At 50.5% G+C, this 57,169-nt stretch carries 56 protein-coding genes and 1 tRNA gene; 17 read left to right on the forward strand and 40 right to left on the reverse strand.

The window, feature by feature from the left end:
- The coding region (locus P2G88_RS08030; protein WP_275795332.1) for a hypothetical protein at positions 1-277 on the forward strand (277 nt) is incomplete at its 5' end.
- Positions 278-417: 140 nt separating this feature from the next.
- Here the strand turns inward: P2G88_RS08030 and pssA are convergent.
- The 4 genes from pssA to rluD all read right to left on the reverse strand — a co-directional run bounded on the left by pssA (position 418) and on the right by rluD (position 5,777).
- Entirely contained in the window at positions 418-1,218 is an 801-nt protein-coding gene (pssA, locus tag P2G88_RS08035) for a CDP-diacylglycerol--serine O-phosphatidyltransferase (RefSeq protein WP_275795334.1), read from the reverse strand.
- Positions 1,219-1,400: 182 nt separating this feature from the next.
- Positions 1,401-3,971, reverse strand: coding sequence for an ATP-dependent chaperone ClpB (gene clpB / locus P2G88_RS08040; RefSeq protein WP_275795335.1), 2,571 nt, complete (start codon positions 3,969-3,971; stop codon positions 1,401-1,403).
- 113 nt (positions 3,972-4,084) lie between these two features.
- Positions 4,085-4,822 carry a peptidoglycan editing factor PgeF gene (gene pgeF / locus P2G88_RS08045; protein WP_275795336.1) on the reverse strand — a complete coding sequence of 246 codons (738 nt, stop codon included), beginning with the start codon at positions 4,820-4,822 and terminating at the stop codon, positions 4,085-4,087.
- The gene (gene rluD / locus P2G88_RS08050; RefSeq protein ID WP_275795548.1) at positions 4,803-5,777 is read right to left on the reverse strand and encodes a 23S rRNA pseudouridine(1911/1915/1917) synthase RluD; all 975 of its coding nucleotides are present in this window, start codon (positions 5,775-5,777) and stop codon (positions 4,803-4,805) included. Before rluD ends, pgeF begins: the two co-directional genes overlap by 20 nt.
- Before the next feature lie 202 nt (positions 5,778-5,979).
- Here rluD and P2G88_RS08055 point away from each other — a divergent pair, with 202 nt between their 5' ends.
- Positions 5,980-6,744 carry an outer membrane protein assembly factor BamD gene (locus P2G88_RS08055; RefSeq protein ID WP_275795338.1) on the forward strand — a complete coding sequence of 255 codons (765 nt, stop codon included), beginning with the start codon at positions 5,980-5,982 and terminating at the stop codon, positions 6,742-6,744.
- Between the two features lie 71 nt (positions 6,745-6,815).
- On the opposite strand, the gene P2G88_RS08060 is transcribed toward P2G88_RS08055, so the two are convergent.
- Genes P2G88_RS08060 through P2G88_RS08070 form a run of 3 tightly spaced genes read right to left on the reverse strand, consistent with a single transcriptional unit; the run spans position 6,816 to position 8,723 of the window.
- On the reverse strand, positions 6,816-7,478 hold the full coding sequence (locus P2G88_RS08060) for a ChrR family anti-sigma-E factor (RefSeq protein WP_275795340.1): 663 nt from the start codon (positions 7,476-7,478) through the stop codon (positions 6,816-6,818).
- Positions 7,471-8,085: a sigma-70 family RNA polymerase sigma factor gene (locus P2G88_RS08065; RefSeq protein ID WP_275795341.1), complete on the reverse strand. Its 615-nt coding sequence runs from the start codon at positions 8,083-8,085 to the stop codon at positions 7,471-7,473. Before P2G88_RS08065 ends, P2G88_RS08060 begins: the two co-directional genes overlap by 8 nt.
- A gap of 56 nt (positions 8,086-8,141) precedes the next feature.
- A complete protein-coding gene (locus P2G88_RS08070) occupies positions 8,142-8,723 on the reverse strand; it encodes an LON peptidase substrate-binding domain-containing protein (protein ID WP_275795342.1) in 582 nt (193 codons plus the stop codon).
- Positions 8,724-8,874: 151 nt separating this feature from the next.
- On the opposite strand from P2G88_RS08070, the gene P2G88_RS08075 reads away from it, so the two are divergent.
- Genes P2G88_RS08075 through P2G88_RS08110 form a run of 8 tightly spaced genes read left to right on the forward strand, consistent with a single transcriptional unit; the run spans position 8,875 to position 14,886 of the window.
- On the forward strand, positions 8,875-9,363 hold the full coding sequence (locus P2G88_RS08075) for a nuclear transport factor 2 family protein (protein WP_275795343.1): 489 nt from the start codon (positions 8,875-8,877) through the stop codon (positions 9,361-9,363).
- Complete coding sequence (locus P2G88_RS08080; RefSeq protein ID WP_275795344.1) at positions 9,360-10,073, forward strand: SDR family NAD(P)-dependent oxidoreductase; 714 nt, start codon at positions 9,360-9,362, stop codon at positions 10,071-10,073. Before P2G88_RS08075 ends, P2G88_RS08080 begins: the two co-directional genes overlap by 4 nt.
- Positions 10,073-11,335 (forward strand): FAD-dependent oxidoreductase, encoded by a 1,263-nt coding sequence (locus P2G88_RS08085; protein WP_275795345.1) that lies wholly within the window; start codon positions 10,073-10,075, stop codon positions 11,333-11,335. The genes P2G88_RS08080 and P2G88_RS08085 overlap by 1 nt, the downstream gene beginning before the upstream one ends.
- Positions 11,332-12,066 (forward strand): DUF1365 domain-containing protein, encoded by a 735-nt coding sequence (locus P2G88_RS08090; RefSeq protein WP_275795347.1) that lies wholly within the window; start codon positions 11,332-11,334, stop codon positions 12,064-12,066. The genes P2G88_RS08085 and P2G88_RS08090 overlap by 4 nt, the downstream gene beginning before the upstream one ends.
- Positions 12,053-13,309: a cyclopropane-fatty-acyl-phospholipid synthase family protein gene (locus tag P2G88_RS08095; RefSeq protein WP_275795348.1), complete on the forward strand. Its 1,257-nt coding sequence runs from the start codon at positions 12,053-12,055 to the stop codon at positions 13,307-13,309. The genes P2G88_RS08090 and P2G88_RS08095 overlap by 14 nt, the downstream gene beginning before the upstream one ends.
- Complete coding sequence (locus P2G88_RS08100) at positions 13,290-13,814, forward strand: DUF2878 domain-containing protein (protein ID WP_275795350.1); 525 nt, start codon at positions 13,290-13,292, stop codon at positions 13,812-13,814. Before P2G88_RS08095 ends, P2G88_RS08100 begins: the two co-directional genes overlap by 20 nt.
- Complete coding sequence (locus P2G88_RS08105) at positions 13,811-14,329, forward strand: chalcone isomerase family protein (protein ID WP_275795352.1); 519 nt, start codon at positions 13,811-13,813, stop codon at positions 14,327-14,329. The genes P2G88_RS08100 and P2G88_RS08105 overlap by 4 nt, the downstream gene beginning before the upstream one ends.
- Positions 14,326-14,886 carry a DUF3833 domain-containing protein gene (locus P2G88_RS08110; protein WP_275795353.1) on the forward strand — a complete coding sequence of 187 codons (561 nt, stop codon included), beginning with the start codon at positions 14,326-14,328 and terminating at the stop codon, positions 14,884-14,886. The genes P2G88_RS08105 and P2G88_RS08110 overlap by 4 nt, the downstream gene beginning before the upstream one ends.
- Positions 14,887-14,890: 4 nt before the next feature.
- On the opposite strand, the gene glnB is transcribed toward P2G88_RS08110, so the two are convergent.
- The 6 genes from glnB to P2G88_RS08140 are packed head-to-tail and all read right to left on the reverse strand — an operon-like array spanning position 14,891 to position 20,450.
- Positions 14,891-15,229 (reverse strand): nitrogen regulatory protein P-II, encoded by a 339-nt coding sequence (gene glnB / locus P2G88_RS08115; RefSeq protein WP_275795354.1) that lies wholly within the window; start codon positions 15,227-15,229, stop codon positions 14,891-14,893.
- A gap of 11 nt (positions 15,230-15,240) precedes the next feature.
- Positions 15,241-16,077: an ammonia-dependent NAD(+) synthetase gene (nadE, locus tag P2G88_RS08120; protein WP_275795355.1), complete on the reverse strand. Its 837-nt coding sequence runs from the start codon at positions 16,075-16,077 to the stop codon at positions 15,241-15,243.
- Positions 16,078-16,136: 59 nt separating this feature from the next.
- Positions 16,137-18,191 (reverse strand): prepilin-type N-terminal cleavage/methylation domain-containing protein, encoded by a 2,055-nt coding sequence (locus P2G88_RS08125; RefSeq protein ID WP_275795356.1) that lies wholly within the window; start codon positions 18,189-18,191, stop codon positions 16,137-16,139.
- A 9-nt stretch (positions 18,192-18,200) separates the two neighbouring features.
- Positions 18,201-19,322 (reverse strand): PilX N-terminal domain-containing pilus assembly protein, encoded by a 1,122-nt coding sequence (locus tag P2G88_RS08130; protein WP_275795357.1) that lies wholly within the window; start codon positions 19,320-19,322, stop codon positions 18,201-18,203.
- Positions 19,315-19,932 (reverse strand): hypothetical protein, encoded by a 618-nt coding sequence (locus P2G88_RS08135; RefSeq protein WP_275795358.1) that lies wholly within the window; start codon positions 19,930-19,932, stop codon positions 19,315-19,317. Before P2G88_RS08135 ends, P2G88_RS08130 begins: the two co-directional genes overlap by 8 nt.
- 2 nt (positions 19,933-19,934) lie before the next feature.
- Positions 19,935-20,450, reverse strand: coding sequence for a GspH/FimT family pseudopilin (locus P2G88_RS08140; protein ID WP_275795360.1), 516 nt, complete (start codon positions 20,448-20,450; stop codon positions 19,935-19,937).
- Positions 20,451-20,580: 130 nt separating this feature from the next.
- Between P2G88_RS08140 and P2G88_RS08145 the strand changes: the two genes are divergently transcribed.
- Both P2G88_RS08145 and P2G88_RS08150 read left to right on the forward strand, forming a co-directional pair.
- Positions 20,581-20,949: a type IV pilin protein gene (locus P2G88_RS08145; RefSeq protein WP_275795361.1), complete on the forward strand. Its 369-nt coding sequence runs from the start codon at positions 20,581-20,583 to the stop codon at positions 20,947-20,949.
- Positions 20,950-21,045: 96 nt separating this feature from the next.
- A complete protein-coding gene (locus tag P2G88_RS08150; RefSeq protein ID WP_275795362.1) occupies positions 21,046-21,603 on the forward strand; it encodes a GspH/FimT family pseudopilin in 558 nt (185 codons plus the stop codon).
- A gap of 62 nt (positions 21,604-21,665) precedes the next feature.
- Here P2G88_RS08150 and P2G88_RS08155 read toward each other — a convergent pair whose 3' ends face one another.
- From P2G88_RS08155 to murJ, 11 genes are all read right to left on the reverse strand, one after another.
- A complete protein-coding gene (locus P2G88_RS08155; RefSeq protein ID WP_275795364.1) occupies positions 21,666-22,136 on the reverse strand; it encodes a type IV pilin protein in 471 nt (156 codons plus the stop codon).
- Positions 22,120-26,190 (reverse strand): PilC/PilY family type IV pilus protein, encoded by a 4,071-nt coding sequence (locus P2G88_RS08160; protein ID WP_275795365.1) that lies wholly within the window; start codon positions 26,188-26,190, stop codon positions 22,120-22,122. Before P2G88_RS08160 ends, P2G88_RS08155 begins: the two co-directional genes overlap by 17 nt.
- Before the next feature lie 11 nt (positions 26,191-26,201).
- Positions 26,202-26,774 carry a PilX N-terminal domain-containing pilus assembly protein gene (locus tag P2G88_RS08165; RefSeq protein ID WP_275795366.1) on the reverse strand — a complete coding sequence of 191 codons (573 nt, stop codon included), beginning with the start codon at positions 26,772-26,774 and terminating at the stop codon, positions 26,202-26,204.
- Positions 26,771-27,622 carry a PilW family protein gene (locus tag P2G88_RS08170; protein ID WP_275795368.1) on the reverse strand — a complete coding sequence of 284 codons (852 nt, stop codon included), beginning with the start codon at positions 27,620-27,622 and terminating at the stop codon, positions 26,771-26,773. Before P2G88_RS08170 ends, P2G88_RS08165 begins: the two co-directional genes overlap by 4 nt.
- Positions 27,619-28,203 (reverse strand): pilus assembly protein PilV, encoded by a 585-nt coding sequence (locus P2G88_RS08175; RefSeq protein WP_275795370.1) that lies wholly within the window; start codon positions 28,201-28,203, stop codon positions 27,619-27,621. Before P2G88_RS08175 ends, P2G88_RS08170 begins: the two co-directional genes overlap by 4 nt.
- 249 nt (positions 28,204-28,452) lie before the next feature.
- Positions 28,453-29,397: a 4-hydroxy-3-methylbut-2-enyl diphosphate reductase gene (gene ispH / locus P2G88_RS08180; RefSeq protein ID WP_275795372.1), complete on the reverse strand. Its 945-nt coding sequence runs from the start codon at positions 29,395-29,397 to the stop codon at positions 28,453-28,455.
- A 4-nt stretch (positions 29,398-29,401) separates the two neighbouring features.
- Entirely contained in the window at positions 29,402-29,848 is a 447-nt protein-coding gene (gene fkpB / locus P2G88_RS08185; RefSeq protein ID WP_275795373.1) for an FKBP-type peptidyl-prolyl cis-trans isomerase, read from the reverse strand.
- Positions 29,845-30,339, reverse strand: a complete 495-nt coding sequence (lspA, locus tag P2G88_RS08190; RefSeq protein ID WP_275795549.1) for a signal peptidase II — start codon at positions 30,337-30,339, stop codon at positions 29,845-29,847. Before lspA ends, fkpB begins: the two co-directional genes overlap by 4 nt.
- Positions 30,332-33,160: an isoleucine--tRNA ligase gene (gene ileS / locus P2G88_RS08195; protein ID WP_275795375.1), complete on the reverse strand. Its 2,829-nt coding sequence runs from the start codon at positions 33,158-33,160 to the stop codon at positions 30,332-30,334. The genes lspA and ileS overlap by 8 nt, the downstream gene beginning before the upstream one ends.
- A gap of 56 nt (positions 33,161-33,216) precedes the next feature.
- Positions 33,217-34,140, reverse strand: coding sequence for a bifunctional riboflavin kinase/FAD synthetase (gene ribF / locus P2G88_RS08200; RefSeq protein ID WP_275795376.1), 924 nt, complete (start codon positions 34,138-34,140; stop codon positions 33,217-33,219).
- 118 nt (positions 34,141-34,258) lie between these two features.
- The gene (gene murJ, locus P2G88_RS08205) at positions 34,259-35,836 is read right to left on the reverse strand and encodes a murein biosynthesis integral membrane protein MurJ (protein ID WP_275795377.1); all 1,578 of its coding nucleotides are present in this window, start codon (positions 35,834-35,836) and stop codon (positions 34,259-34,261) included.
- On the opposite strand from murJ, the gene P2G88_RS08210 reads away from it, so the two are divergent.
- From P2G88_RS08210 to P2G88_RS08230, 5 genes are all read left to right on the forward strand, one after another.
- Positions 35,793-36,065 carry a hypothetical protein gene (locus P2G88_RS08210; RefSeq protein ID WP_275795553.1) on the forward strand — a complete coding sequence of 91 codons (273 nt, stop codon included), beginning with the start codon at positions 35,793-35,795 and terminating at the stop codon, positions 36,063-36,065. The genes murJ and P2G88_RS08210 overlap by 44 nt on opposite strands.
- On the forward strand, positions 36,058-36,321 hold the full coding sequence (gene rpsT, locus P2G88_RS08215) for a 30S ribosomal protein S20 (protein WP_275795378.1): 264 nt from the start codon (positions 36,058-36,060) through the stop codon (positions 36,319-36,321). Before P2G88_RS08210 ends, rpsT begins: the two co-directional genes overlap by 8 nt.
- Positions 36,322-36,586: 265 nt before the next feature.
- On the forward strand, positions 36,587-36,817 hold the full coding sequence (locus P2G88_RS08220) for a hypothetical protein (protein ID WP_275795379.1): 231 nt from the start codon (positions 36,587-36,589) through the stop codon (positions 36,815-36,817).
- 110 nt (positions 36,818-36,927) lie between these two features.
- A complete protein-coding gene (locus P2G88_RS08225) occupies positions 36,928-37,734 on the forward strand; it encodes a UDP-2,3-diacylglucosamine diphosphatase (RefSeq protein WP_275795380.1) in 807 nt (268 codons plus the stop codon).
- Positions 37,735-37,873: 139 nt separating this feature from the next.
- Positions 37,874-39,607, forward strand: coding sequence for a GNAT family N-acyltransferase (locus P2G88_RS08230; RefSeq protein WP_275795381.1), 1,734 nt, complete (start codon positions 37,874-37,876; stop codon positions 39,605-39,607).
- Positions 39,608-39,609: 2 nt separating this feature from the next.
- On the opposite strand, the gene P2G88_RS08235 is transcribed toward P2G88_RS08230, so the two are convergent.
- From P2G88_RS08235 to P2G88_RS08310, 16 genes are all read right to left on the reverse strand, one after another.
- Complete coding sequence (locus P2G88_RS08235) at positions 39,610-40,149, reverse strand: chemotaxis protein CheD (protein WP_275795382.1); 540 nt, start codon at positions 40,147-40,149, stop codon at positions 39,610-39,612.
- Positions 40,149-41,207 (reverse strand): chemotaxis response regulator protein-glutamate methylesterase, encoded by a 1,059-nt coding sequence (locus P2G88_RS08240; protein ID WP_275795383.1) that lies wholly within the window; start codon positions 41,205-41,207, stop codon positions 40,149-40,151. The genes P2G88_RS08235 and P2G88_RS08240 overlap by 1 nt, the downstream gene beginning before the upstream one ends.
- Positions 41,208-41,217: 10 nt before the next feature.
- Positions 41,218-42,063 (reverse strand): protein-glutamate O-methyltransferase CheR, encoded by an 846-nt coding sequence (locus P2G88_RS08245; RefSeq protein ID WP_275795384.1) that lies wholly within the window; start codon positions 42,061-42,063, stop codon positions 41,218-41,220.
- Positions 42,060-42,605, reverse strand: coding sequence for a chemotaxis protein CheW (locus P2G88_RS08250; protein ID WP_275795386.1), 546 nt, complete (start codon positions 42,603-42,605; stop codon positions 42,060-42,062). Before P2G88_RS08250 ends, P2G88_RS08245 begins: the two co-directional genes overlap by 4 nt.
- 8 nt (positions 42,606-42,613) lie before the next feature.
- Positions 42,614-44,278, reverse strand: a complete 1,665-nt coding sequence (locus P2G88_RS08255) for a methyl-accepting chemotaxis protein (protein ID WP_275795387.1) — start codon at positions 44,276-44,278, stop codon at positions 42,614-42,616.
- A gap of 15 nt (positions 44,279-44,293) precedes the next feature.
- On the reverse strand, positions 44,294-46,363 hold the full coding sequence (locus P2G88_RS08260) for a chemotaxis protein CheA (RefSeq protein ID WP_275795388.1): 2,070 nt from the start codon (positions 46,361-46,363) through the stop codon (positions 44,294-44,296).
- Positions 46,356-46,661: an STAS domain-containing protein gene (locus tag P2G88_RS08265; protein WP_275795389.1), complete on the reverse strand. Its 306-nt coding sequence runs from the start codon at positions 46,659-46,661 to the stop codon at positions 46,356-46,358. The genes P2G88_RS08260 and P2G88_RS08265 overlap by 8 nt, the downstream gene beginning before the upstream one ends.
- 10 nt (positions 46,662-46,671) lie before the next feature.
- A complete protein-coding gene (locus P2G88_RS08270; RefSeq protein ID WP_275795390.1) occupies positions 46,672-47,034 on the reverse strand; it encodes a response regulator in 363 nt (120 codons plus the stop codon).
- A 426-nt stretch (positions 47,035-47,460) separates the two neighbouring features.
- Positions 47,461-49,671, reverse strand: coding sequence for a hybrid sensor histidine kinase/response regulator (locus P2G88_RS08275; protein ID WP_275795391.1), 2,211 nt, complete (start codon positions 49,669-49,671; stop codon positions 47,461-47,463).
- The gene (locus tag P2G88_RS08280) at positions 49,668-50,876 is read right to left on the reverse strand and encodes an extracellular solute-binding protein (protein WP_275795392.1); all 1,209 of its coding nucleotides are present in this window, start codon (positions 50,874-50,876) and stop codon (positions 49,668-49,670) included. The genes P2G88_RS08275 and P2G88_RS08280 overlap by 4 nt, the downstream gene beginning before the upstream one ends.
- 65 nt (positions 50,877-50,941) lie before the next feature.
- Positions 50,942-52,111, reverse strand: a complete 1,170-nt coding sequence (dapE, locus tag P2G88_RS08285; protein WP_275795393.1) for a succinyl-diaminopimelate desuccinylase — start codon at positions 52,109-52,111, stop codon at positions 50,942-50,944.
- A 148-nt stretch (positions 52,112-52,259) separates the two neighbouring features.
- Entirely contained in the window at positions 52,260-52,469 is a 210-nt protein-coding gene (locus P2G88_RS08290; protein WP_275795554.1) for a hypothetical protein, read from the reverse strand.
- Positions 52,470-52,988: 519 nt separating this feature from the next.
- The gene (locus P2G88_RS08295) at positions 52,989-54,119 is read right to left on the reverse strand and encodes a sodium ion-translocating decarboxylase subunit beta (RefSeq protein WP_275795394.1); all 1,131 of its coding nucleotides are present in this window, start codon (positions 54,117-54,119) and stop codon (positions 52,989-52,991) included.
- 4 nt (positions 54,120-54,123) lie between these two features.
- A complete protein-coding gene (gene oadA, locus P2G88_RS08300; RefSeq protein WP_275795395.1) occupies positions 54,124-55,902 on the reverse strand; it encodes a sodium-extruding oxaloacetate decarboxylase subunit alpha in 1,779 nt (592 codons plus the stop codon).
- Between the two features lie 9 nt (positions 55,903-55,911).
- Positions 55,912-56,169 (reverse strand): OadG family transporter subunit, encoded by a 258-nt coding sequence (locus P2G88_RS08305; RefSeq protein ID WP_275795396.1) that lies wholly within the window; start codon positions 56,167-56,169, stop codon positions 55,912-55,914.
- An 883-nt stretch (positions 56,170-57,052) separates the two neighbouring features.
- Positions 57,053-57,129, reverse strand: a tRNA-Arg gene (locus P2G88_RS08310).
- Positions 57,130-57,169 lie beyond the last annotated feature (40 nt).

The following is a 57,169-nucleotide window of genomic DNA, read 5'->3' on the forward strand; positions in this document are numbered from 1 at the left end:
AATTGTTAAAGAGCTGTGCCTGTTCAGGCGGCTTGATTCGTTCCGTAGAACCTCTCTCAAGCGGGACGCGCATTCTACGTCATCCCTCGTCTGTGTCAAGCAACTTTTTTATCTTTTCGTTGCTCGCCTCTCCCTGACTTATCCCCCGATCCTGACCCTCCTGGTCTGCCCGGCTTCGCCTGTCTGGCTTGCCGTTCGAAGTGGAGCGCATTGTACGCACCGGACAAAAGAGATCAAGGGCTTTTTTATAAAAATGATGCGTTCGGGTGTTTTTTAAACAAAAGTACGATAAAGCCGACGCTTATACAGTAGAAAAGAGCCATTTGGCTGATAGCAAAGTGAAAAATCGAAGGAAACAGAGGTAGAGCGGCTAGCCGGGCGTGTACCCTGCCCGGCTGTTTTTATATAAGACGGCGATTATTGCTCGCTGCTTTTATCCTTCTTCTCTTCTGGCTTAGCAAAATCCGCGTCGTCATGTTCATCGGTATCACCGACCACATGCTCCAAACGTACCTTATCGACACTCCTGAAGGTATTGATAGGGCCGGCAATGGCATATAGAAGAAAAGCAATAAACAGCACTAAGGACGGTTCGGTGGCAACAATCACGAAAACCAGCATCACCACCAACAAAGCCACAAAAGGCACTTTGCCGTGGAAATGGATTTCCTTAAACGAATTGTATTTAAAGTTACTGACCATCAGTAAGCCGGCTGCGCCGGTCAATAACGCAACAAGCGGACCGAAGTCATGGCCATTAATATCGTATTCTACGCCTACCCATACCAAGCCTGCCGTTAACGCCGCAGCCGCCGGGCTGGCCAGTCCCTGGAAGTAACGCTTATCGACCACGGCAATATTGGTATTAAAGCGGGCCAAACGCAGTGCCGCGCCGGCAACATAGATAAAGGCGGCTAACCAACCCAATTTTCCCAATTCGCTGAGTCCCCAGGTGTAGGAGACCAAAGCGGGTGCCACACCGAAAGACACCATATCGGACATGGAGTCGTATTCGGCCCCAAACTTACTTTGAGTATTGGTCATACGGGCGACCCGTCCATCGAGACCATCGAAAATCATGGCCACAAAGATGGCAACGGCAGCGGCTTCAAAGCGGCCGTTCATGGCTGACACAATGGCAAAGAAGCCGGAAAAGAGTCCGCCGGTGGTCAGCAGGTTGGGCAGAAGATAAATGCCACGGTGTTTGGAATCTGTCATTAAGATCACCCTGTAAAGAAGATGCGGGGAACATAACACAGTGCCGTTATTGAAGAAATCACTGTGCGGTCAATGAGTAAGGCAAAATTGCTACAACACATTTTAGTGTTTACTCGAACCAAGTCCATCGAGTAAGGGCTGGGGCCACAAAGAATAAGGCCGGCTCATCGCCGGCCATGCTCCTATTTGATCACAAAGCCCTGCTCATCGGTATCGATATGGATAGTCGAATCTGGCAGGATTTGCCCCGAGAGCAATTGCTGCGCCAGTGGGTTTTCGATTTGGTGCTGAATAGCCCGCTTAAGCGGCCTTGCACCATATACAGGATCGAAACCGGCATCGGCCAGGCGATCCAGCGCCTGTTGAGTCAGCTCCAGCTGATAGCCTTTGTCAGCCAAACGCGCCTTAAGCGACGCCAACTGGATCTGGGCAATGGCTTTGATCTGTTCATGGCCCAGCGGATGGAATACCACGGTATCGTCGATACGGTTGATAAACTCTGGTCGGAAATTCTGACCAACCACGGCCATCACCATTGACTTCATTTCCTCGTACTGACTCTCGGCATGCTTATCCTGGATAATGTCAGAGCCAAGGTTAGAGGTCATGATCACCACCGTATTCTTGAAATCCACGGTGCGGCCCTGACCGTCGGTTAAACGACCATCATCCAATACCTGCAAGAGAATATTGAACACATCGGGATGGGCTTTTTCTACTTCATCCAGCAGGATCACAGAGTAAGGCTTACGGCGCACCGCTTCGGTCAGATAGCCACCTTCCTCATAGCCTACATAGCCAGGAGGAGCGCCGACCAAACGGGATACCGAATGCTTCTCCATAAATTCCGACATATCGATACGCACCATGGCATCCTGGGTATCGAATAAAAACTCTGCCAGGGCTTTGCAAAGCTCGGTTTTACCCACGCCAGTGGGACCTAAGAACAAGAAAGAACCAATGGGACGATTCGGATCGGCAAGCCCGGCGCGGGAGCGACGAATGGCGTTGGAGACCACGCTCACTGCCTCATCTTGCCCCACTACCCTGCCGTGCAATGCCTCTTCCATACGCAAAAGCTTATCGCGCTCACCTTCAAGCATCTTGGCTACCGGAATGCCCGTCCAGCGCGATAGCACATAGGCAATCTCGGCATCGGTGACTTTGTTTTTCAGCAGGCGGGTTTCCTGATTCTGCAATTCATCGGCTTTTTCCAGCTTGCGCTCAAGCTCTGGGATACGGCCGTACTGTAGTTCGGACATGCGATTGAGGTCACCGGCACGGCGGGCAATTTCCAAATCCAGCTTGGCTTGCTCCAGCTCAGATTTAATATGCTGGGTGCCCTGCATGGCCTCTTTCTCGGCATTCCACAGGGTTTCCTGCTCTTTAAACTTAAATTCCAGCTGCTCACGCTCTTGTTCAATCAGTTCAAGGCGCTTATGGCTGGCGTCGTCAGTTTCTTTGGCCAGCGCATTCTCTTCCAGTTTGAGCTGGATAATGCGCCGCTCAAGCCTGTCCATTTCCTCCGGCTTGGAGTCGATTTGCAGGCGGATACTGGAAGCGGCCTCATCAATCAGGTCGATGGCCTTATCCGGCAGCTGTCTGTCACTGATATAGCGATGGGACAAGGAGGCCGCGGCAACGATAGCCGGGTCGGTAATATCCACCGAATGGTGCAACTCATAGCGCTCTTTCAAACCACGCAAGATGGCAATGGTGTCCTCGACTGTGGGCTCATCCACCAGCACCTTCTGGAAACGGCGCTCAAGAGCGGCATCTTTTTCGATGTATTTGCGGTATTCATCCAAGGTAGTGGCGCCCACGCAGTGCAATTCACCGCGGGCCAAAGCCGGCTTTAGCATATTGCCGGCATCCATAGCCCCCTCGCCTTTGCCGGCGCCGACCATGGTATGTAGCTCATCAATAAAGAGGATTACCCGGCCTTCTTCTTTAGCCAATTCATTAAGTACGGCCTTGAGGCGCTCTTCAAACTCGCCACGGTATTTGGCACCGGCCACCAGCGCGCCCATATCCAGTGCCAGCACACGTTTGTCTTTGAGGCCTTCAGGCACTTCACCGTTGACGATACGTTGGGCTAAGCCTTCTACAATGGCGGTTTTACCCACACCAGGCTCCCCAATCAGAACGGGGTTATTCTTGGTACGACGTTGCAGCACCTGAATTGTACGGCGGATCTCCTCATCACGGCCAATGACCGGATCCAGTTTGCCCTGTTCGGCACGCTCGGTGAGATCCGTAGTGAATTTTTCCAGGGCTTGGCGCACATCTTCGGCGTTGGGATCGGTGACCTTCTGGCCACCACGCAGCTTATCAATGGCCTGCTCGACCTTTTGTTCAGTCAGGCCCAGTTGACGTAGGATCTCCCCAAGGCGTCCTTTGTCTTGCAAAGAGGCCAGCACAAACAATTCCGAAGTGATGTAATCGTCTTTGCGCTTTTGCGCAATCTTGTCGCACAGGTTTAAGAGTACTGCAGTGTCTTTACCGAGCTGCACATCGCCGCCGATACCCTGTACTTTGGGCATGCGCTCCAAGAGTTCAGATAAAGCCGAGCGCAGCGCGTTATTATTAATGCCGGCCTGCTCCATCAGCGGGCGTACTGAGCCGCCTTCCTGATTAAGCAGTGCCATCATTAAATGGGCAGGCTCGATATATTGATGGTCACGGCCCAATGCCAAAGACTGGGCATCAGAGATGGCCATCTGAAACTTGCTGGTCATTTTGTCCAAACGCATGGAGATCCCCCAAGAATGTCGTTACTGACATAGTTATGGGTATGAAATGACATGGATTCAAGTACAAGAGGGTTGATCCCGGTTGCGCTGGATCAACAAAGTGTTTGGTAAGCTTAAGCGCGGCTTTCCAGCCAGATAACCGACGCCATGCGCCCGGTTTGGCCATCACGCCGATAAGAAAAAAACTTCTCTTTCTCTGTGAAGGTACAGAATTGGCCGCCGTAAATATCCATTAGCCCGAGACGCGCGAGTCTGGCTTTTGCCAGCTGATAAATATCAGCAAGGTATTTACCTGCTGCAGGTAAGGGCGAAAAAGCGGCACTATCCTCGGGGAATGCGGCTTTCACATCCTCTCCCACTTTAAACGCCTGAGGGCCAATGGCTGGTCCCAGCCAAGCCAGATAATCAACAGGTTTGCCAGGGAGTTTGGCAAGGGTCTCTTCGAGAATGGATGATGCCAGACCGCGCCAACCACAGTGCACAGCGGCGACCGCCAAGGCGTCTTTGTGACATAACAATACCGGCAGGCAATCTGCGGTCATCACTGCACAGCTGACGTGGTTGTCACGCGTAAAGCTGGCATCGGCCGCTGGCTCAGCTCTCTCACCAGGTTTAAGTTCAACCGCCTGATTACCATGCACCTGATTCAACCAAATGATTTGCTGATTCTCAGGCAAAAGCCCACGATTTCTGGCGACGGCGTCAACGTTGTCGCCCACGTGAGCACCCAAATTCAGGCTTTCATAGGGGCCAAAGCTGACCCCGCCTGTGCGTAAGGTAGAAAAGGCCTTCACCGCTTTGGGCGCAGGCCAATCAGGAATAATCAGAGACTCAGTCCCAATCTGCTTCATGCTGATCAGAATCCTGCTTAAGCACCTTTAATAAGTGCACCATATCCTCTGGTAAGGGTGCCTGCCAGCTTAGCCACTCACCCGTGATAGGATGAGCCAGCTCCAACTGAGCAGCATGCAGTGCCTGGCGACGGAAGTTACGCAAGGTATCGCGAAGCTCCTCACTGGCCGATTTGGGTGGACGGGGGCGTCCGCCATAGAGAGGGTCACCAACAATAGGGTGATGCAGATACGCCATATGCACACGAATTTGGTGAGTACGGCCGGTTTCCAGTTTCAGGCGCAAATGGGTATGAGCGCGAAACTTCTTCATCACACGATAGTGAGTCACGGCCGGTTTGCCGGTAGCCCTTACCGCCATGCTGGTACGTTTGGAGTCGTGTCGGCCAATGGGTTCATCGATAGTACCACCAGCGACCATGGTGCCGTTGACCACCGCCTCATATTCGCGGCTTATTTCGCGCGCCTGTAATTGGGCAACCAAATGGGTTTGCGCCGGAATAGTCTTAGCCACCACCATCAAGCCGGTAGTGTCTTTGTCCAATCGATGGACAATACCCGCTCTTGGCACAGTGCCGATTTGTGGCACATGATTCAGCAAGGCGTTAAGTAAGGTCCCATGACTATTTCCAGCACCGGGATGCACCACTAAATCAGCCGGCTTGTTGATCACCAGTATATGATCGTCTTCGTACTGGATATCCAATTCGATGGCTTCAGCCTGATGTTGTTGCTGCAACTCGACCTGGGTACGGATTTCTACCTGCTCGCCACCAAATAACTTTTCGCGCGGCTTATCCAGCACCTTGCCGTCCAATGTCACCTGACCGGCCAAAATCCACTCTTTTAGGCGTGAACGGGAATAATCGGGGAACAAATCGGCTAAAGCCTGATCTAAGCGCTTGCCTATCAAGTAGTCAGGGACGATGGCGTTTAATTCAATATTTTCATGCATGATTAGGGGATCGAACAAAGGATTATCAAGTGCATAGCCACCTACAGTCGGGTAGAATGCCGGAACTTAGCAGGCAATTAAGCTTAACCTGGCACTATTCTAACGGATTTTTGCCTGGGCTCCTCCTGTAAATCAGAGAATCTTTGCGAAATTGCGGGGATGGGGCCTGAAATCGGACAAATAAGAGCGTTTTGCGAACCATATGAATAACAGACATCTAAAATATACCCTTCTTATCGGCGCCGCTTTGGTGCTGGGTGCTTGCTCGTCCTCTCCGGATGATGAAGATATAGCCTTGGCGAACCAAGGCCCCCAAATGCTTTACGATAAGGCCAAAGAAAACCTGGCTAATGGCAACTTTAATGGCGCGGCGAAAACATTAAGCACCCTGGACTCCAGATATCCATTTGGTCCTTATTCTCATCAGGTCCAGCTGGATCTGATCTATGCCTACTACAAAACCAATGATCAAGACCAGGCGTTAGCCGCCATCGACAGATTTATTCGTCTAAACCCCAATCATTCCGATGTAGACTACGTGTATTACATGCGTGGACTGGTCAACATGGATGCAGAGTCAAACCTGTTTCAGGATCTGATGGGTATCGACAGAGCCGACCGTGACCCTACTAAATCGCGGGAAGCCTTTAACGACTTTCGCCAACTGATTGAGAAGTTTCCAGACAGCAAGTACGCCCCGGATGCGCAAAAGCGCATGGTTTATATCAAAAACCGTTTGGCCAAATATGAGCTGGCCATTGCGCGCTATTATATGAAACGCCAAGCCTATGTGGCGGCAGCTAACCGTGGAAAGTATGTATTGGAAAATTTTCAGGATACGCCGCATTTGCAGGAAGCCCTGGAGCTGATGGTGGAATGTTACGAACAATTGAAGTTACCGGAACTGAAAGAACATACACTGCGTACACTCAAGCTTAATTTCCCCAACAGCCAATACACCGGCTAGGCTGTTGTTCCCATCATTGCTGCGAAGGTAATATGCGGATAGAGAAAACGCGCCGTTTGGCGCGTTTTTTATTACTTGAAAAAAAGATGACTAAAAGGATTGAGCAACCTGGCCCAACCGGACGTAAAATGCAGAGGTTTGTCGACAATACTAAATACAAGACAACCTTCTTCTACGTCAGAGCGCGGAGCGTGGGTATGCTCGGCGCCCAAACTCAAGAAATCACCGGTTTCGTAAGTCCCAACGCCGTCAGAAAACTCACCGTCGAGAACCAACGTCAGCTCTGAACCTCTGTGGGTGTGCTCTGGCACACTGCCTCCGTTTTCCATATAGATGAAGTCCGCTCTGCCCTGGGCGCCCAAATCTACCTTGGCCTGCCACAGCTTGCCTACGGTGTGAGACCAACTGTCAACCTTGGACGCATAGCGTTGCAATGCGCGAGGCAACTTGAACTCTCGCCCATCCAGTGTCAAAACCTGGTGAGTTGGCGCTACAGACTCCCCCTGTTGCTGAGGCAACCTGGTGATGTTTTGCAACATGAGGTCAAATGCTTCATCGGTCTGTGCGCTGTGGGCAAATGCTTTTTCTGCCAGGCAATCTTCTTGAGCGCGAGTCAACTGACGACATCTTGGACACATATCCACATGCGCCGACAGTATAAGCGCCTGAGCAGGAGAACAATTGCCCGCTGCAAAAGCCGATAACAATTCGTGGGTTGGATGGTGCTTAATCATCTTGATCCAACATCTCCTTTAAACGTTGCAACGCCAGCCTGGTTCGAGACTTAACGGTGCCAAGCGGAATTTCTAGTTCGTCAGCCACTTCCTGTTGTGATTTTCCATGCACATAGATGGCCTCTATGACCTTACGTTGTTTATCAGGGAGAGACTCGAAAAGACTCCCTACCTGATCAAGGGTAATCTGATAATCCAGGCTTTGTTCACCGGGAGCCGCCGTTTGTTCGCACAATACCGGCCACAGGTCTTCAGCACAGATGTCTTCCTTGCGATTCTGCTGTTTGCGAAGCATATCGAAGCGGATATTACGGGCGATGGTGAAAATCCAGGTGGAGGCACTACCTTTCTCTGCATTGAACAAGTGTGCCTTTTGCCATACGTTAGACAGAGTATCTTGCACCAATTCCATGGCCACGGCTTCGTTGCCAGTCTGCTTTAGCGCATAAGCTCGCAGCCTGGGCGCAAAATAACCAAACAGGCGGGAAAAAGCTTGCTTGCAGCGTTCGGATGCGACCGTTTGCAACAGCGCTGACATTTCGTCAGCGACGTTGTCAGGGTCGATGCCCCGAGCTTGTCTGTCTTCCACTGAAATTCCAACTAGCATCGTCTCAGTACCTGAATTAAGTGTACGTTAGTTTACGGGGCGAGCGAAGAATTGGATCACTCCATGATTTGATTCAGGAACTCCAGCATCTGCCCATAATCCTGATTGGCCAATAATTGCTGTTTGTATTCGGCCTCGACAGGCAAAAGTTCCAGCCAGCGGAACACCACCCACTGAGGATCTTCAAAACTTGGATTGTCATAAAGGCTGGTGAGATCTGGAAAATGACTGAAAACCTCTTTCAATTTGTCAGACAGAGGGGCGATGTTTGGCAAACACAGGTCGCTATACCAATCCCTTAAATGTATACACTGACCGACCCTGAGCTCGTCTTGCTCTGTTGTGATTTCTTTCACCACGAAGCATTCCTGACCTTCTACCGTGATCCCCAATAATCCGTCGGGAAGCTGATCGAAGTCGATGACTCGTACCTTAGTGCCAATTGGGAAGATATGGCTGTTGTCAGCTTTAGAACCTTTGGGGTTCAGCATGCAAACGCCGAACTGCCGACCTTGAGCGCAGGCCTCCTTGACCATGCGCACATAGCGAGGCTCAAAAATCCTTAGCGCAAGCCTGCCGCCCGGCAAAACGTGGGCAGATAAGGGGAACAGGGCAATTTCAAAGGTGTTGTCTTGCAAAATAGCTAACAGGTTTTTGAATCATGCCCTTTTTACGCACAGGGCCCAGGAATGGATCGCAGTTATTTTAGTTTGCATCTTTGTCAGGCAATGATCCTAAACTAACAAAAAACGTATGGTAAAGAACCGGTTAAATAAGGGTGAGCTAAGAATGAAGGCGATAGCGCCAGTATCTGAAGTGGAAAATCAGCACATACACAAAGATCAGGATGCTAAGTTCGCAACGCTCCCCTGCTTTATTGACTTCTATGGTGAGCTTTCCGCAGACAGCATCGGCAAGCTTTCTCAATTGTATAGCAACAACATCGAATTCGTTGACCCTGTTAAGACACATAAGGGGCTTCATGCGTTGTCGACGTACTTCGACAACCTGCTGGAGAACTGTGAGTTTTGTCGTTTTGACATTCATAGCGTAGACACCGCCTCATGCAGTTATTTTGTGCAGTGGCAGATGCATTTCTGCCACAAGAGGCTCAATGGCGGACAGAAGATCACTATCGATGGTATCAGCCAGGTAAAAGAAGCTGCCGGAAAAGTCGTTTATCAGCGCGACTACTATGACCTTGGCGCCATGCTGTATGAGCATGTTCCCCTGTTAGGTGCCGGGGTGAGAGTGCTTAAGAAAAGGTTAGTGCAATGAAACGCATGCTGATCACCGGCGCCACCTCAGGTATAGGCCTGGCACTGACCAAACTCGCTTGTGAGCGCGGATACAAGGTAATTGCCTGTGGCCGCAACAAAGACAAGTTAGAAACGTTGAAAGCAGAACTGGACATTGAAGTGCTCAGTTTTGACGTCACCGACAAAGCGACTTGCCGACAAGCCCTGAGCACTGTTCAGGCTGATATCTTTGTCCTCAATGCAGGCACCTGTGAATACCTTGACGTCGATGCATGGGACTCAGCACTGTTTACCCGCGTCTTCGATACTAACTTTTTCGGCGTGGTGTATTGTCTCGACGCTCTCGTTCCCAAACTAAAAAGCGGAAATCAATTGGTACTGGTAGATAGCCTGGCGCGCCTTTTGCCCTTTACCAAGGCTCAAGCCTATGGTGCCAGTAAAGCCGCAGTGCATTATCTGGCCAGAAGCCTGGAGGTGGATCTTGAGGGGCGCGGCATCAAGGTACAAACCGTGTCGCCAGGCTTTGTAAAGACACCCCTTACCGATAAAAACAGCTTTGAAATGCCCATGCGAATCGACGCAGATCAGGCAGCCAATAGTCTGCTAAACGGTATTGAAAAGGGCAAACGCCAAATCTGTTTCCCCTTTGTGTTCTCCACCTTTATCAGGCTGTTGGCACTGTTACCCGAAGCCTGGCAGATCAGTTTATGTAAAAGGATGAAAGTCTGATGTCGCAACGTATTGCCATTATCGGCAGTGGTATTTCAGGGCTGGTCTGTGCGCATTTGCTGCACAAAAATAATGCTGTTCAGGTGTTTGAAGCCAATGACTATATTGGCGGCCATACACACACTGTGGATGTACAAGATGAAGAGGGTAAGGAACAAGCAGTAGACACGGGCTTTATCGTATTTAACGACTGGACCTACCCTAACTTTATTAAGCTGATGGACAAACTAGACGTGGCCCGCCAGCCCACGCAGATGAGTTTCAGTGTGACTAATGAAAAACAGAATTTGGAATACAACGGTCATACTCTTAATACCTTGTTCGCACAGCGCCGCAACCTGCTGCGCCCCCGCTTCTACCGGATGATTGGGGATATTCTGCGGTTTAATAAACTGTGTAAGGCAAGACTAAAAGAGCAAACTTCGCTGCATATCAGTCTTGGCGAGTTTCTGGATGAACATGGTTTTGGCGAGACCTTCGTCCACAACTACATTTTGCCGATGTGTGCCGCTATTTGGTCGTCAAGCCTGGAGGATGTCAGAGCCTTTTCGCTGCATTTCTTCCTCGAGTTTTTCGAAAACCACGGGCTGTTGAATATCGTTAACCGGCCACAATGGTACACACTGATTGGTGGCTCCAGAGCTTATATCGCTCCCATGATTAAGGGCTTCGAGGATAAGGTTCTGCTGAATAGTCCGGTCACCCAAGTAGCCAGGGAGGGTAAGGGTTGGACGGTCAGTGCAAAGAACCAACCTACCCAACAATTCGATCAGGTGATTTTCGCCTGTCACAGCGACCAGGCACTGGCCATGCTTGAGCAGCCTACAACGGCGCAAAAAGAGATATTGTCGGCCCTGCCCTATGCTCAAAATGAGGTGGTGCTGCACCGGGATCTAAAGCAGCTACCCAAGCGCAAGCTCGCCTGGGCCAGTTGGAACTACCAGCTCAGGGGCGATGGGACGGATAAGAAGTGCCCACCCACTGTGACCTACAACATGAATATTCTGCAACGGTTACAAAGCGACACCACATTCTGCGTGAGCTTAAACAATCCCGACATCGCTTCAGACAAGCGCCTGATGCAGTTTGAGTATGCTCATCCGCAGTTTAGCCAGCGCAGCAAAGTGGCTCAGCAGCGGCGTAGTGAAATCTGCGGCCACGATGGCTTACACTTTTGCGGTGCCTATTGGTACAACGGTTTTCATGAAGATGGAGTGCGCAGTGCATTGGATGTCTGCGAACGTTTTGGAGAGCGTTTGTGACTGAGCATGCTATTTACACGGGACGGGTTTGGCATGCCCGCCATCAGCCCACCGTCCACCGCTTCAGCTACAAAATGAGCCTGTTTTGGCTGGACCTGGACGATCTGGACAGTTTGTCGTCCACACCCGGACTCTCTGCTGCCCGCTGGGCACCAGTGCAATTTAAACGTGATGACTATCTGACCAATCCCGAGTTACCGCTTGGTCAAGTCGCTATAGAGCGTATGTCGGCGCTGGCGGGCAAACCGCTTAAAGGAAAAGTGTTTCTGCTTGGGCAACTGCGGCTACTTGGAGTGTATTTCAGCCCGGTGAATTTCTACTACTTACGTCAGGAAAATGGTCACTACAGTCACGCGTTGGCCGAAGTCAGTAATACCCCCTGGAACGAGCGCCACCATTATCTGATTGATTTAGATAACCCCGCAGAGACTGAAAAGGCCTTTCATGTATCGCCCTTTAATCCTATGCAAATGCAATATAAATGGCGCGTCCCACAGCCTGATGATGCCCTGACACTGGGCATCAGTTGCTATCAGGGTAGTCGCCATTTCGATGCGTTGATGAAACTCGATAGACAACCAGTGAACTCAAAAACGTTACGGCGCGTAATGTTAAGCACTATGAGTATTAAGACGGTGCTCGCCATCTATTGGCAAGCACTCAAGCTGTGGATAAAGGGCACGCCCCTGTATACCCATTCGCCGGCAAGGAGATCAGATGCAAAGCAATGAACAGGCGATAACGCTGAGCCAAGAACTGTCACCATGGCAGCGCACCAGTCGCAACATTCTGTTGGCCCTGTTAGGTAGGCTGAACGAAGGCGGCTTGGTGATAGAGGAGCCACAGGGAAACAGCCTGCAGTTTGGTAATAGCCAGAGCGATTTGCAGGCCAGGATCAAAGTCTTGCATCCGGACTTCTACCCCAGGATTTTGCAGGGAGGTAGCATTGGTGCCGGTGAAAGCTATGTTGAGCAGCTGTGGGAGAGTCCAAATCTGACCGCTGTGATTCGTCTTTTTTCACGCAACATGGCGTTGATGGACAGTATCGAAGCACGCTTTGCCTGGCTGTTAAAACCATTGAAGTGGGCGACACAGTGGCGCCAGCGCAACACCAAAAGCCAGGCCAAGAAAAACATCGGTGCCCATTACGATTTAGGTAATGCCCTTTACGAGCGCTTCTTGGACAGCAGTATGATGTACTCTGCTGCGATTTATCCGACTGCCAAAGCTACGTTAGCGGAGGCACAGGCTCACAAACTGAAGGTAATTTGCGACAAGTTACAACTAAGTGAAAATGATCATCTTCTGGAGATTGGCACAGGCTGGGGCAGCCTGGCCATTTTTGCCGCGCAACATTACGGCTGTAAGGTCACCACCACGACTATCTCAGAAGAGCAGTATGCCTATGCCAAAGAGCGCTTGGAGGCGTTGGGCTTGTCTGAGCGCATCAACCTGTTAAAGCAAGATTACCGTCAGCTGTCAGGGCAGTTCGACAAGTTAGTGTCCATCGAGATGATTGAAGCGGTGGGTAAGCAATTTTTGCCTGACTTCTTCAGCCAATGCAGCAAGCTACTAAAGCCTGATGGTTTAATGCTGTTGCAATCCATCACTATCAGCGACCAGCGCTACGACAGCTATAAAGACGATCTGGATTTCATCCAGAAACATATTTTCCCCGGCGGTTTCTTGCCTTCTCAGTTGGTCATCAATCAGTTGCTTAAGTCGCACACCGACATGAACATCCGCGACTGTCAGGACATAGGCTTGGATTACGCCAGGACCCTTAATGATTGGCACAAAGCGCTTTTAAATAACCGTCAGTCGCTGGCTGAAGTCGGCTACGACGAACGTTTTATGCGCTTGTGGCGTTTCTATTTTTGTTACTGCGAGGGGGGATTTCGGGAGAGAGTCATCAGCACGGTACAACTGCTGTTCAGCAAACCTGGATATCGTCATGAGATTTATCGCTGCTAACCGATGGTTTAATGCGGCTTGGTTCCAGTGCTTTTGGTTTCTGGCCATACTGGGCAAGACAACAATGCTCCCCGCGCTCGCTGCATTACTACTACTTCACGTAGTACTGCACAGTCAGCCCATGAGCGAACTTCGAATGATGATTATGGGCGCAGGCTTTGGGCTGCTGATAGATGGCTTGCTAACCAATATGGGGATCTTTGTGTTCGAACCCGCTATTAGTGTGGTGATCCCCTTATGGTTGTTGGGTTTATGGATTGCCTTTTGTGCAACCCTTCGGAATAGTCTGAGCTTTTTACTGAACAAGCCATTGCTTGGGCTTGTGTTAGGCAGTATTACCGGTCCCATGAGTTATCTCGCTGGTATGAAACTGGGCGCGGTCACCTTTGGCCTGCCAATGTTACATACCCTTCTTATCATTTCGGCAATTTGGGCGCTGCTGATGCCCACATTGGCCTTTCTAAGCAAACACATTATGAAACCAGAAAGGGAGTGCATAGCATGAAAAAAGCGCTTCTTAGCTTAATGTTACTCGCAGCGACCATGCCGCTGATGGCATCAGTGATGTCATCCCGGGCCTTATCTGATTTGCAGCTGGTGGGCCAAGCCAAACTTAACGTTCTATTTTGGGAGATTTATCATTCCAGCTTATACAGCGTCGATGGTGAATATCAGCCCGGCCACTATCCGATCGCACTGCGTATCCAGTATCTGCGTGATATCGACGCGCAGGAGTTGGTTGATGCCACCCGGGATGAATGGAAAAAGCAGGGCCTTTCCGAAGATCAGTTCAGCTCCTGGCTAACAACTCTGGCAACTATCTGGCCTGATATACAGGATGGCGATGTACTGCTGCTGCGGGTAGATGAACAGGTTCACAGCCACTTCTACCATAACAGTAAGCCTGTAGGTGAAATTGATGATCCAGATTTCGGCCCTGCGTTTTTGAACATATGGCTGTCTGAAAAAGCCAGCTATCCAAAACTGCGTGCGCAATTGATCGGTAAGGAGGACGAATGAGAAAGCTAATGGCGCTTCCTGTTGTCCTTGGCATAACGGCGTGTTCAGCATCGCTGGAGGATTTCGCGCAAAAGGGTCCGGCTTTTGATTTGCCTGGCTATTTTGATGGTCATATCACTGCCTATGGCATTATCGAAGATTTCAAAGGGCAAATGACCCGGCATTTTTGCGTGGATATTCTGGCCTCCTGGGAAAACAATCAGGGCCAGCTTCATGAAACCTTCTATTTTGATGATGGCGAACAGCAAATCCGTATATGGAAACTGACGGTTGACGAACAAGGAGGGGTTACCGGCACCGCGGGCGATGTGGTGGGTGAGGCCAGTGGCAAGGCTGTCGGCAATGCGTTTAATTGGCAATATGAATTGTCAGTACCCATCGATGGCGAGCCTATGGTTTTTGCCATCGATGACTGGTTGTACAGGCTGGATAAAAACCGCCTGATGAACCGATCCTATATGAAAAAGTTTGGCCTGACCGTGGCCGAGATCTCAATTTTCTTTGATAAGAGTACGAATTTTGTGGGCTGTCCTGCTGCTTCGCAACAGGACAGCTAGCAGATCATACGGCGTCTTCGTTCTCTTCACCGGTACGGATGCGGATAACCCGCTCCACATCATAAATGAAAATCTTGCCATCACCGATTTTGCCGGTCTGAGCCGTTTGCATAATAGCCTCAATGGCACGGTCTGCTTGGTCGTCAGGTAAGACCAAATCGATACGCAGTTTGGGTAAGAAATCCACCTGGTACTCGGCGCCACGATAGAGTTCTGTGTGGCCTTTCTGGCGCCCGAAACCTTTGACTTCGGTGACGGTCATCCCGGTCACCCCCACATCGGCTAGGGCTTCACGCACGTCATCCATCTTAAAGGGTTTGATGATGGCTTCAATTTTCTTCATTGGTGGTAACCTCAGTAATCATCATAAACGGTAGGAATGGGTCTGCGCTTATGTTGGGTGCGCTGGTAAATATACACCAGCTTTTCAGCCACTTCTGGCGCCACATCCTTGCCTTCGAGGAAATCATCTATCTGCTCATAGGTCAGCCCCAAGGCCGATTCATCCGTTTTTTGCGGGCTGAGTGATTCCAAATCGGCGGTAGGTGCCTTGTCGATAATGGTTAAAGGGGCGCCCAGATAATGAGCGATTTGACGAACCTGACGCTTATTTAAGCCAAACAGCGGCGCTAAGTCGCAAGCACCGTCGCCAAACTTGGTGTAAAAGCCGGTGATGTTCTCTGCGGAGTGGTCTGTCCCCAATACCAAACCATCTAACATGCCGGCGATTTCATACTGAATAACCATGCGGGTACGGGCTTTCACATTGCCTTTGACGAAGTCTTTTTTCACTTCATCTTGGGGTAGCAAATTAAGATTACTAAGCGCCGTACAGGTTTGTTCATGGATAGCGTCGGCACCGGGTTGCACGTTGACCGCAATGGCTTTGCTAGGTTTAATAAAATCAATACAGGCCTGAGCATCGGCCTCATCGGCCTGCTGCGAATAAGGTAATCGTACCGCCACAAACTGATAGCGCTCGTGATGCTCTTCATTAAGCTGGTCAACGGCCATTTGCGCCAGTTTACCCAAGGTACAGGAGTCAATCCCGCCGCTGATCCCCAATACCAGTGTATCTAAGCCGGATTGGCGCACGTGGGATTTAATAAAGTTAACCCGACGTGCGATTTCGAATTCCGGATCGATGCTGGGTAACACCCGCATTTCAGCAATAATCGCTTTTACGTCCATACACTCACTTGTAGCCACACTATGTAAAACAGTGTGGCTATCATAATGAATTCCAGCCCTTACTTCACCAACTCAAGAATAATGTTGTATTCCCGGTTGGAGGTCTGCTTGAGTCCTGTCGGCAGAGAAATCTTATTGGTGGTCACTACAGACTTATCAGGCTGCTGAATCTTCAGTGTCACAGTGTAGCCTGGCATGCTGAAGCCGAAGTTAATGGTGCCGGTCCAATTTTCAGATACATCTTTACAGCTATAGAAGGGCGTAGCATTACCCTTGGGAATATTCATCAAACAAGTAAATTGAGTGGGTACAGGTACTATGGTCATCTTCGACAGATCCACATAGTTTGCTTTCTTATTGTTATTCAGTTCACAAGCCTGATTTACCCCATTGACTATCATGATGCAGTTGACATCACCAGTAATCCCCCAGTATCTCTGCGTGCCGGTCTTGGCGTCCACTGTGACCTGAATGGTATCTGATTTGGCGCCGGTATACTCTACCGCCGTCAGCGCATTAGCACCGGTAATACCGGCATTAAAGGGATAGCTTTGTACCTTAAGGGTGGTCACTCCATCGATAATCGCCTCTAAGCGGCCGCGGCTATAAGTTCCGTAATAGTTATTGTTGGGATCAACAATGGTCTGAATGGGTTCTTGGGTTACCTTTGCTATGGTGGTATTCGCCGTCGACCAGTTGGCCAGTAGCGTCAGATTCACATCATAGAAAGGGGTAATGGCTTTCCAAGTTACATCGTTGGCATTGATGCGCTTGATAACTTCATTAAGGTGACTGGTTTTCATGGGATCTAAATAGATACCCCGAGCAATAATCTGGAAAGCTCCGGGTGGTACGGTGATATTACGTCCACCAGGTTTAGCCGGGGCCGCCAATCCCTGAACCTTTTTGCTGATAAGATCTACCGTGTATTTGGTGTAATCATCCAGGTTTGCCTGTGAAAACAGATGGTCGTCATCGAAAGCCACCATATCCAGCAACTGCCAGTCAGGATAAATTTCAAACAAACCGTCTACGCGCTTAAAACGGCACACTTCATCATAGGTGTCTCCCACCTGAGCAACAGGGCTGAAGTTCCCATTACCCAAATTAAGGTGGTGGGTATGGGGGCCACCCGCTTCCTTACGGAAATACTGTTCATCGGTGATCATACTGGCCGTATCATGGTGGTCGCGGCAACATTGCGTACACAAAGTTGGCTGTTGATTATTGGCCGGCTCGCCCGTGCTTTTGTTGATAAATGTGCCGGGTAATACCGCCAGCTCACCACCCACCAGGGTGGTCATATGCGGGGTCTTGCCCGAGCCCACGCCCTTCATCTTGCAACTGCATTCAACCGTAACAAAGTCTTCCTGCTCCAATTTAGTCACATTGCCGGGCAGTTCCACATAGCGCACGGTTTCAAATTGCACCTCGGTCTTACTCCCCTGTTTCTTGACTTCCGGTACCGGCTTACTGGTTTCCACCTTCTGGTTGTTTCCCAGATCGTAAGCGATAACGTCCGGTGCCATACCTGGCACATAAGGTACCGTTGGTGAAGCCTTGGCATTAGCTGACTCGTTAGCCACCTGATAACTACCACTTTGGGTAACAGGTGCCATACTGGCCCCCAAGGTAAGCGATTCAGCCTGACCTTGTTGATCTGTCCAGGTTACCGTGACCTGAACTTGTTTTTGCGCAGGCCAGGGTGGTAATACTGCCGGCAGTCCTGGCGAACCGGCGGCCAACCAAGTATCGCCCTGGCCGTCGGCATTGGTATCAACAAAATACTGGTCCTGCACTGTCCAGCTTCGGTTGAAGCTATACTGTCTGCCGTCTTCGGTAAGTTGCACATTCACATTACCGGCTGGCAAGTTGCCGCCGACATTGTTTCCTATATTAACGAAGGCAAACTGCCCCGGTTGGGCACTAATCTGAGTGAAGCCGCGTAAGTCTTCTATTTTTTCTTCGGCCAAACGCTGGGCTTGGGCACGTAAATTCGCCGTTGCATCCCCGCGCATATACACGCTTTGCAGCGTGACATAGCCGGTCACCCCCAGCATCACAATCAGGGCGGCCACCAGAACTTCTACTAAGGTAAAGCCACGTTGTTTCATGTTCGGCTCCTAAAAATCTCGCCAGCTTCCTGGCACTCGCGCTACGCGCATAAAGGCATCATGCTGTTCAATGGCCGACAACACATCGGCATCGTATACCGCATTGTAGGTACCATTGGCATGACCAACAGGGTGATTGGAGGCGACCACACCATTTACGGTGGCGCCACCTATCATATTGATTTCAAAATTGGCCACAGTGGAGGGTTTGCGGAACGAAAAGACGATCCCAAACAGGGTCGCGCCACCGTTCATGGTGATATCACCGTCAGTCACTATTAAAATGACCGGGTCGGTAACACTACCTACGACATTATTGGCATTGATAGTGCAGTTGCCGTCGACCCAGATCAAACCAACACTGGCCGGCCCCAGTGCAGCACAGGAGTTAAGACGTAAATCGGCGTCAGTGCGAAGCTGTGACCAATCGGCTTCGGGCACATTAAACAAGTACTCCATCAGATCCGTTGGAAAGCCAGGATCGTTGTCAACGATATCTAGGTCTTTGAAGCCTTTTTCGGAGTAGGGAGCCGTGCTACAGGTACCATTCTGGTGTTCATGCAAGCCACAGGTAGTGCCACTACCGTTGTTCATATCCACCAGCTGATCGGTCCAGATAGACAATGGCACACCTGTTCCACCACCGTTGGGGTTGGCCGCCACTTCAAAGTTACCGCCTACATTAAGGCCACCTGCCACAATCAAAGGCGCATCAGGGGGATTGGCAAGTACGGTGTAGAGCATGGCCTGTTCCTGAACATTGACCGTGGCCAAACCATCAGGAGAATTGCCCTGAGCATTCAGGGTAACCAGAGTAACCGTTGAAGACTGCCTCGGCACTTGCTGGCTTGCACCATTCACAGCGTAGGAAGCGTTGTTGCCAAGCAGATTGACCACCGCTGCCCCATTCCAGCTGGGCTCTTCGGATAATATACCCAGGGCGCGGGCCACGCCGGATTCCGCGGCATTAAAGGCGATACGGTAGTTTTGCTCATTGAGCAGGATACGTTGTTCCTGGGTTTTCACCCGTCCGGTATACATAGATACCGCTAAGGCCATTATCAGTAACAGCACCACCGAGATTAACAGCATGGCGCCATGCTGTTTTGAAAAGCTTTTCATATTAGTCATAGCTGCGCACCGACACTTGTTCCTGATAACTGCGACTCAGACTTGGATTGGCGGCAAAATGCCCCACCAAGGTAATGCTGATGTCATAGCGGGTAACGTTATTCACTGTCACGGGCGTAATATTGAAAGTCAGTTGTGACACTTCCACCATGCTCTTCTCGGTTAAGTCCTGCCAGCCGGCATCGGCACAGCCAAGTCCGCCCTGACGAAACTCGATGGCCTCATCGCGAAGACGAAAACCATAATTTTCATTGGTGCCGGCCACATCCAATACGCCATTGCCATTGCTGTCATAGCTAAACAGAATGCAGCTGTTATTGGCTTCACCTGGAAACGCGGAGACTTGCAGGGAGTTGCTAAACGCCGAAGGATTGGCGGTAGGATCGCCGACCAGCCCCAGTGTATTGCCGTTGTAACCTGTCCGTTTAAGTTCGCGGGTGATAAGGGAAGAAACGGCCTTAAGCTCCTCATTTAACCTGGACTGGTTGATCAAATTTCCACTGGTACCAATGCCCAATCCCATCACTGAGGCAAGCGCCGCAATGGCGGAAAGCCCCAATAAGGAGGCAATCATCAGCTCCACCAGCCCAAGACCTGCTTGTTTCTGCATACTCAGCATGCCGGATACCCCCGCACATCACCGCCCACCAGACAAATCCGTGGACGGGCAAGATTACTCAGAACCACACGCAGATTGTCGTTATTGCGGGTAAACTCCAAAGAGCCAGCATTACCTACCGCCATTCCCCGCTGACCATCGATAACGCTCTGGCTGCCCACAAAGGTGACGTTGCTCATCTGCACATTGGGATAATCGGCGGCGCGCTCTACTCTCTCTACGCCGTCCACAAGGCAACTATTTACCACCGAGCAATCGCAAGCACCGGCATCACTGACACCAATACACCAATTGGTCCCGTCGACAATATCCAACGTCATATCGGCACCATTGCTGATGGCCGTGGAACGAGCATAGCCAAAGAGCATGTAAGTATTTTCTGAAGCACCTTTGACATACTGACTTTGAAAGGCGCTGATAATGCCGGGCGCTCCCATGGTCACTGTGATGGCCACTACAGCAATTACAATTAGCAGTTCAAGCAGCGTCAGGCCGCATTGTTGGTACATGGTTTTCAATTTATATACTCAAGTCTGATAAACCGGCTCTATAATCACCAAAGTCAGCAACACCAACTAAAGGTTGTTGCAATGACTAAATAGTAGCCCATTGCACTCATGAAAAAGGTATGAAAAGCAGATGCAGCGTATTCAAGGTTTCACATTGCTAGAGCTAATGATAGTCGTGGCGATTGTCGGCATCATCGCCGCCATTGCCTATCCTGCTTACCAAGGACAGGTATTGGAATCAAGACGAGATAACGCCCAGCAGGAGCTTCTGCGCTTACAACTTCAAGAAGAAGCCTATCGTCTGCAGAACAATGACTATGGCGACGGCGGCGATATTGCCGTGCCAGTCAGCGACTTTTATGTCTTTACTATCAGCAATGCCACGGCTACCACCTACACCCTGACGGCTACCGCCAAAGGAACGCAGACCAAAGACACCGGCTGCACCACATTGACACTGAATCAATCCATGGTGAAAACCCCAGCCAATTGCTGGTAATTTTTCGTGTTTTAATACTCAGGCCAATCTCTACATACGCTATTGGCGTCTAAAACAGGGTATTGTCTGAAGAAACTGTTTTTCAAAGGGACGACTATGTACAGGCTGATGGGTGTCGAACGGGGTGTCACTCTGCTGGAGCTGATGATCAGCGTGGCGATTGTCAGCATTTTGCTGACCGTGGTCGGTCCTAATGTTCGCGATCTGCTTATCAGAAACAGGATCACTGCGCAGGTGAACGAGATCAGCGGTGTAGTGCAATATGCCAGACACAATGCCATTGATCAGCAAGTCAGTACCATCGTTTGTCCCACCGCAGATTTTGTCTCCTGCAGCAACGATTGGCAGTTACCAAAAATGGTTTTTGCAGACTGGGATGGCAGCGGCAATGTGAATGGTAATGAAGAATTGCTGGCGGCAACCGATCATCTGGCGAGCGGTCTGAAAATAACAGGTCCAAATAATCCACTTAGCTTCAATGGCAATGGGTCAGCTAATGCTGCGGCCAACGTATTACTTTGTCCTGAAGACAACGATGCGGCGTTTGCCAGAGCCTTGTTGTTGAGCATACAAGGCAGGCTTAAACTAAGCCAGGACAGTAACAATGACGGAAAACATGAAGATTTGCAGGGCAATGCGCTAAGTTGTGTTTAGCCCATGTCAATATGCATTAAAAAAGCCACCTGACTTGGCGGCTTTTTTATGCATTCACAATCCTAACAACTCCAGCAAAACTCCTGAGCGCTGACGCTTCCGTTGTTATTCTGATCCCAGGCCTTGCGGCCATCACTGTAGTAAAACAAGGCACCATCGTCTTTCTGACTGGTGCCGGTCACCGGCTTGGCTTTGAGCACATAGCTACTGCCGCTGGCCGAGACAGTATCAATGGTCAAATCATAACGCTTGTTGGCTACCGGCTCGGTGGAAGGCGAGTAAGCATGAAAGATAGCGGGAGATCCCGTATCAGCACCGCCGCTGGCGGCCCCTTTGTAGCTATAGTTAGCCGCTTTATGACGTTCCATGGCCGCTGCCAGTGCCATTAAATCGGCCTGCGCGGCGCTGCGATTGCTGGAAACTAAGAAACTGGTATAGGAGGGATAGGCAATGCTGGCGATGATACCGATAATGGCAACCACTATCATCAGCTCCACCAACGTAAATCCTCGATTATTATTGTTCACGTTCATTCTCCGTCTTCCAGGCGCTCTTCTGTACCCGTTCATAGCGACCGTAGATCTGCTCTGCCAGGCATTCGAATTCCGACTTACAAGGATCATTGGCATCTTCCACCGCCGAGGTACATTCGGTCCCCAAACACACCACCGGTTTAGTAATTTCTTCTATCAGAATTTTGGTATCAGGGGCAATACCCGTCTGTTTTAGGGTGGCATAGCGGTCGGCATGCTCCTTGGTATCGTTTTTGTTTAAATCCGTTACCGCATTACCGTTGATTAATTCCACCAAATACGCCCGGCTGTTGCCCGTTGGGGGAGCACATTGGCTGGTGCTGATTGAAGCAGGCACATAAGTAGTAAAAAACAAACGATAATTGAGTATAAGAGGTGACGCCAATACCTTCTCACCACCACTGCCTAAACTGATATACCAACCGGCTTTTTGAGCAAAGGCAGCCGCTTCAATGGCCTGCTCACCAACATCACTGGATGTCAGCAAATGATCGGTAGCATTGTACAAATCGGCACTGGTATAGGCTGTAGCGGGTAAACCATAATTCCCGTCCACATCCACATTAAAGACACCCGCGTCTTTAATCATGTAGAAGTTATCCTGGATTTGCGTATCCAGCGGATGGGCCCTGTAACCTGAGCCCAATGCCACAGCATAGTAGTGCTCATTAGCCAAACTGATTTCGGCGATATCCGGGCCATAATAGAAACGGCGGTTATCTGCAACGGTCCCATCCTTTGCAAAGGTCGCCAGCAACCCACCTGTTACCAAATCGTTAGCCCCTTTACCCTGATGGATATCAAGGCGGAACAGCTGTCCTCCGGTGTCAGCTATATACATATGGTCAGCCAGACCGTCATTTTCCCTGTCCACCACTGATATCCGCGCCGGAACGCTGTACTTCATATCTGGTAGGACTTTGCTGGCATTACTACTACTGGCGGACCACAACAAGGCGCCGGTATCTGCGTCTACCATGTATACAGCATTTCCGACTACATCAGGTGCACGCAGCGTTTTACTGTCTTGGTCTACATCGTAGCCACCGCCAAAAATAAGCACCGTCTTGGTGGAACCACCAATATTTACTTTAGTCAGTGTTGGTCGAGACCAGGTTTGTCCCAATTTTTCGAAACCAGGTTGCCCACCTTCAATTTTAAACATCAAACTGGGGCTGGTTTTATTGGTGATGTCAAAAGCGTAGTAATTGCGTCCGCCACGGCGCATACCCACGTACAGGATCTGTTGAGCACCATTGTTCCTTAAGACCAAATCACCATCCAGACCATACACATGGGCAAAGGTGGAATTATTCTGATAAAAATCATATAGATTGCTGAGCAACTCTTTAGGGATGATGGCAAAGTTTTCTTCGCCGGTTTCAGCATCAAAGGAATGCAGAAAGCCTTGGTTGGTCGCTACCAAGATGGCACTGTCGGTATTGGAGTAGTTAACGATCACTGGCTGGGAGTGGATGGGGTCCCCCATTTGCAAGCGCACATCAGTGCTACTGCCATCATTGTCATCGTCAAACAGATCGACGCCACGAGCCCATTGCAAAATAGAGGAACGCAAGGTCGACGCGCCAGCCTGCCCGGTGATGGCAAGGTGGGCTTCGGTAATACTGTTATTGCTTTCATGTAGCACATTGGACTGATTCATGATGCTGCCAGGGCCGTCGAAGTAATAAATATTACGCACCAGATCCAGTTGGCTGGCTGCGCCACCCTCTCGTACATCATTGCCATCAGCCAGGACAGACCAATAACTGTGCGCGTTGTCATGGAAAAAGCCGGTGCCATCATCCACCGCATCCAAACCATTTTTGTCCTTCACAACGTCCCCGCTGATTTTGTATTTCTTGAGGTTGCCCGGCCAAACCGTCCCTTCAGCAGGCTTAAAAAGGGCGAAATACAACTCATCTCTGTGGGTCAATCGGTTCAGCTGGTTTACGGCTACCCCCGGTGACACAAAGGTCGCATTGACGTCTTTCACTGTTTTCAAAATGCTTTGAAACGCATCCACCAAGTTGGCTGAGCTATCAGCGGTATAGAATCCGCCGCCACCGTTAAGTGCCAATTGATTCAAATAGTTGTTGGCGGTGGCATTAGCGGCGAAGCCGATGGTATGGGTTGTGATGCGCGCATTGATCACCGAATCGCTGGCTTTGCTGATGTTTTTTACCAGATCGATACCGCATTCTTCCCCGCCATTGCCGCTACAAGCTTTGCCCAACAAAGCCTCAATTTTGCTCACGCTATGGTTATTATTGGCTTCACCATCTGACAACAACACGATGTGATTGTTGGTTTGGCATTGCAGATCGGTAATAGGCGAAATATAAGTAGCGGGTGTCGGGATATATTCGTTTACACAAGCAGAGTTGGTCGGATCAGATGCGCTACAACCAACGGGCAATACCGCATCGGCACCCGTATAGGAGAGCCTGTGACTGACGCGTGTTGCGCGGCGTACACTGCTGCTAACCGAACCATTCCCGCGGGTCAGGCCATAGTCCACCTTGAGGCCACCGTAATAGTTCACCGCTTCCAGTAAGGTATCGACTATGGGCGTGTAGCCGTTTGCGCTTAGTTCATCCACCTTATTGATAAGGTGCTCCCTGACCGTGGCCACAGACTGTGGCGTGGCATTGCCCTGATATTTCACGACCAGCTTGGGGGCATCGGACGGTTTACCGGAGTAGGTATAAGCCCCACGCACACCATTAAAATTCGAGACAATAAAAGCCATGGCATTACCGGAAACCCAATCACCGCGATTAACCAATTGCTGGACCACGGTGACCAAAGAAGGGGTCTGATAACTTTGATTTTTGCTCCAGTTAGGGATATTTGACCATGTGACCCCGGCAGTTTTCGCCATATCCCTTAGCATGTAGCGTTTATGGGGATCGAAATCATCTGGATTGGCCTGATTGGCCGCCGATATAGTAAAAGAAGCACTGCCCGAGCCATTCTGATAAGCGCTAAATTCAATATAAGCAGATTGAATAGTGGCGTTCTTCGGTATGGCAACATTCTGAAAACGCATACCGATAAAGGCATTATTTGATTTGTTAAAAGTCAGTTCATTACCGGTGGAATCATAACCATCGCCCTTCTCTTCCACGTTATTGCTTTGGCTACTGACCTGATATTGCGATTCGCCGCTGATACACCCAGTGGCGCTGGTCTTGTCATAGGCCACAACAAGCTGAGCTGACAAGCTACTGCCTTCTTCATGAGACATGATCAAACGATTGCTGGCGGCGCTGGTGCCTTGACCGGTGACGATGATATTCAGTGCATTGCCCCCGCACCAACTACCTTGATTGACCACTTCCTGGATAACTGCACTGATATCCGGTGTGTTGACCAATTCCCCAGATACAGGCCACTGGTTATTGGTATTCCAGGAGAGGCTACTGACTGTTTTGGGGCGCGCGGAAATGTTGGCACTACCTGAGGCAAAGGTACTGGCATTGCCCACCAACTCCCCCTGAAAAGTCAGGTTGGCACCGCCGGTATTAAGCTGTGCAGAGGTAAAGCGAATGTAAGCAGAGGTGATGGCGGCACCGCGGGGAATATTGACGTTTAAAAATCTTAGCCCAGTGGTGACGGTTCCCGTCCCTTCCACAAGCTTTACCTGATTGCCGCCCAGGGTTACAACATTGCTTATCTCGTGGGCATCGTCTGATGGTGCAGCCACAGAAGTGATAAACTCTGGATCAACAGGTTCGTCTATGTCGCGCACGGGATACAGAACGGGTCCACCGTAATCAGAAAATCGCATAAGACCGGCATTGATATTGGTGGCACTCTGCAATACCGTCTTAAGGCCTTCCTGTACCCGAGACATGCGAGAGGAGGTTCCGTCGTCCTTATTACTCATACTGCCCGAGGTATCCATAATAAAAAGCACATTGGGCTTATAAGTGGTTTGATTCCCGGCGGTGCCCAAATAGATTTCCAAATCATCGCCCATGGCCGCTGCGCTAATCATCGCCATCATCAGAAAAGAAGAAAAAGAGAACAAACAGTGCCGCTTTAACATGATGCACCTCATTACAACTGGTTGCCTTGAGCGGGAGCAAAGACCGCCGCTTTTAAGGTATTAGCAATGGCGAAAGATTGACCGTCAATCTGGCCACAACCGCGCACCAAAAACACATGGCAGCTGATATTGCTACCGCCGATTACGTTGCTGGAGCCCAGACAGGCCTGCTCGCCCACGAAGGCGGTTTTTGACCAACTTTGAGTCTTGGGTGCATCGTTATAATTACCAACAGCACGATGCTCAGTCCCCGCCTGCAAACCGGCATTGGTGATAGCGCGGTCAGTCCAATTCACTTGGTCAAAACAACTTAAGTCCTGATTGGCCAGGTCAATGGCGGCACCCTGTCTGGCTTGAGAGAGCGGATCGACTAAATTGTCATCCTGCAGTACCACTGTATCCTCTGATTCAAACATGACACCAGCGATGGCTGCCTCGGCAGCATCAAAAGCTAATAGCTGCCGCTCCATGGAGCCAGCCATTTTGTTTTGCATTAAACTGCTGCTAACTGCTGTAACACCCAAAATCGTCAGGCTCATCAGCACCAACAATGCCAAAACCAGCACTAAGCCTTGTTGTTTCATATCTTTCTACTTCGCAGTTGATTTTTAATGTTGCGGATGGAAATGGTGGTCTCGAATAGCTTATAAAGCCGCTTATCCTGTGGCGTAAAACTGCTTTCATTAAGCAGCTTAAAGCTTGATGCGGGATCTATGATCACCTCACCATCTCCCTTGACCAAGGCAGCCAGACGAATGGCCACTACACCGGCATTCAGGGCACGCTGCGCAGGAAGCTGATCTGCAGTGACATAACTGACTGGGCGGCCTGAGAAATCGCCAGAAGCCTGGCTATTGCCCACACCATAAAGCACTTGGAAACTGACGACATTGTCCATCAATGAAATGGCCGTATTGCCGCTATTGCCTGCGGCCGCTTTTTGTCCGCGCAATACCCGGCCATCGAAACCGCGACATTTCAGTTCTTCTCCGTCCAGGAAGTACTCGTTAACAACAAAGAACTCTTCCCCGTTGTAACCCAACTGCAGTCCGCGGCAGTCCACAGTCCCCTGAAAGGCCACCACCAACCTGTCACTTCCCCCATTAGCCCCTTGTTCGGAGCCCAATGCAGGCATATTAATAAAATCCCCAGGCAGGATGACCGGACGGTTTTGCAAGAACGAAGCTTCATCCACTACATCCACAAGGCGACTTAAATTGGGTGATAATGGGTCATAGAATCCTGTAATTAACAGGTCACTACGCATACGACTGATAAAGAACCGCCCATTCTCCTGCGCCGAGGCGACAGCTCTATTAAGACGCTCAGTGACTTGGCTGCTGACCATCACCTGGACAATAGCGGCAGAGATCAGTAAGCCCAGGGTCAGGCTGATCATCAGTTCAACGAGGGTGAAGCCGCGCTGTCTCATAAGGTGACATCCAAAGTAACGCAATCTTGTGGTTCGGCATTAGGATCGGCGTTACATAAGGGATTGAGCGCGCGGTCAATGTTCTGCCACTTTTGTGCTGGCCAAGCAATGATAATGCGATGCCTGGAGCCCACACTACAGGCATCGGCGTCGGCCACATTGTTATCTGCGCAGGTTAAGCTGATATTGGCAGCAGGATTGGTCGCGGCCATGGCGCAAGACATATCATAAGCGTCTGCACTGGCAAACTCGGCTGCCGAGCAAACGCCGTTCTGACAATCGGGAATAGCGGCAGGCCTCGCCAGGCAGTAGCATTTATAAGGATTCGCACCGCTACAACCACTGAGGTTTTTGAAGTTATACAGATTGGTATCAAAATAGCTGTTATCAACCACCATACCATTAGTGGTTGCAGACAGGTCAGCACTGGCGCGCAGGCGCTCTGCAAGTTGCTGAGTGATCACTACCGCTTGAGAGCGATCCAGAGCATCGGCATTTGAGAACGAGCCGATAAACTGCAACGAGGCAACACCGAGTAAGCCAATAGACAGGATGAACAAGGTAACTAAGACCTCGATCATGCCTAATCCATGCATTTTCCTTTGCGTGTTGCGGTTTATCATTTTCCTCTGACCTATTCCGTTGGAGACGGAAAAGAACGTTTTCCGGTCTCTACAGTACTCCATGAGCTTGCAAGGTTGGTTATCCTGCCACCCCTTTAGGTATAAAATCCAGAGTAGTTTGCATTCAGCAGCAAACAAAAAAGGCGCTAAGTGCGCCTTTTTGGGTATAAGTAGCGATAATCAGTTTAACTAATTTAGTTCACCGAATTAGGAAACCTGCTTAATTCGCAGCTCCTTAGGTACCGCAAACTCGATATTCTCTTTGCGTCCCGGGGTTTCAATCACCGATTCGGCCCCCCACTCTTTAAGCTTTTCTACTACGCCTTTTACCAACACTTCCGGCGCCGAGGCCCCGGCTGTTACACCGACATGCTTTACGTTGTCCAGCCACTGTGGTTGGATGCAGTCTGCGTCAGCAATCAGATGTGCTTTAGCGCCCATCTTCTCAGCCAGCTCTTTGAGACGATTCGAGTTAGAGCTGTTCTGAGCTCCTACTACCAACAGCAGGTCACAGCGCACCGCCAACTCGCGTACCGCATCCTGACGATTCTGAGTGGCATAACAAATATCGTCTTTGCGCGGCCCTTCAATATCCGGGAATTTCTCGCGCAGGGCATCAATAATGTCGGCTGTATCATCCACCGAAAGCGTTGTCTGACTGCAGAAGTAGAGTTCAGTAGGATCTTTTACCTGTAAATTGGCAACATCCTCTACCGATTCCACCAGATAAATACCGCCTTTGGGATTGCTGTATTGCCCCATGGTACCTTCCACTTCTGGATGGCCCTGATGTCCGATAAGGATACACTCAACCCCCATCTTGCTGGCACGGGTCACTTCCATATGCACTTTGGTGACCAACGGACAGGTAGCATCGAATACCTTAAGACCGCGGGCTTCGGCTTCCTGACGTACCGCTTGGGAAACGCCGTGAGCTGAGAAAATGACGATACTGTCGTCCGGCACTTCGTGTAGTTCATCCACGAACTTGGCGCCCCGGGAACGCAGCCCATCCACTACAAATTTGTTATGCACCACTTCATGACGCACATAAATTGGCGGAGGAAAGATCTCCAGAGCCCGTTCCACAATAGTGATAGCCCGGTCTACGCCAGCACAAAAACCACGAGGATTGGCCAGATGGATTTGCATAATCTTAAGCCCCCTGTCCGACTTTGAGGATTTCTACGTCGAAGGTAACGGTTTGCCCTGCCAATGGATGATTAAAATCAACTGTCACTGAATCACCGGCCACAGATCGCACAATCCCGGGGATCTCGACACCACCAGGCTGAGTGAAGGCGATAATCATGCCTTCCTTTGCTGGTGCATCGGCACTGAAACGGCTGCGGTCAAAATGATGAATATTGTCCGGATTAGGCAAACCAAAAGCGTCTTCGGGGGCCAGTGTAAAGGACTTTTTGTCGCCTTCCTTTAATCCCATCAAACAAGCTTCAAAATTGGCGGTGAGGCTGCCGTCACCTATTACCAACTTAGCCGGTTTACCGTTGACTCGGGTACTGTCTGCGGCTGAGCCATCTTGCAGTTTAAGGTCAAAGTGCAAAACCACTTCGCTACCGGCATTGATTAGTTGCTCAGTCATGCTTGTTTCTCTTTACCACCACGAAAGGAGTCAATGATCAGAAGGGCGGCGCCCACACAGATGGCGCTATCAGCAATATTGAACGCCGGCCAATGCCAGGTGCCATAATAGACATCAAGGAAATCAATCACATAACCATAGGCCAGCCGATCATACAGGTTGCCCAAGGCCCCCCCTAAGATCAGACAAAAAGCGCTTGGTAACAGCACCTGCTCGGCTTTGGTCTGCTTGAGCCAGTAGAGGATCAAGCCGCTGACGCCAATAGCAATCGCGGTAAAAAACCAGCGCTGCCAGCCGCCGCTGTCGCTCAGAAAGCTGAAAGCTGCGCCATAGTTACGCACGTAGGTCAGATTAAATGACGGCATGATCTGCACCGACTGATAAAGGTGCATGGCATCAATTACCCACAGTTTAGTAACTTGATCCAAAACCAGCACCAGCGCGGCTAACCACAGCCAGCGCAGGCCGGAATTTTTAACTGCATTAAGCATAATGGCGTTGTTCACCTTGGCCCTCTACGTTTTCAATACAACGGGAGCACAGCTCCTCGTGCTTGGCATGGCTGCCCACATCCTCACGATGATGCCAGCAACGTACGCATTTCTTACCAGCAGACTTGGCTACAGCTACCCACAAACCTGGCATTTCAGACAGCGGCAGGTCGTCGGGGCGCTCTGCATCTTTTTGCACCTTGGCCGCCGAGGTAATCAATACAAAACGAAGCTCATCGGCCAATTTGCTGATGGCGTTGTATACGCCAGGCTCAGCATAGAGGGTCACTTCGGCTTCTAATGAGCCACCGATAACGCCATCGCGCCTGGCTCGTTCCAGGGTCTTATTGACTTCATCTTTAACCAGAATCAATTGCTGCCAGTCGGCATCATCAATCTCACCGCCTAGCTGCATATCTTCCAGCGCCTGATACCAGGTATCGGTAAAAACGTACTTATCCCGCTTGCCAGGCAAGGCTTGCCAGATTTCCTGGGCGGTAAAGCTCATGATTGGCGCCATCCAGCGCACCATGGCTTCGGCGATATGGTACAAGGCGGTCTGACAGGAACGACGCGCCACGCTGTCTGCCTTGGCGGTATATTGTCTGTCCTTGATGATATCCAGATAGAAGCTGCCAAGCTCAATAGAACAGAAGTTCATCAGCTTTTGCGTAACCACCAGGAAATCATACTTGTCATAAGCCTCAACCAACTCGCGCTGCAGTGCCTTAGCACGGCCCACAGCCCAGCTGTCCAGCGCCACCATTTCCGCGGCCGGCACCAAGTCAGTTTCAGGATCAAAGCCGTTTAAATTAGACAGCAGGAAGCGGGCAGTATTGCGGATGCGACGATAGGCATCAGCTGCACGTTTGAGAATTTCATCGGAAACGGTCATCTCGCTGCGATAATCGGTAGAGGCCACCCACAGACGCAGAATATCGGCGCCCAGTTTGTTCATCACATCCTGGGGCGAAACCACATTGCCCAGCGACTTGGACATTTTCTTGCCCTGCGCATCCACGGTAAAACCGTGGGTCAGTACCTGACGATAGGGTGCATGGCCTTTGGCCGCCACCGACGTCATCAGCGAGGACATAAACCAGCCACGATGCTGATCTGAACCTTCAAGATACAGATCCGCACTGGCCGGGATATCGTCACGTCTGTCTACCACAAAATAGTGGGTCACGCCGGAATCAAACCATACATCCAGGGTATCGCGCACCTTCACATAGGTTTGCGCATCGTCACCGAGCAAACTTTCGGCTTCCAGATCCCACCAGGCCTGAATGCCTTTTTTCTCTACCTCAAGGGCCACTTTTTCCAGTAGTGCTTGGCTGTTGGGGTGCAGATCGCCGGTGTCTTTATGCACGAAGAGTGCAATGGGCACACCCCAGGTACGCTGACGAGAAATACACCAGTCAGGACGACCTTCTACCATTTTTTCGATACGGCTTTGGCCCCAGTCAGGGATCCACTGGGTCTTGGCGATTTCAGAGAGGGAATCACGGCGCAGGCCATTCTTGTCCATGGACACAAACCACTGCGGCGTCGCTCTGAAAATAATCGGTGTTTTATGACGCCAACAATGCGGATAGCTGTGCTCATAGGCGTGGTGATGGAGCAGATTGCCACGCTCAGAGAGAACATCCACCACATTGGCGTTGGCCTTAAACACATGCTGACCGGCAAACAATGGGGTGTCTTCCAAGTAAACGCCGTTGGCGCCTACCGGGTTAGCCACTTCCAGGTCATACTGTTTGCCCACGTTAAAGTCGTCCACACCGTGTCCTGGCGCGGTATGCACGCAGCCGGTACCGGAATCGGTAGTCACGTGGTCGCCCAAAATTACCGGCACGCTGAAGTCATAGAAAGGATGCTGTACACGCAGGTTTTCCAAGGCATCGCCTTTGCAATAGCCGAGGGCGTGGTAACGGCTAAAGCCGAATCTGTCCATGCACTCGTCCATCAGCTCGGCCGCCAGCACCAAACGGCGCTTAGCCTGCTCAGATTCCACCTGAACCAATACATATTCCAGCTTGGGGCTGACACAGACGGCGCGGTTGGCAGGCAGTGTCCAAGGCGTAGTGGTCCAGATCACCACAGACACCGGGCCTTCGCCCACATGGTTTTCAGGGTGTTTGAAGGCTGCGACCAGTTTGTTCTCGTCTACTGCGGGAAACGCCACATCGATGGACGGAGAAGTTTTATCTTTGTATTCCACTTCGGCTTCAGCCAGCGCCGAGCCACAGTCGGTGCACCAATGCACCGGCTTAAAGCCTTTTTCCATATGGCCATTGTCGATGATTTTACCCAGCACCCGGATAATGTCTGCCTCAGACTGGAAATCCATGGTTTTGTAAGGCTTATCCCACTCACCCAGTACACCTAAGCGAATGAAATCACGCTTTTGCCCGGCAATTTGCTGCTCTGCATAGTCGCGGCAGTGCTGACGAAACTCGGCTTCGGAGACTTTCTTGCCCGGCTTGCCGACCTTTTTCTCCACCTGCAATTCAATAGGCAGACCATGACAATCCCAGCCTGGCACATAGGGGCTGTCGAAATCAGATAAAGTCTTGGACTTAACGATAATGTCCTTGAGAATTTTGTTTACTGCATGGCCGATATGGATATCACCGTTGGCATAAGGAGGGCCGTCATGCAGGATAAAGGGCTTTTTGCCAGCTTTAGCATCGCGAATACGCTGATACAGGCCGTCTTCAATCCATTGGCTGAGCATCTCAGGCTCCCGCTGAGCCAGGTTACCGCGCATTGGAAACTCGGTTTCCGGTAAATTAAGAGTATGTTTGTAATCGCTCATCGAACCTTTATCTCACTATTTTTCTGGCACGTCGGCCATGTATTCTGTATCTGCTGCTAAGAGGCCAACAAATCCCGTGCTACTTGTGCATCCTTGGCAATCTGCACCTGCAATGATGCCAAGGAGTCGAATTTCATTTCATCACGAATTTTCGCCACCAGTTGCACGTCGATAGCTTTGCCATACAGGCTTTGCGCAAAATCGAACAAATGCACTTCCAACTGACAGCGTTGGCCTTTAACCGTTGGCCGTATACCGATATTGGCGACACCGTCAAATATGCCCTGATGGGTATCGACGCGCACCGCATAGACACCGGTGACCGGCGAACGACCGCGCTTCAGCAACACATTGGCGGTAGGAAACCCCAGTTCACGGCCTTTTTTATCGCCATGGACAACTTTTCCAGCAATACTGTAAGGGCGGCCTAACATGGCCTCTGCGAGGCTGAAATCCGACTCAGCCAACGCCCTGCGAATGGCTGTGGAGCTTATTCTGGAGTCCTGCAGACGAAAGCTTTGAGTGCTAACCACTTCAAAACCGCATTTCTGTCCTTCGCTGCGCAGCATAGAAAAGTCGCCCTGGCGATCTTTTCCGAATTTAAAATCATCGCCCACCACTAAAAATGCGATGCCCAAGCGTTTAACTAACAGCTCTTCGACAAAGAACGTCGCAGATAACTCGGAAAAACGGCGGTCAAAACGCATCACCAGCAGACGATCCACACCGATGGCTTTGAGCTGCTCATATTTATCCCGGAGTCGACTCAATCTGGCAGGCGCGCTATCGGGACGAAAGACCTCTTCAGGCTGCGGTTCAAACACCATCACAGTCGCAGGTAACCCTAACTGCCTGGCCTTACGGATCAGGTTGCTCAGCACCGCTTGATGGCCAAGATGCACGCCGTCAAACTTACCGATGGTCAGCACACAGCCTTTATGCCTGTCACGAATATTGTGCAGGCCGCGAATCAACTCCACCCGCTACCTCTTGGTTCAGCCTCCTTGCCATCGAGTAGCACAAGGCGGTCTGTCAAACTGAAAAAATCAGGCGATTATAACCGACTGAGTGGCGATTAAAAGCCCGATGCCAGGCACGCTACCCCTTTCGACGCTTTGCACTCCAGGCCCTGAGCGCCGAAGGATGGATCCCCTGCAATACGCAGGCAACGCTCAGAACTAAAGCCCCCAGACCAATTAACATAGCCAGTTGAAGCCCTTGTTCAGCCACCGGCAGCTGACGCCAGGCTGGCATATCAGGACTGGCAAACAACAACACCGCTACCATCAATAGCGTACCGAAGAGCACTTTAGCCAGGAATACCAGGGTCCTGCGGCTTGCCTGATAGACCCCCAAGCGGTGCAGTTTTTGGTAAAGCAATGCAGCGTTGAGGGTGGCCGACATGGCAGTAGCAATGGCTAGTCCGACATAACCAAAGGGAATGGCCAGGATAATATTGAAGACCATATTGGCGGTCATCGCCCAGATGCCATAGCGCACCGGGGTTTTGGTATCCTGACGGGAGAAAAAGCCGGGCGCCAGCACTTTGACCAGCATAAAACTCACTAGCCCCGAACCATAGGCAATCAGGCTATACGAGGCATTTTGCGAATCTTGTGCATCGAAAGCGCCACGCTCAAACAGTACCATCATCATAGGTTCAGCCAACACCATCAGTCCGGCAGCAGCCGGGATCCCGAGCAGACAAACCATGCGCAGTGCCCAATCCATATTGGCCTTAAACTGAGCGCTGTCTGCACTGACGTGATTGCGCGAAAGCGTTGGCAAAATCACGGTAGCGATAGCAATGCCGAATAATCCCAAGGGGAATTCCAGCAAGCGGTCTGAGTAATACAGCCAACTGATAGAGCCGGTAACCAGGAAGCTGGCGATAAAGGTATCCAGCAACAAGTTAATTTGGCTAACAGAAACCCCAAATAAGGCAGGGATCATCAACTTCCTGACTTTGGTGACTTGTGGGTCGCGCCAGCCCCAGCGGGGCTTCACCAAGAGTCCGGTGCGCAGCAAAAAGGGCATCTGAAAAGCAAATTGGGCGATGCCACCGATAAAAACGCCCCACGCCAATCCGATAGCGGGCTCTTGCAATTGAGGGGATATCCAAATAGCAGCAGAGATAATTGCCACATTTAGCAGCACCGGCGTGAAAGCGGCCACGGCAAATTTATTCAGGGTATTGAGAATGGCACCAGAGAGTCCGGTCAGCGTGATAAAAAACAGATAGGGAAAGGTAATTTTGAGCATCAAACTGGCCAGCTCAAACTTCGCCCCGTCCGGCGCTCCGTCCAAGTAGGCAAGAAACCAGCCGGTACCGAACAATGCTGCCAATACAGGCGACCCGAGTACACCGATGATGGTCACTATCATTACCAGTGTGCCCAAGGTGCCGGCTACTCTGGCCAGAAACAGTTTCAGCGCCTGCTCATCATGTTTGCCATGAACCTCACTGAGTACTGGTACAAAAGCCTGGGCAAAGGCCCCCTCAGCAAACAACCGACGAAGAAAGTTAGGAATTTTGTTGGCGAAAAAGAACACATCGGCGGCCGCTCCCGCCCCCATCAGGTTGGCAACGACCACATCACGCACCAGTCCCAGAACCCTGGAAAGAAGTGTCATGGCACTGACTATCAACCCTGATTTCAACAACTTAGAAGACAATTTCGGACTCTGGCTGGAAAAAGGCTGCTTATTATGCGCTAATCCCTTCCCCGGTAGAAGCCAAACCCTGTCCCTAAGCACAGATAAAGACGGCAGGAAAAGCGCTGCCAAGATTCGCAGGATATTGTCCAATAAACCGGCAATGTCTATTGACAAGCCGGGTCTTACAGGGAATAATCCGCACCCTAAAATTTTGACTAGAACCTTTTGGGAGTTTCAACTTGGCTAACATCAAGTCTGCGAAGAAACGCGCTATCCAGGCAGAGAAGCGTCGTCAGCACAATGCAAGCCGTCGTTCAATGACGCGCACCAGCATCAAGAAGGTGATTGCTGCCATTGCTGCCGGTGACAAGAATGCCGCTCAGGCCGCGTTTACCGCCGCTGTACCTATGCTTGATCGCATGGCTACCAAAGGCTTGATCCACAAGAACAAGGCCGCCCGTCATAAGAGCCGCCTGTCTGCAAAGATCAATGCTATGGCCTAAGGATTTATATCCTTGCTGAAAAAAGCGCCTTTTGGCGCTTTTTTTGTGCCCGTTTCTCCACACCCTGTTACAAACTGCATCCAATGCTCACTTTAATGCCGCAAGACAGCGCAAGGCAGTTTTGCTAGACTAACTTTCCTTCTCTGTGACGTTGGGTTTACCAACGCCTGTTTTGATGAGGCAGTGAGTGCTAAACGGCCATCGTAAATATTTATTTCTTGTTGTGCTGACCGTGCTTACGCTGACTGCGTTCAGCATTGTCCCCATGCCACAGCTAATTACTTATGAACGCGCGAATGTGGTCTCTAAAAGCGTTTATTGGCGGGGATTCGGCGAGTCCGGTATGTTGCTTGATGCCGATGCCAGTTTCGTCAAGATCGATCCTGCCACCCAGTATCTGCATGTTTGTCACCAATTCGAGGACGTTGGCAGTTGCCAGCAATACCGCATCTTACATAGCGAAGGTCCGCTGGCGGTTGTCCGTCATCTTCTCTGATATCTGGCCATAGCAGGCCAAATTGTCATCACATGTTCAAATTTGCTTAACCAAAGTGTCAAAGGCTGACACTAACCTTCCACACAGTGATTGGTTGGTTGAGCTGGATGATGACAAAAGTAACCCACTACCGCAGCGTATGGCTGTCGGACATTCATCTCGGATACAAAGATTGTAAGGCTGAGTACCTGCTCGATTTTTTAAGTCACAGTAAAATTGAGACGCTGTATCTGGTAGGCGATATTGTCGATATGTGGGCCATGAGCAGGCAGTTTATCTGGCCCAAATCGCACAATCAGCTCTTCCACCGCCTGCTGTCCCTGCCAAGAGAAGGAACCAGAGTTATCTATTTGCCCGGCAATCATGACGAGCCAGCGCAAAAATACGACGGTATGGTCTTCGGCGATGTGGAAATCCATCGTCAATACATTCACACCACCGCAGAGGGTAAAAAGTTACTTCTTCTGCATGGCGATCAGTTCGATCAGGAAGTCTGCTTCGGGCCACTGCACGCGTGGATAGGCGATAAAGCCTATGATCTGCTGCTATTTGTAAATCGCTGGTATAACAAAGTACGCAACATGTTGGGATACTCCTATTGGTCATTGGCCGGCTACATTAAAAGCCGGGTCAGAGGCGCCAACGAAGCTATCGGCCGGTATCGCGACATCGGATGTCGCACGGCCAGGGAATCGGGCATGGACGGCATCGTCTGTGGCCATATTCACCATCCTGAAGTGAGCGAGCACGATGGGATCTTGTATTGCAACACCGGCGATTGGATTGAGAATTGCTCGGCACTGACGGAAGATAAAAATGGCAAACTCAGCCTGATGTATTGGACAGAAATCCAAGCCCAGGCCAAGTTGCACAGCATCCCAGGTAAAGCGCAGACGGCGGGTAAGCGCGCCGCATAAGCTTCGGCCTGTCCAGTCAGTGAAAAATTTGCGATAGCCTGCCATCCATTGGTCATCAAACTGACATAGAACGCTCACAAAAGCGTCACTTTCGAGGCCTAGACTCTGGCCTAATATGGCTAGTTGTAGAAAGTGAAATATGTTTACAGTCGATGACGTCCTCCATCAGCACTACCCTCAGCTGTCCGAAAAGCCGCTGTTGTTCAAATCCTTGCGGTTTCTGCTTCGACGCCTCTTGCATGAGAGAGAGTTCCAGGAATTTGCGCAAACCTATCCCTACTTGCAAGGGCTGGAGTTTGTAGAGCAAGTGTTGGAATATTTTGACTTCAGTTATTCGGTCAGAGACTGCGAAAAAGAACGGATCCCCACCAGTGGACGCGTGGTTATCATTGCCAATCATCCCATCGGTTCATTAGACGGTCTGGCGCTGATCAAATTGGTCAGCGAAGTGCGTCGCGATATCAAAGTGGTCGCCAACCAGATGCTGATGGCAGTAGGGCCACTGCATCCACTATTGCTGCCGGTAAACAATATGCAAGGCGGCACAGCCAGGGAGCATCTGGAGAAGATCCAGACCCATCTCGGCCAGGAAGGCGCGGTAATTATTTTCCCCGCCGGGGAAGTCTCCCGCCTGCGACCGCAGGGGGTGCGCGATACCCGTTGGCGCAGTGGTTTTTTGCGTATTGCGAGCATGGCCAAGGCGCCCATCTTACCCATATTCATTGATGGGAAGAATTCTCCGCTCTTCTACGGCGTTTCCATGCTGTACAAACCCATGGCAACGGCACTGCTGGTCACAGAAATGTTTAAACAGCGAAGGAAACATCTGCCGATGCGAATTGGTGAGATGATCCCGCCAGAGTCTTATCAGGGACAAAAGATCTCCTCCCGCTCGCAAGTGAAGCTGTTTAAGAAACATCTCTATCGCATCGCGCATAACAAGGAAGGTATTTTTCAAACCCAAAAGGCCATTGCTTTGCCGGAAGACCGTAAAGAGCTTAGTAAAGCCATTAAGCAGGAGTGTGAAACTCTGGGTATCACCTCTGATGGCAAGGAAATTTATCTGTACCGTCACACCGGCAGTTCGCCTATCTTGAGGGAAATCGGCCGCCTGCGGGAAGTCGCTTTCCGGGCGGTGGGTGAAGGCAGTAACAAGCGCCGCGATATCGATCAGTATGACAGTCACTACTATCACCTCATCCTGTGGGATAAAGAAGAATTAGAGATTGTGGGTGCTTACCGCTTCGGCGACGCCAAGAAGCTGGTTTCGGATGCACAAAGCAGCGGCCTTTATTCTGCCAGCCTGTTTCACTATGGCCGACAGATGGATCAGTATTTTGAGCAAGGATTGGAGTTAGGCCGCAGCTTTGTACAGCCAAAATATTGGGGTAAACGCAGCCTGGATTATTTATGGTACGGCATAGGTGCGTTTCTCAAGCGCCATCCTCAGTACCGCTACTTGTTCGGCCCGGTCAGCATTAGCGGCGCCCTGCCGCAAGCGGCAAAGGACTTGCTGGTACAGTTTTACCAGCTTTATTTCGGCACCGAGCAGGATATGGCGCGTTCTAACTGTCCTTACGCCTTACCACAAGATCTGCAAAATGCCTTCAAAGGCAACGATTACAAAACCGACTTTGTCCAGCTGAAGCATTTACTGGCAAATATGGGCGTAGCCATTCCTACCCTGTATAAGCAATACACAGAAATTTGTGATCCAGGCGGGGTGAAGTTCCTAAGCTTTGGGGTAGATCCTGACTTTAATGATTGTGTGGACGGCTTGGTGTTGGTGGATATCACCAAGCTAAAAGCCAATAAGCGGGAACGATATCTGGGTGGGTCGCTGGACGAGAGCGCCCAAGATAATGCGGCCTGACACTAACCGACTCTGACAAACTCGACTTGCGTCTCTCCGGTGGCCATGTCCATGGCCACCTTTCTATAGCCTTTTTCACCTACATCGGCCTCCAGAATCCGTACATTTCGCTCAAGCAACAGCCGGAAAGCTTCGGCACTGTTCACATCACCGATGGCGTTACGCTCTATCTCACTGAAGTCTTTCTCCAAATCTTCACGGGCCCGGCTTAACATATCGCTGCCCCCGAAAATCTTGGCTTCATACTCACTTAGCTTGGTACTTTTCTCTGCCACCAAGTTCTCAAAAATCTTAATACAATCATCGGCATAACGAGCATCCAGCTCACCCGGTTGATAACTGGGACGTCTGGCCAGGGCAAAATGACACATCCCGCCATAGGCCTTAGTTGGATGCCATAAGGTGATGGACACGCAAGAGCCAAGTAAGGTATTCAACATAGTATTGCCCTTACCAAACACTAACTCCCCCGCATGGATCACGATGCGGCCAGCTTGCTCTAATTCGCTGGCCGGCAACCAAGGTTTTCGCTCACTCTTCATCAGAGCGCCAATTTGAGGATGGTCGGCGTGATGCGCTCAAGTCCCATTTGTTGCTCCACCGCGCCCCGATTGTAGGCTTCCTTGGGCATGCCATAAACAATGCTGGTCGCTTCATCCTGGCCAACCGTACGCGCACCGGCCTCTCGCATTTCAAGCAAGCCGGTAGCACCATCGTCTCCCATACCGGTGAGGATTACGCCAACCGCGTTACTGCCCACATAACGTGCGGCGGAGCGAAACAACACATCCACAGAAGGGCGATGTCTGCTGACCAGCGGTCCATCCTTGATTTCCACGTAATAGCGAGCCCCGCTGCGCTTAATCAGCATATGCTGATTGCCCGGAGCAATAAGGGCATGGCCGCGTAAAAGGGAATCACCATCCTGCGCCTCTTTGACATTAATCCGGCACAGGCTGTTTAGACGGTCGGCAAAGGAGCGGGTAAATCCGGGGGGCATGTGCTGGACGATAGCTATCGCCGGGCAGTCAGAAGGCATGCCCTCCAGCACATAACGCACGGCTTCTGTCCCACCTGTAGAAGCGCCAATGGCGATAATTTTCTCGGTGGTTTGTACCATGGCCCGTTGACTGCCAAGTGTCAGCACCTCATCGGCACTGAGCTTTGGTTGCGGCCGTCCGCGCATCTGACTGAGCTTCTGTACTTTTGCCAATGAGGCCGCTTTAATCGAATCGATAATACGCACACGGGATTCATGCAGGAACTGTTTGGTACCCATGGTCGGTTTGGCAATGATATCCACCGCGCCACTTTCCAAGGCTTTGATTTGACTTGCTGTGCCCTCCCCTACCAAAGAAGAGCAAATCACAACAGGAATGGGATGCTGCTCCATCAATTTGCGCAGGAAGGTCAGCCCGTCCATCCTTGGCATTTCCACATCCAGGGTGATCACATCGGGCTTCAGCTGGCGTAGCTTGTCTGCCGCCATATACGGGTCGGTGGCGGTACCTATGACTTCGATATCAGGATCGGCATCGAGGATCTCTGACAGCGTCTGTCGCACCACCGCCGAATCATCCACTATCAGAACACTGATCATGCGCCCTCCCTCAGGCCTCAACCTTACGATAGACAGTGGGGGCCACAGGTTCGAAGCCCTCTCTTTGATTTCCAATACTTTCAGAGTGGCCCAGTATTAATAATCCGTTGGGTTTAAGCTCACCTCGTAAAGACCGGATCACCTTGGCCCTGTCTTCATCACAGAAATAAATCATCACATTGCGACAAAAAATGACGTCATATTCTGCCGACCTGCCATAGTCCCCCGTGATCAGATTAAAAGAGAAAAAACGAATCACTTCCCGCAGTTGTTTGCTCATTTTGATAAGCCGCTTCGCCGGGTCCTGGCTGCGTAAGAAATACTTTTTCCTCAGATACTCCGGTACCGGGTCAATACGCGCAACATCATAGATGCCGGTCATCGCATGGTCTAAGACCTTGGTGGAAATATCGCTGGCATCGATGACAAAACGAAAACCCGGTATTTGCTCGGCCAATTCCCATAACACGATAGCCAGAGTGTATGGCTCTTCGCCACTGGAGCATGCCGCACTCCATATTCTAAAAGGCGACTCATGCCAACGTTGACCATTACTAACGCCGTGAAAAACAAAGTCACGCAAGGCTTCAAAATGGTTGGCTTCGCGGAAAAAATCGGTCTTGTTGGTGGTCAGCGCATCCACCAGCAACACCAATTCTAAACCGCTTTCTTCCGGGGAGAAGGCATAGTCCAGATATTCGCTGATACTGGCTTTGCCGGTGGCTTTTAAGCGCTTTCGCAGTCTTGTCTCGATTAGCTGGCGCTTATGGTCCGGTAACTGAATTCCAGTATGCCGGCCAATATAGTCTGCAATGCGTTGGTGATCTGCACGACTGAGACTGACTTCGTCATTCATTCGCCTTGGTTCTCACTGGATACCTCCGGCTGTGGCAGCGTCTCCGTTTGTTCCATCACCCGCTGTAGCTCTTCGGAAGAAAACACCCGCGCCAGACGCAACAAAATAATAAAGTTGTCATCGTGTCTGGCCATGCCGTAAATGAAGTTGCTGTTCACCCGACTACCAATCTTGGGGGGAGGACTGATATTGCTCATGTCGATTTCCAGCACTTCTTTGACGCGATCAGCCAGAATCCCAAGTGCGGTGCTCTCACCATCAATTTCCACATGTATAATGATGATGCAGCTGTCCACCGTGGGCTCTGGCGTCTTCATCTCGAAGTGGCGGCGTAAATCCACCACCGGAATCACCTTACCCCTCAGGTTAATCACGCCCAACATAAAGGCCGGTGTGCGCGGTACTTTGGTTACCGTGCGATATTCCAGTACTTCCTGAATGCCGCCTATTTCAACGCCAAACCAGTCACCATCCAACACAAAGGAAAGGATCTGAATGGATTGCAAAGCAGCCCCGTCTTGGTTACTTGAGGATTGATTCATGATTTACCTCAATAACGTACAAAGCCGTCATCATCATCGAGTTGCAGATCCACTCCACTGCCTTTCGATTTTGGAGTGGCCAGAGGCTTGCCACTTTTAGGCGGTGATGAAGGCGGCTTTTTGTCATAGCGCACAGCAGGCTTTTTGCTGATGCCACGCTTGTTATCCACTTTAAAGAACTCCATGGTGCTGTTCATTTGTTCAGCCTGAGCAGAGAGCTCTTCCGAGGTTGCGGCCATTTCCTCAGCTGAAGCTGCAGATTGCTGTACTACCTGATCAAGTTGTTGCAGCGCTTTGTTAATCTCGGCGGCGCCTTTATCCTGCTCCATGGCTGCGGCGCTGATTTCCTGAACCAGTCCGGAAGTACGCTGAATGCTGGGTACTAATTCCATTAGCATGGAGCCGGCCTTTTCTGATACATCCAGACTCTTTCTGGAACGTTCGACGATTTCCCCTGCGGCTCGTTGGCTGCGCTCGGCCAGTTTTCTGACCTCTGCCGCCACCACGGTAAAGCCCTTGCCATGCTCACCGGCCCTTGCCGCTTCAATAGCGGCATTAAGGGCCAGCAAATTAGTCTGGCGGGCGATTTCCTCGATAATGGCAATCTTCTCTACAATATCTTTCATCGCGGCAACAGTATCGCGCACCGCATCGCCGGTAGATTGGGCATCCAACGCCGCTTGACGGGCAATTTGCTCTGTTTGTCTGGCATTGTCGGCCGTTTGCGAGACATTGGCAGTCATCTGTTCCATGGAAGAAGACACTTCTTCAAGGGAAGCTGCCTGCTCAGTCGCCCCTTGAGCGATTTGCTGGCCGGTGCTGCTCATCTCAATACTGCCGGAAGTGACATTTTCAGAAGCTTCCTTAATTTCAGAAACAATATCCCGCAGCCGATGGTTCATATTGCGCAGCACACCATAGATATCATTATCGCTGGCATCAGGATTAAAGCTGTGATTGAGGTCGCCATCGCCAATCAGGACAGCAATGCGGCTTACCTCATTTATCCTCATAATAATCAGGAAGGCGGCAGCTATACCGAGTAGCAAAGAGACGATAAGCGCAGTGACTAACATATTGCGGGTAGATGCGTAACGAGCCTCTGCTTCCACCAGCGATTCGGCCATCAATCCTTCATTGATTTCGACAATTCTACGAATCTTACTTTCTGCCTCTGCCAGTTCTTTCTCACCCAGTGAATCAATTAGCTTAAACGCCTCATCATCACTTCGGGCAATCTCTTCTTCAGAGTGACCACTGTCTTCGGTCATTATTGATATATCTCTGGCGCGGCTGGCGATGCGATCATATTCAACAAAATTTTGTTTAAACTCCGCAAGGGCCTTGCCCCCCTCAACAGTGGCAATCTTCTCGAGGGTAGCGATATTTCCAAGCATCTGTTCTTTGGCATTGGCAATATTGCTGGTGGCTCTTTGCTTACGCTCTGTTTTCCTGGCCAGGATGTAGTTTTTTTCCATCCGGTCGTAATCCAGAATTCCCATTCTGATTCGTCCGGCCAATTTGACCCGTTCAGCGGGTCCTTGAACTACAGAGTTAAGATTATTCCTGGCGTCGGATAACGCCTCCAACCCCAGAAAACTGGAGAGAATCAGCAGCCCAATTAACACCACAAAACCAGCGTACAGCAGGGCCTTAATAGTAATTTTCATCATATGCTTACCCTTCCCTTATGTTGTTTGTACCTTGTTGCTGTCATTTGCCCCCGCCAGCTGACCCACGTCCAGGATCATGGCGATACCACCATCGCCCAGGATAGTGGCGCCTAACACACCGGGCGTATCCTGATAAAGACGGCCCAGGTTTCTGACCACAGTTTGAAAGTTTCCAATCACTTCATCGACAGTAATACCTAATTGGGTGTCGCCCGAACGCACCACCACTGTTTGCTCCAAGCTAGGCTGCACTCCGGTAACTGAAAAGCACTCTCTGAGGCGAAGACAAGGCACCATCTGGTTGCGATGCTTAATCAAGCGGGAGCCATTTTTGGTACTGATTTCACTGGCCGAGGTTTCAATACATTCCTCTACCAGATTCAGCGGCAATACGTATTTTTCGTTGGAGACTGCTACCATTAACCCTTCGATAATGGACAAGGTCATGGGCAGTAAAATGCGAATGCGGGTGCCTTTACCTTTCTCACTTTCCAACTGCACCCTACCCTGAAGACTTTCAATGGAACTTCTCACCACATCCATGCCCACCCCACGACCGGAGACATCGGATATCTTGGCGGCAGTGGAAAAGCCAGGCTCAAAAATCAGGGCATAGATTTCCTGGTTATCAAGCTGGGCATCTTCGCGAATCAGACCTTTTTCAATAGCTTTGCTGCGAATCCTGTCTTTATCCAAGCCGGCACCATCGTCACTGATTTCAATCAGGATCTGTCCCTGGTAATGGGAGGCTTTGAGGCTGAGCAATCCTTTACCAGTTTTACCCTGCTCTATGCGTTTTTGCGGTGTTTCAATGCCGTGGTCAAGGCTATTGCGAAGAATGTGCACCAGGGGATCGACCAGTTTGTCCAAAACCACCTTGTCCAGCTCGGTATCTTCCCCCTGAGTTTCCAGCTCCACTTCCTTACCCAGTTCCTGAGCTAGGTCCCGCACCAACCGGCGAAAACGACCAAAGGTAGAGCCGATAGGCAACATACGGATATCAAAGGTAATCTCACGCAGATTGGTGACCAACCGCTCTAGTTCCTCCGCCATGGAGGCAAGTTGCTCATGTTCCAAATCCAACGCCAGCTGGTCGACTCTGGCCTGCAAAATAACCAGTTCTCCCACCTGGTCCATCAAACTATCCAGTTTACGTTGGGGCACCCTGATGCTCTGTTCTTCCGGCTGTTTGGATTTTTGCTGCTGACGAATATAGTTTTGCTCGGCGAGTGCCCTGTCTACCTGTTCCTTGTCCACCAATCCTTGTTGCTGTGCCAGTTCACCGGTGCGCGCCTGTGTCTGAATAATCGACTCCAGCACTTCAGGGCTAATGGCCCCGTCTTTCACTAATAGATCACCGACCCGGCAGGCCTCGTCATTGCCAATGGTGCTGATCTGGATGTCCCAATCGTCCTGCACAAACATAAACACGTCATCCAGTGCCGCGCGTTCACATTGACTCGAAAGCAATACGGTAAAGGCAAGGTAGCAAGTGTCTGCTTCAAAGCTTTCGTCGAGTAAGTCGGGACTCAAATACCCGGATACATGGCAAGGACCTAATGAACGAAGCTCCCGAATAACCGGTAGCGTATCGAAGCCATCCTTGAAGGCATTGCGATGGGGTTTAATCTGAATACGATAAAGACAGCTCTGTTCATCCGCCGTTTCCGCAACCGACGGCGCGGATTGGCTTGGGGCAGAAGATGCCGCAGTACCGCTCTCACTTTGGCGAAAATGGCGCAGCAGGGTTTCACTTATCACCATCAATTCAGCCGAAGGCTCCGGGTCTTCCAACAGAGTGGCAATATGATCTCTGGCTTCCAGTACCAGATTGATTTTTTCGGAAGTCAGTGCCAATCGGCCATCTCGGACGCGATCGAAAAAGGTTTCTAAATGATGTGTGAAATAAGACAGGTGGTCGTAGCCCACCATGCCTCCCGCCCCTTTGATGGTGTGCATAGCCCGAAAGGCTGCGGAGATTTGCGCTTGGTCGTTGGGATGTTCTTCTAATTCCAGCAGTGCCGTTTCCAGCACATGCAGGTGCTCGGCAGCCTCTTCCTTAAAGATTTGTACAGGGTCAATCATCCTCGTTTGTCTCCTGCTTTAAAGACAATGTCTCCAATACCCCCAATACTGCAAAGATGTCCTTGATCTCGTCCTGCACATTAACGAGTTGCAACAACTCACCACGTTTTTGTAAGCGTCGCTGCGCCATCATCAGCCATTGCACACCGGTACTGTCTAAATCCTTCAGAGCTGACAAATCAAACATCCAGCTACCCTTTTGCAGCGGCTCGTGCATTTGCTGATCGACTTGCTTGATATCGTAAATGGTCAGCGATGCTGGGGACTGCCACTGCTGTTTTTCTGTGCTGACCGTCATACGCTCCTCCCTACGCCAATTTGGTGATGGCGGAGAGCAGCATCTCCGGCTTGAAGGGTTTTAATAACCAGGCTTTGGCACCCGCTTCTCGACCCGCTGCCTTTTTGGATTCTTCTGATTCGGTGGTCAGCATCAAAATAGGGGTGTAACAGTAGTCCGGCAGCTTCTTCACTTCTTTAACAAAACTGATGCCATCCATATTGGGCATATTGACATCACTGACAATCAGATGAATTTTGCGGCCATCTAGTTTCGTCAGGGCATCTTTACCATCGACCGCTTCCACCACCTGATGACCAGCCGCCCTCAGGGTCAATCCCACAACCTGGCGGATGGAGGGAGAATCATCGACAACTAATATGGTTTTGCTCATAGCACCTCCGATTTGGTGTAAACAGGATAACCGCAGCGATTGCAACGAACACAGCAGACGGATGCAGAAAGTCGATGATGTATGCCAACAGAAAAATGGGCTTTAGTGAGTAAAAAGAAAACGGTAAACATGGGGGAACAACTTCCTTTCCCTAGTGACTGACATAAACCAGATCACTACACACCGATCCCAACTCTGAAGCCATATTCCCGGAACATCATTCAGCGACTTATCTGGTGCTCCTGTCTTGCAACTGCAGCATCGGTCAATGACGTTTTAGATTATTTAGTGATAACCATAGCAGCTGAAAAAAAGTTGGCAGGTAAAAATGCGACTATTTTTAATTTATTTGATTCCAACCAACTGATCTTTCGGGGGAAAGTATCTGAATGAAGCTTTATGTGTGGAAAAATCTGATATGGATGCTCAGGCAGCCTGAGGCGAAAGAAAGCGAACAAGGACGCTAAACAGCACCCTACTATCCATTGGTTTAGCGACCATATCATCGGCACCGGCGTCTTGATACTGGGCGCGATCTTCATTGGACACATTGGCCGTTTGCATGACAATAGGTCGGCTAAATCCACTTTCTCGTAGCTGCCGGGTTGCTTCAATACCATCCATCACCGGCATCTGGGCATCCATCAGAATTAGATCAGGTTGAACACGTTGCGCCACATCGACGGCCTCGGCGCCGTTTTTAGCGATATGTAGAGAAGCGCCGGTATCTTTGAGCATTTGAATCAAAATTTCCATATTAATAAGATTGTCTTCGGCAATCAGAATTCTACAGGTGCTGAGATCCGGAGCCTGATGAGTAACGGTATGTTGCGACTCAATTGCGGATTGCCCTTGTTGACTTTGGGACAATATTTCCAGAGTGAAACAACTGCCTTCCCCTACCCGGCTGGTCACCTCGATATGCCCTCCCATCAAATGGGCCAGACTTTGGCTGATGGCAAGACCTAATCCGGTACCACCGTATTTTCGGGTTGTCGACGCATCGGCTTGCTTAAATGGGCTAAACAATTCATCCAGTTGAGAGCTGTCCATCCCTATCCCGCTATCAGTGACTTTTATGGTTAGCCACTGCCCTCGTGCATCTATTCTGCTGTTGGCCTCAACCAGCACTTGCCCCCTCTCAGTAAACTTAACCGCATTGGACACCAGGTTGCGCACAATCTGAGCGACTCTGGTGGGATCACCCATCCAGGTTCTGGGCAGCGTCGCTGGCATATTTAGCCTAAGCAATACGCCTTTGTTGGAGGCAGCGAGGCCCTGATTGCTGACTATCAGCTCCAGCAAGTCATGCAAGTCAAACGGGATAGACTCCAGTTGCATTGCGCCGGCTTCCACCTTGGAAAGATCCAGTATGTCATTAAGAATATTGAGCAAGCTTTTCGCCGAGCCAATCGCCTTATTTGTCCAGTCATGCTGTTGCTCTGTCAGCGGTTGTCGTTCAAGCAACTGCAAAAAGCCCAATACACCGTTCATTGGGGTTCTGATTTCATGGCTCATATTGGCCAAAAATTGGCTTTTCATTCTTTCCGACGCCTCGGCAACTTCCCGCGCGTCATTCAGCCCTTCAATCTTAATCTCCAAGGTCTTGGCTAAATGATTCATGGAGTCCACCATTTCATCCAGTTCCAGATAGCCACTGCGATAATTACTGCCCCGGTAATCACCGGCACTGATACGCTTACCCAATTCTCGCACCTGATTAATGGGCTTGAGCAAATGCTTGGAAAACAGGTGTAGAAGCCATAAAGACACGGGTAGCAGCACTAACAATATCAAACCTATGATCCGCAAATGATTGTAAAACCCTTGCATGTAGTAGGTCTGGTCTTGCACCACTGTGAGTGTCAGCGGTAGCAGATTCGTGTCTTCCTGTACTCCAAATTGTAATGCCTGAGTTTGCGCAATCGGCTGCAATATCTGATCGCCCGTGTTTGCATAGAGGATGTGATCATTTGCCGACAATTGGGTTTGCTGGGCAAGGTTTTCTTGTTCGGGTAGCACCAGCTTAAGCAGGGCGTTAGTGTTCAGCAAAACGTAGAGAATGGAGGTCACCTTCTCAGGTGCCACGATTGACGAGGTTTCCATGACCAAAGGGACAGAGAAAAGTAAACCGTCATGGATTTGCTCAGGAAAGGCCTGTTGCAATACTGAATACGGTGCCAGCCAAAGTTTTGGCGCCCTCTCACCGATGGACTTATTCATTAACCGGCCGGTAAATTGGTTAAGCCATTCTCCTTCCAAACGCAGTGAAGCCAGAGGGTAACCCTCGATAACAAAGCCGGCGTCGTCAGCAACAAAGGCAGCTTTAATCAGGGGCTCATTTTCAACGATTGCCTGCAAGGTATTTAACGCATGCTGTGAAAACAGGATATTGACTGCCACTTCCGAAAGCGGTTTGTCGGTGGAGAGCGTCATCACCAAGTTATGCATTTCACTCAGGCTATTGTCCAAGGTACCGGCAAAGGTTTGCATCTTGGATTGCACCGTGGACTGCGCCAATGTGCTCTCTGCTTTATATGAGTCGTAGAGCAGGTATGAAACGGCAAGCAATATGGGTACGAAGACGAAAAAAACGACATAGAGGAAGAGTGCGCGGCTAAAAGACATGGTCTTCATGGCTGCAGTGAACCTTGCTGAAAATTCTCCAGCGTTTGCTCTGTCATATGCTGCATGTAGCGTGAAGCCTGCTGTGCCGAATAGATATGGCTACCATAGCGGTTAAATCCCTTGCTCATGGCTTCCCAAATTACGGCCATGCGATAATCACTGGGCATGGGAGCCGACGATTGCAGTTGCGCCAAAATTGCCTGCACGTCTTTTTCAGATGACTGTTCAAGGTTTTTAATCACATCGCGGTTAACAGGCAGCGCTTTAAACGTTGACCACAACTTTTCTTGAAAGGCTTGTGACTGCATCTTTTCACTAAGCAGCTTTAACGCCGATCTTTTGTCTGACTCCAGGCTGTTATCCGGAAAGGCCAACACATGGGCGGCAAAATAGGGCACCATGGATTTACCTTCTACTTTGGGTAAAGTTGCCACGCTCAGTTCCTCGCCCATTTTGTCCTTAAGTTGCCCGTAGGCCCACATCCCGGAGATTAGATAGGGGATCTTTGCCTGCACAAATTTGTCTGTGGCACACTGATAATTGCAGGTCGCCGATACCAGTCCCCTCTCTGCCAATGACCAATAGAATGTCAGTGCTTTTTGCATCGCCACAGAGTCTAATAAGATCTCATCACCTCTAACCGGCAGACCATCAAAAGCCCCGAGGAAAGGCAAGAACCAATACATCACATTAAAACTCCAGGCGATCAGTTCCTTCTCTTCTTCTGTCTGTTCCTTTTGCGCCAAAAGTTCGCTCCAATCCTGAACCGGTGACGAAATCTGTGCCCGGTTGTAATACAAGAGCAGATGATTGCCGCCAAGAATAGGAATGCCCTTTTTCTGACCATCCAAGGTAACCAGAGGAAGGTAGCGCTCTTCTGTTTTAGCGCTTATCCAATCGTCCGGCACGGTGCTATAGGACAAGGATTGCAGTCCGATGAAGTCCGCCGGCACAATGACCGCATCAGGTAGTTGTTGTCGGGCTGCATATTGCAGTAGCTCAACTTTAAGCTGCGCGCTGTCGTAAATGCGCAGTTTTACCGATATGCCAATGGATTTGGCCACAGAGTCGATTAACTCAGCAAAGTGTTTGTCTTCATGCCCAAAGGCAATGCTGATGCTTTTCTTTGATAACTCAGAAGCAGACGCGGCAAAAGCTGTGCCTTGCGCTAGTACACACACCAAGATAAATAGACGGACCAACTGTCTATGCAAGATGCCATCCCGTCAGGCCCGTTGTCTAAAAAACGGACCATAAAGAAGATAAGTGACTCTTGCTGTTAGGCTAGCAGGCTTTCTAGCAATTCCGAATAGATATCTTCCAATGTCACTAATTCGGCAATATGCACTCGCTCATTGACCTGATGAATGCTCTTGTTAGGCACCCCCACTTCGACGACCTGCGTGCCCGGGGAGGCAAAAAAACGACCATCGGAGGTACCGCCGGAGGTAGAAAGTAGCGGAAAGGTACCAGTAGTCTTATGAATCGCTTTTTCTACATGCTCGATAAGGCAATCTTTATCGCCTTTCTCGGTGAAATAGGGTTCACATGGTCGCTCCCACTCCAACTCGAAATCTTGGGTAATAGGAGACAATATGGATTCAATCAAGGCAAATAAGCTTTGCTGCGAGTAGCGGTGGCTGTAGCGAATATTGAAGCAAATACTGCAATTGGCGGGCACGATATTATCGGTAAAAGCACCGGAATCAATATGGGTGATCTGCATACTGGTACCAGGGAAATCATCACTGCCTTCATCCCATACAATGCTATTTAGCGCAGCAATCAACTTTCCCATTTTGTGGATGGCGTTATCGGCGTATTGGGGATAAGCTACGTGACCTTGCTTGCCTTTTACCCGTAACCTGGCGGAAATGGCGCCACGTCGCCCGACCTTAATAACATCGCCGCTGTGCTCCTTGGCTGTGGGCTCTCCCACAATACAGTAATCAAGATGAACACCCTGACTGTCCAGATAACGCTTCATTACCTTTGAACCGTATTCAGCCTCTCCTTCTTCATCACTGGTAATCAGCCACATCATGCGCTTATTGCAGGGTTTGCCTGTGAGGATATGACGCTCCAAAGCCGCCAGCATGGCGGCCACGCCTGTCTTCATATCGGCGGCACCACGACCAATCAGCTCATCGTCCACAATCGCCGCGGCAAAAGGATCCACCTTCCATTTGTCCAAAGGGCCAGGCGGCACCACATCGGTATGCCCTACAAACGCCATTGCCTCTTCACCGTGCCCACGACTTGCCACCAAATTACTGACACCCTGCTCGTAAATAAAAAGACAATCAAAACCCAGAGCCTCCAGCTTTTGCGCCAACCACTGCTGACAGCCATGATCATTGGGGGTAACTGAGGGTCTGCGAATCAATTCCTGGCTGTAATCAATAGACTTTGCGGCCTGTACCGGTGAAGAGGCGAACATGCTGGACATAAGGCACCCCGTTGGTTGATTTGCCCCATTAGATAAAAGTGCGATGACAACTTAATGGCAATTTGGGGTCAGTAATATGACAGGCTTTTATCTTGCCATTAGGAGTGAGTAGAATAGAATCAAGAACTTATACCAATGATTCTGACTTTCAGGGAGATGTCCTTTGCTCAGGTTGCTGTTTCTTATCCCCGCTGTCCTGTGCTTGATTTGGTACTTTTACCTGCGCCACAACGGCTACACCATGGCCCAAGGCCGCCAGGGTTTTATCTATATTCTGGTTTTTTCTGCCGTGATCGCCGGGTTTTATACCCTGATGCTGTGGTTGACGCATTTGTAGAGGATTTTGGCGAATAAACATCGCCGCCACTTAGTGTGCCTTTTGACTTCCTTGGTGTCGGCTTGTAAGTCCAGCTACGGCATCCTGCCTTCAGGAAACGCGCTGAAAACCAAGGGCGTTTTACGGGCGCAAGTTTCCAAGGGAGATTGCGGACTGTCCCTGTCCTTGGCCCTTCGGGCCAGCATAGCTGTTCCATTTCGTTCCAGGCGAAACGGTCCGTAAATCGGGCTGCGTTATGCCACCGGCATAACGGTCCTGTCTGGATTCCAAGCTGTCACCCTTCCTTGGGACATTGCCCAGGTCGGCCTTTTACCTCCGGCTTCCCGCCTGCGCTAAAAGCCCAGCTCAGGCATCCTATGCCTTCCCGTAAACCACTAAATTAGCTCCACGTTTTCGCTAATTTCTGTAGTGGTTTACCCAGGGTTACTCCGGACTATCCCTGTCCTTCGCCCTTCGGGCCAGCATAGCTGTTCCATTTCGTTCCAGGCGAAATGGTCCGTAAATCGGGCTGCGTTATGCCACCGGCATAACGGTCCCGATTTACCCCACCAGCGCGAGGAGGATACCAGCGGCGACAGCAGAGCCTAACACGCCTGCCACATTAGGGCCCATAGCATGCATCAGCAAGAAGTTATGGGGATTGGCTTCAAGACCCACTTTATTAACAACCCGGGCCGCCATCGGCACCGCGGAAACGCCGGCTGCACCAATCAAGGGATTGATCCCCCCCCCGCTTAGTTTGTTCATAAGCTTCGCCATCAACACACCCGCCGCAGTACCAATGGCAAAGGCAATAGCACCGAGGGCCAAAATCCCAAGAGTTTCCAGACTCAGGAACTTATCGGCGGAGAGTTTGGAGCCGACTGCAAGGCCGAGGAAAATAGTGACCACATTAATAAGCTCATTTTGAGCTGTCTTACTGAGGCGCTCTACGACACCGCACTCACGCATCAGGTTGCCCAGGCAAAACATCCCAACTAAAGGTGTGGCTGTAGGCAAGAACAAAATGGTCAGCATCAACACCATCAGCGGGAATAAAATTTTCTCTTTCTTTGAAACGACGCGTAGCTGTGCCATCTCAATTTCCCGCTCAGCCTGGCTGGTTAAGGCTTTCATAATGGGGGGCTGGATAATGGGTACCAACGCCATGTAAGAATAGGCTGCCACCGCGATGGCTCCGAGCAGATCCGGTGCCAGCCGTGAAGCTAAAAAGATAGCAGTAGGCCCATCAGCACCGCCAATAATAGCGATAGCTGAGGCGTCTTTGAGGGTAAAGTCAAAACCCGGGATCAGGTTTAACAGGATGGCACCGAATAAGGTCGCGAAAATCCCAAACTGCGCAGCCGCCCCCAGCAGCAACATTCGTGGATTAGCAATCAAGGCACCGAAGTCGGTAAGTGCCCCTACGCCCATGAAAATCAGCAACGGAAAAACCCCGGTTTCAATACCGACCAGATAAACGTAATACAACAGCCCCCCTGGTTCACTGAAACCAGCCAGCGGAATATTGGTCAGTATTGCCCCAAAGCCGATGGGTAATAACAACAGGGGCTCGAACTTACGCACAATCGCCAGGTAGAGCAGCAGTAGCCCTACCGCCATCATCACCAACTGGCCCCACTGGAAATTGGCCAGGGCCGTGGATTGCCACAGGATCTGTAACTTCTCCATCGGCTTACCCCAGAGTCAGCAGTGGTTGGCCCGCTTGCACCGCATCGCCTTCTTTGACCAGCACTTCAGCCACCTGGCCAGCATGAGCCGCGCGCACCTCGGTTTCCATTTTCATGGCTTCCATCAGTAGCACCACATCTCCTTTGTTGACGCTTACTCCCGGTTTTGCCAGCACTTTGACAATGTTCCCGGCCAATGGCGCATTAAGGGTTTCGGCACCTGCCACCGAGGCCTTTTGCGGCGGATCTTCGGCGCCTTTTACCGGTTTAATATCGGTCAGTTCACCACTATCGGCTACCTCTACCTGATAGACCTTGCCATCCACACGCACCGCATAACTGGCAGGGCTTTTTCCTGAGCTAGCTGCCGGCGCCGCAGGCTTGCTAACTGGTTCAAGACCCGGCGCAGGCTCAAAGGCCGCAGGATTATTGCGATTTTCCAGAAATTTCAGGCCTACCTGGGGGAAAAGTGCGTAGGTAAGCACATCATCAACTTTATTTTCAGCAAGTTTAATGGCCTTCTCTAAGGCCAGCTTGGATAACTCCGCGGTGAGCTTATCCAATTCATCATCCAGCAGGTCTGCCGGTCGACAAGTGATAGCCTCTTGGCCATCCAAAACCCTGGCCTGCAATGCCTTATCCACTGGAGCAGCCGTGGCGCCATATTCACCTTTAAGCACGCCGGCCGTTTCCTTGGTAATGCTCTTATAGCGCTCGTTGGTCAGCACATTCAGCACCGCCTGGCTACCGACAATTTGTGAAGTGGGAGTAACCAAGGGGATATAGCCCAGATCTTTCCTGACCTTGGGGATCTCTTTCAACACCTCATCCAATCTGTCTTCGGCGCCTTGCTCGCGTAACTGGTTCTCCATATTAGTTAACATACCGCCCGGCACCTGTGCCACCAGGATCCGCGCATCCACGCCCTTAAGACTACCCTCAAAGCGGGCGTATTTTTTACGCACTTCTCTGAAGTAGGCCGCTATCTCTTCCAATAACAGCAAATCCAGGCCGGTATCCCGCTCGGTGCCCTCCACCATCGCTACCACAGTTTCAGTGGCGGTATGGCCATAGGTCATGCTCATGGATGAAATGGAAGAGTCGAGCATATCGATGCCAGCATCGATGGCCTTTTGATAGGTGGCCGTACTTAACCCGGTAGTGGCATGGCATTGCATGGTAATAGGTACTGCTACCGCTTCTTTAAGACCAAGGATTAAGGCTTCGCAGTCATAAGGCTTTAGCAGGCCAGCCATGTCTTTGATGCAGATGGAATGCACGCCCATGTCTTCCAGTTGACGCGCCATGGTTAACCACATGTCCAGGTTGTGCACCGGGCTGACCGTGTAAGCCAGTGTACCCTGAGCATGGGCACCGACATCAATGGTGGCTTTGACGGCGGTTTGCAGATTGCGCACATCATTCATCGCATCAAAGATACGAAACACTTCTACACCATTGGCATAAGCCCGCTCTACAAACTTTGTCACTACATCATCGGCATAATGCCGATAGCCGAGCAGGTTCTGGCCGCGAAGCAACATTTGTTGGCGAGTATTAGGCATCGCCTTTTTAAGCTCGCGAATACGTACCCAAGGATCCTCACCCAGGTAGCGGATACAGGCATCAAAGGTGGCACCGCCCCATGACTCCATGGACCAAAAACCTACTTGGTCCAGCTTTTCAGCAATCGGCAACATATCGTCCAAGCGCATACGTGTTGCGAGCAGCGACTGATGTCCATCACGCAGTACGAGTTCAGTCAGAGCGAGAGGCTTGGTCATAAATACTCCCTATTTTTGTTGGCGGTGTTGATGGATGGCGGCGCTGATAGCGGCGATAACAGAGGCCGATGGCGCCGCTCCTGGATTGTCGACCTTGGCACTGAGATTTGCCGGCACAGATATGGGCTCATCGATTGTATGCTTGCAGAACCGACTAACCAGTTGAATAGCACCAATCAGCAAGCTTAAGAACAGAAACACTACCAGCATGCCCACCACCAACAACATGGCAGCATCGAAAAGAAGGGACTGTACGCTTGTTGTCATTTGTATTCTGTCCTTGCTTAAAAAATGATAAGTAGCATGAGGTTAGGTTTAAAACAACACCGTAGCGCGGTTAATTTATGCATATGAAATTACTTTTTATTCACTTATTTTAGGTATTCATGCATGAAAAGCTTCTGGAGCTTTAGTTTTAATGATTCTAGGGTAGTTGGTTTATTGGGATTTTGGTTTGTGATTGGGTGAAGGCTGTAAGCGAGCGAGGAGTGGCTTAACACAACTCCGAGAGTGATGAACAGCGCGCCGTGGATGGCGCGCCTGGAACACGGCTACAGGGATGTAAGACCTGAGAACGCTGAAATTAGCCAGCAATAGGATTGCATTGGGCTGTCCTGCCCAATGCCCTGCGGGCCATCGTCAGCATGGTTGCCCGGAGCAACCATCAACAGCTTTAGCTGGTCCGCAGGACGAACCACATGGAGGTGGTGAGTAAACGCGACGATGTCCTAAAACGCTCCAGGCGTTTTAGTCGAACCTGGGAGGTTCTTACCCCGTCCCACGACGGGGTATAAAAGAAAAGGCCCGCTCTTTCGAGCGGGCCTTTTCTTTTATATGGCGCGTGTGGAAGGGTGAAGTCAGTTTCTTTAGGCGCTCAGCGCCGCCTGGCTGAACGGCAGCCCAAGGAAGGGCTGACTGGAATATCCGTACAGGGATGTAAACACGCGATGCACTAGCTTTAAATCATTATTGACTGGTTGAAGGATTGCATTGGGCTGTCCTGCCCAATGCCCTGCGGGCCATCGTCAAAAAGCGACGATGTCCTAAAACGCTCCTGGCGTTTTAGTCGAACCCGGGAGGTTCTTACCCCGTCCCACGACGGGGTATAAAAGAAAAGGCCCGCTCTTTCGAGCGGGCCTTTTCTTTTATATGGCGCGTGTGGAAGGATTCGAACCTCCGACCGCCTGGTTCGTAGCCAGGTACTCTATCCAACTGAGCTACACACGCGTAAATCTTGAATTCTGGCTGTTTGCCAGGTCACCCTGTC

The organism is Aliiglaciecola sp. CAU 1673 (assembly GCF_029223185.1).
Lineage (GTDB): Bacteria > Pseudomonadota > Gammaproteobacteria > Enterobacterales > Alteromonadaceae > Bowmanella.

Excerpts from the sequence above, each read along its gene's own strand:
- pgeF (WP_275795336.1), bottom strand. The coding sequence starts at position 4,822 with ATGAAGCAGATTGGGACTGAGTCTCTGATTATTCCTGATTGGCCTGCG.
- P2G88_RS08295 (WP_275795394.1), bottom strand. The coding sequence starts at position 54,119 with ATGGAGAAGTTACAGATCCTGTGGCAATCCACGGCCCTGGCCAATTTC.
- P2G88_RS08260 (WP_275795388.1), bottom strand. The coding sequence starts at position 46,363 with ATGATTGACCCTGTACAAATCTTTAAGGAAGAGGCTGCCGAGCACCTG.
- P2G88_RS08165 (WP_275795366.1), bottom strand. The coding sequence starts at position 26,774 with ATGAAACAACAAGGCTTAGTGCTGGTTTTGGCATTGTTGGTGCTGATG.
- P2G88_RS08245 (WP_275795384.1), bottom strand. The coding sequence starts at position 42,063 with ATGAATGACGAAGTCAGTCTCAGTCGTGCAGATCACCAACGCATTGCA.
- P2G88_RS08305 (WP_275795396.1), bottom strand. The coding sequence starts at position 56,169 with ATGACAACAAGCGTACAGTCCCTTCTTTTCGATGCTGCCATGTTGTTG.
- P2G88_RS08230 (WP_275795381.1), top strand. The coding sequence starts at position 37,874 with ATGTTTACAGTCGATGACGTCCTCCATCAGCACTACCCTCAGCTGTCC.
- P2G88_RS08255 (WP_275795387.1), bottom strand. The coding sequence starts at position 44,278 with ATGATGAAAATTACTATTAAGGCCCTGCTGTACGCTGGTTTTGTGGTG.
- P2G88_RS08080 (WP_275795344.1), top strand. The coding sequence starts at position 9,360 with ATGAAACGCATGCTGATCACCGGCGCCACCTCAGGTATAGGCCTGGCA.
- P2G88_RS08170 (WP_275795368.1), bottom strand. The coding sequence starts at position 27,622 with ATGAGACAGCGCGGCTTCACCCTCGTTGAACTGATGATCAGCCTGACC.
- P2G88_RS08130 (WP_275795357.1), bottom strand. The coding sequence starts at position 19,322 with ATGACTAATATGAAAAGCTTTTCAAAACAGCATGGCGCCATGCTGTTA.
- P2G88_RS08110 (WP_275795353.1), top strand. The coding sequence starts at position 14,326 with ATGAGAAAGCTAATGGCGCTTCCTGTTGTCCTTGGCATAACGGCGTGT.
- P2G88_RS08105 (WP_275795352.1), top strand. The coding sequence starts at position 13,811 with ATGAAAAAAGCGCTTCTTAGCTTAATGTTACTCGCAGCGACCATGCCG.
- P2G88_RS08225 (WP_275795380.1), top strand. The coding sequence starts at position 36,928 with ATGACAAAAGTAACCCACTACCGCAGCGTATGGCTGTCGGACATTCAT.
- ileS (WP_275795375.1), bottom strand. The coding sequence starts at position 33,160 with ATGAGCGATTACAAACATACTCTTAATTTACCGGAAACCGAGTTTCCA.
- P2G88_RS08250 (WP_275795386.1), bottom strand. The coding sequence starts at position 42,605 with ATGAATCAATCCTCAAGTAACCAAGACGGGGCTGCTTTGCAATCCATT.
- P2G88_RS08150 (WP_275795362.1), top strand. The coding sequence starts at position 21,046 with ATGTACAGGCTGATGGGTGTCGAACGGGGTGTCACTCTGCTGGAGCTG.
- lspA (WP_275795549.1), bottom strand. The coding sequence starts at position 30,339 with ATGCTTAATGCAGTTAAAAATTCCGGCCTGCGCTGGCTGTGGTTAGCC.
- P2G88_RS08210 (WP_275795553.1), top strand. The coding sequence starts at position 35,793 with ATGGCACTGACTATCAACCCTGATTTCAACAACTTAGAAGACAATTTC.
- nadE (WP_275795355.1), bottom strand. The coding sequence starts at position 16,077 with ATGGACGTAAAAGCGATTATTGCTGAAATGCGGGTGTTACCCAGCATC.
- ispH (WP_275795372.1), bottom strand. The coding sequence starts at position 29,397 with ATGCAAATCCATCTGGCCAATCCTCGTGGTTTTTGTGCTGGCGTAGAC.
- P2G88_RS08125 (WP_275795356.1), bottom strand. The coding sequence starts at position 18,191 with ATGAAACAACGTGGCTTTACCTTAGTAGAAGTTCTGGTGGCCGCCCTG.
- P2G88_RS08085 (WP_275795345.1), top strand. The coding sequence starts at position 10,073 with ATGTCGCAACGTATTGCCATTATCGGCAGTGGTATTTCAGGGCTGGTC.
- fkpB (WP_275795373.1), bottom strand. The coding sequence starts at position 29,848 with ATGACTGAGCAACTAATCAATGCCGGTAGCGAAGTGGTTTTGCACTTT.
- P2G88_RS08290 (WP_275795554.1), bottom strand. The coding sequence starts at position 52,469 with ATGTTTATTCGCCAAAATCCTCTACAAATGCGTCAACCACAGCATCAG.
- P2G88_RS08175 (WP_275795370.1), bottom strand. The coding sequence starts at position 28,203 with ATGATCGAGGTCTTAGTTACCTTGTTCATCCTGTCTATTGGCTTACTC.
- oadA (WP_275795395.1), bottom strand. The coding sequence starts at position 55,902 with ATGACCAAGCCTCTCGCTCTGACTGAACTCGTACTGCGTGATGGACAT.
- P2G88_RS08270 (WP_275795390.1), bottom strand. The coding sequence starts at position 47,034 with ATGAGCAAAACCATATTAGTTGTCGATGATTCTCCCTCCATCCGCCAG.
- clpB (WP_275795335.1), bottom strand. The coding sequence starts at position 3,971 with ATGCGTTTGGACAAAATGACCAGCAAGTTTCAGATGGCCATCTCTGAT.
- P2G88_RS08160 (WP_275795365.1), bottom strand. The coding sequence starts at position 26,190 with ATGTTAAAGCGGCACTGTTTGTTCTCTTTTTCTTCTTTTCTGATGATG.
- dapE (WP_275795393.1), bottom strand. The coding sequence starts at position 52,111 with ATGTCCAGCATGTTCGCCTCTTCACCGGTACAGGCCGCAAAGTCTATT.
- P2G88_RS08240 (WP_275795383.1), bottom strand. The coding sequence starts at position 41,207 with ATGATCAGTGTTCTGATAGTGGATGATTCGGCGGTGGTGCGACAGACG.
- P2G88_RS08060 (WP_275795340.1), bottom strand. The coding sequence starts at position 7,478 with ATGATTAAGCACCATCCAACCCACGAATTGTTATCGGCTTTTGCAGCG.
- P2G88_RS08265 (WP_275795389.1), bottom strand. The coding sequence starts at position 46,661 with ATGACGGTCAGCACAGAAAAACAGCAGTGGCAGTCCCCAGCATCGCTG.
- P2G88_RS08275 (WP_275795391.1), bottom strand. The coding sequence starts at position 49,671 with ATGAAGACCATGTCTTTTAGCCGCGCACTCTTCCTCTATGTCGTTTTT.
- P2G88_RS08100 (WP_275795350.1), top strand. The coding sequence starts at position 13,290 with ATGAGATTTATCGCTGCTAACCGATGGTTTAATGCGGCTTGGTTCCAG.
- rluD (WP_275795548.1), bottom strand. The coding sequence starts at position 5,777 with ATGCATGAAAATATTGAATTAAACGCCATCGTCCCTGACTACTTGATA.
- P2G88_RS08065 (WP_275795341.1), bottom strand. The coding sequence starts at position 8,085 with ATGCTAGTTGGAATTTCAGTGGAAGACAGACAAGCTCGGGGCATCGAC.
- glnB (WP_275795354.1), bottom strand. The coding sequence starts at position 15,229 with ATGAAGAAAATTGAAGCCATCATCAAACCCTTTAAGATGGATGACGTG.
- P2G88_RS08140 (WP_275795360.1), bottom strand. The coding sequence starts at position 20,450 with ATGTACCAACAATGCGGCCTGACGCTGCTTGAACTGCTAATTGTAATT.
- P2G88_RS08055 (WP_275795338.1), top strand. The coding sequence starts at position 5,980 with ATGAATAACAGACATCTAAAATATACCCTTCTTATCGGCGCCGCTTTG.
- P2G88_RS08075 (WP_275795343.1), top strand. The coding sequence starts at position 8,875 with ATGAAGGCGATAGCGCCAGTATCTGAAGTGGAAAATCAGCACATACAC.
- P2G88_RS08155 (WP_275795364.1), bottom strand. The coding sequence starts at position 22,136 with ATGAACGTGAACAATAATAATCGAGGATTTACGTTGGTGGAGCTGATG.
- P2G88_RS08095 (WP_275795348.1), top strand. The coding sequence starts at position 12,053 with ATGCAAAGCAATGAACAGGCGATAACGCTGAGCCAAGAACTGTCACCA.
- P2G88_RS08145 (WP_275795361.1), top strand. The coding sequence starts at position 20,581 with ATGCAGCGTATTCAAGGTTTCACATTGCTAGAGCTAATGATAGTCGTG.
- P2G88_RS08235 (WP_275795382.1), bottom strand. The coding sequence starts at position 40,149 with ATGAAGAGTGAGCGAAAACCTTGGTTGCCGGCCAGCGAATTAGAGCAA.
- pssA (WP_275795334.1), bottom strand. The coding sequence starts at position 1,218 with ATGACAGATTCCAAACACCGTGGCATTTATCTTCTGCCCAACCTGCTG.
- P2G88_RS08135 (WP_275795358.1), bottom strand. The coding sequence starts at position 19,932 with ATGCAGAAACAAGCAGGTCTTGGGCTGGTGGAGCTGATGATTGCCTCC.
- P2G88_RS08220 (WP_275795379.1), top strand. The coding sequence starts at position 36,587 with ATGCCACAGCTAATTACTTATGAACGCGCGAATGTGGTCTCTAAAAGC.